Here is a 57,671-nt window from a genome sequence, read left to right on the forward strand (position 1 = left end):
AGCAAAATCGGAAGATGAGAAAGATCAAGAGAAATTCAAAACCTTCTATACCGAATTTGGTTCAGTGTTGAAAGAAGGTCTGGGCGAAGACACGGGCAATCGTGACCGTATCTTGAAGTTATTGCGCTATGCAACTTCTAACAATGATGAAATCAGTACGACATTTGCCGACTATAAGGCACGTATGAAAGAAGGGCAGAAAGCGATTTATTACGTGACTGCGGATAATTTAACGGCTGCGAAAAACTCGCCACAACTTGAAGTGTTCAAGAAAAAGGGCATTGAAGTGTTGCTCATGGCGGATCGTGTGGATGAATGGGCAATGAATTTTGTCTTTGAGTTCGATGGTACGCCATTACAAAACGTATCTAAAGGCGCAGTGGATCTAGGTGATCTACAGGATGCCGAAGAGAAAAAGGCTCTAGAGCAAGCTGCTGAGCAGTTTAAGCCTGTGGTGGATCGCTTAACGACATCGTTAAAAGACAAAACCAAAGAAGTGCGGGTAACGACACGTTTGGTGGATTCACCAGCATGTTTAGTGACCAGCGAAGGTGAGCTTTCTCCACAACTCATCCGTATGCTGAAACAAGCAGGGCAGGCTGTGCCAGAAATCAAGCCAACTTTAGAGATCAACCCAGAACATCCATTGGTGAAAAAATTAGAAAGCTCTGCACAGTTTGATGATTTGGCCAATGTGATCTTTGATCAGGCGGTGATTGCTGAAGGTGGCTTACCAGAAGATCCTGCAGCCTATGTAAAACGTATCAATAGCTTGTTATTGCAATAAGTGATTTGACCAAAAAACCTCTGCTTCGGTAGAGGTTTTTTTATGTGTATGGATAACTTTAAAGTTATCCACAGTTGTGTTGATCTTTTGCTCAGAAGTGGGCTTCAAAGCTCATCTGGTAACTAAAGTGATTGTCCTGCTTATCCGCAGGAACATTTAAATAATTCAGATCATTTTGCATATACAGCCAGTTACGCCAAATGGGGCGTTTCCATGAAAAATATGGACCCCATTGATTGACACGTAGCTCTTTATTTTCATATTCCCCCTCACTGACGATGCCATAACTGAGATTATCCTTAGATAACAAATGCAGTTTCTGAAAGGTGCGATTGCGCCATGTATAGTCTTCATCTTGGGCTTTGGACAGATTGAATTGTGTCGATAGCAAGCTTTGCTGTTGAAACTTTTGCGTGAAATTGAAATGGGTTTCGATGTAGTTCTTACTGCTTGAGCCATAACGAAAGATTTGTGCAGTGTCTAGATTTAGTCCAGAAGGTAGCAGCCATTGTTTCTTGGCAAGAAACTGCACATAAATATCCGTATTGGAATTTGAACCTAAGTCCAGATTATTGCTAAATGGCAACCAACTCGAAATGGTGCTCCAACTGGCCGTGAGTGGGTTGATCGTACTTATGTTTTTATGAGTGGTGTGTTTACTATTTTTCCCCAGCTTTTTAAGTGCTTGAGGTTGTTGCGCGCGTAACCATAATGAGTCATCACCAAAAACTGCCATCAATTCCTGACTTAATTGTGCATCACTCAGTTGATCGGAAAGAGTTTCATGGGTGAGCTCACAAGTGAGTGTATGCCTAGATCGGAGTCTATGAGCATCAGCATTTTTATAAAATGACGTACGCGTAAAATGCCTGCTTGCAGGCAATAGCATTGGAAAGAACGGTGTCAGTAGCTCACCGAGGCAAAAATTGCCTACAATCAAGAAATACACGGCTAAAGCGTATTGTTGATACATGTTAAAGTGAAGAAAAATAAAAGAAAATAATAATAACAGTCGAAGCTTAAAAAATTATTGATAGTGCAAGGAATTTTAGCAATGAAAATGCCCAATCGAAATTGGGCACGATGACTTGGGATGTAAGTATTAGAATAAGGTCTCGAGTCGGACGAAAGTACTGACAAAATGATTACGGTCTTCGCGATGGTCATTAAAATAATTAAGATCGCCTTGTACATAGAACCATTCACGCCAAAGCGGTTGTCGCCATGATACAAAAGGCCCCCAGCTATTTAAGCGAAGTTGATCATTGTTGTAGTAGCCGCCCGTATAGATACCATAATTGAAGTTATTATGGGCAAAGAACTGATGCTGGCGGAAAGTACGGTTGTCCCAGAGTAAATCATCATCCTGTTTATCTGCATAGGTCAGGCTAAACTGATTAGAGATAAAGGGTTGATTTGGACGTGCATGGATTAACTCTAAATTGGTGCGTAGATAGTTTTCACTTTTACTGCCATAGCGATAGATTTGTTCTGCATTAAAGCGGAAATCATTGCGTAGGTCCCAGTGCTTCTCAGCTCTTAAACGGGCGTAAATATCACTGCCTGAACGAATACCAATATCCGCATCGGTTTCAAAAGGAAGTTTTTTGGAGAAATTTGACCAACGTAAGGCGAGGGAACCGTTACTGTCACGGGTTTGTCTGGAGTCGAATTTTTTATTTGGGTCTTGATTGGGTTGGTTATTGGTATTGGCGACATTATTTTTAAACTCATCATCGAGCGAGTCATCACCAAATACCACACTGACCTTTTTCTCTAAGGTCGGTAATTTAATTTTACCCCGAATACGAGGTTTAACTTCATAACCATCATATTCATTCCAATAGTTATCTAGCATTACCCGAATGGTTGCTGAGGCTGGGTTTTCAGGATCGACATCACCAAACCAATCATCAATCTTGACTGAGGTATTGTCAGCCCATTCTCGAATGCGACGCTGCTTTTTGTCAAACCAAGTTTTATCTTCTGTTTCCGCCGTTGGAGGAACTTTAGATTGATCCGATTGTTCAGGAAAAATAGTCGGTGTCGCATCGACCCAACGTGGAATATAGTCCAGTGCGTTTTCCGAAGTATTTGGTACCGTTGAATTTGCAGCATTGTTCTGCTGTTGATCCAGTGTTTGAGTATTAGTAGTTTCTGCCTTGGTCACACTGATCGTACCCATCGAAAGTGTTAACAAAGCAAAAAAGATACGTGTTGGTACCATATGCTGTAAATTGTTCATAATGAAGACTTATATATTGTTCTTATGTTAAATTTTGATGATTGAGGCCATAAAAGCAAGCACTAGACACAAAAAGCAGCAATTTAACCAAGTAAAAATGCTAGAAATCATAATGGTTTAGTGCGATACAGCTTCATTAACTGCTCCAAATCCTTTTGGAAAAATACAGCTAATCATTGAATTCCAGCATGAGACGGAGTGTTTGAAGAGTGTTCAGTTTAAGATGATTCTGGCAAGGCACTATTTTCTAAGGCCTGATAGAGATCATGGACAGAGATCGGTTGTGGTAAGCGGCTAATCACTTGACGAATCAATTGCCATGTATAGCCATCCGCTCGGTCTAATAACAGATAAGGATAAGCTTGGTCTTCATTGGATAATTTGACACGTTCTAATCCATGAATGACACGAATCTTTTGACGCTCTCTGAGTAAAATCACAGGCGTTAAAAAAGTTGCAGCAGTTTCATCAAAGGGGATGAATTTCTGAGTGTTGATAAATGATGCAGGAATATAAGGGTAAACACGTTGATCGCGTTGCCAAACGAGAGTGCCATTCATAATACATTCATTAAACAAGGTTTCATGCTGATGATAATGTTGTTTAAAATTATTCCAGCTGGTTTGATGAATGGAACTGGTTCGAGTATGCCGTTGATCGGTATAGGCTTGTAAAATAGTGGTTGCGTATTCAACGCTATGGGTTCCGACCAAGACCACATAATGTGAAAATTGGCCTTGTGCATACAACTGCTCAGCAATGAAAATCTGTGCTGATCCCCAAAGTGGCTGCGCTTCATTTTCGGCCTTGAGATACAGCCAGTCAATTTTGATATTTTGGTCAATTTCGTTATGTAGATCGACTCGATATAGTGATGGAAAGGTGCGTGGATCCAATCGCTCCAATTTGCAGAGTAAACCATCCAAATTAAAATCATTCAGGGTCAGCGGTTTTGCCTTATTGAGGTTTGCTGACGGACGTGTACCTGATCTAAAACTCGGTTTGACCCGTGTTGCTGCTGGAATAGTGGGAGTCACTTGTGCGGGTTGAATTTTTTCTTGAATAATCGCATTGAGTTGTGACTGAAATTTGGCAGTTTCTTCTTTAAGAATAGATAGGCTGTCTTTACTTGTTGTTTGTTGTACGTTCGCAGCTTGGATAGGTTCTAAGACAGGGATCAGGTTTTGTAATTGATGATCTGTTTTAACATATTCGCTAGCGTGCTCTTGTAGCCATAACAAGGCATCTTGCGCGGAGTTCAACCAAGGGCTTTTCAGGAAGGATAGCGCAGGACGGATGACCCAAACTTGCCAATGCTGTGCTTGACGTAATGCAGCCCAGCCCATATCAGCCGAAGCAAATAATGCATTTTCCACACGGCCCATAAAGTTATAAGTTCCACGATAGGTCATCGCATAGCCATAATGGGCCAAATCATCGCTAGAAAACTCTTCATTGAGAATAAATTCTTTAAAGGGTGTCAGTTGATCCTGAAAATTAGGATCATCACAAGATGCACAGATGTCTTTGATACGTTGTTTTGATTTAGCAATTTCAAAAAGTGATGTTTTATCATCATTAAGCCCGTTGACGAGAGTTTTAAGCTCATCAACCAAGAGTGCTTTCTCTAATACGTCCATCTATTGTTTCCTTAGAGATAGGCTTGAGCCTGTTTTAAATTATGAATAAGGACAAAGTGACAGCAGCTTCTAACAGTTTTTAATCGGTTATAGTTGATAAAGTATGCTGTTTTACGCTTGTGACAAACGATTTGCGATATTGAGGTATGTTTACATTCTAGTCACAAAAGATTGTCACTTTATGACGATTATAGAAGAAAAAGAGGCAAAATCTATAGTGGAGCAGTTAGTAGAAAATCTCATTTGTATCGCTCAAATCGAGATATGGATCATGGTTTCTTATTGAAAATAAAAACATTTTAAAATATTGAATCGAGGAACTAGATCATAAGATAAAACTTTATCTATAAATTTATGCGTGAATTGTGATCACTTTCACATATGTCTTGATGAAAAGCTCAGCAAATGAAAATATGTCATGATTGAAATAATCATGACTGTCGATAAATGGTATTTATTCAAAGATAAAATACTGAAATAAAAGACAATTGATGATAAAAAAGACCGCCTCAATATGTATTGAAGCGGTCTTTCTGATCAATCTAAATTAAGGTTTAATTTCACACTGATCATCATTACATTGAGCTGCATCGGTTTGCTCAATTTCTTCAGTTGATTCTGACTGCGCTTGTTGCATCGCCTGTAAGAAGATCTCACGCGGTTGAGCACCTGAAAGTGCAAGTTTTTGATCAAAGACAAAGAAAGGAACGCCAGTCACTTTCAATTGTTCGTGAGCAATTTGTTCATCGTGATGAACAAAATCAGCGAGTTCATTGGTATCTAGCACATACTCAACTTCAGCATTATCTAGACCAATCCGTGAGGCAATTTCTTCCACTACTTCACGTTCGCCAATTGCCAAACCTTCTGTCATATAAGCATGGAAAAAAGCTTCTTTCGCTTCATTGCCCAAGCCTTTGCTTTGTGCAAGGTGAATAATACGATGTGCATTGAAGCTATTACCTGAATTGGCTTTTTGCCATTGGAAGTCGATGCCTTCTGCTGCAGCCATGGCAGCAACATTACGCTCCATCTCTTCCATTTCCGCATAACTACGGCCGTATTTTTGCGCTAAACGTTCAGTATTTGAGGTCTCATGTTTAGCAGGAGCATTTGGGTCTAGTTCAAAGCTATGCCAGTGAATGTCTAGTTCAATACCAGCTTCTTCAGCCACATGTTCAAGACGTTTTTTACCAATATAACAAAACGGACAGACCACATCTGACCAAATATCTACACGCATGGTGGATCTCTTCAATTCTCGTTAAACAGATAATAGGGGCGAATGTATAGAATTTAAAGCGATGAAAATGTAATGCTCCGTTACGATAAGTGAAATAAAAAGGTATATAACCGCATGTGTTTTATCGATTAAACTCAGATTAACAACATAAAAAATATAATTATATTTGGAGGCACTATGCGCCGTTTTTTATTATTTATTACAGTTATCATGCTTTGTATCGGTTCTTTCTTCTTTTATCAACAGACTTTGAAACAACGTGCCATCAATAATCAGCAAATGTTTGAAGTGGTGATGGCTGAGAAAATGCGAACACTTTATGATCAGGCACAAGACTGGTCTACACCTGTGCAATTGGATATTCATGATGATCGTTTGGCGGGCGATTATAAGTTGATGTCCGAGTTTCTACTCAGTTATTGGATGCAGAATGTAGAAGCGCGTAATCGCTATTTACGTGAACTTAAAGCAGCCAATTGGGATACTTTCTTAGATGTTGAACGTTTAGACCAAGACCGCAAGCAAAATTATCAACAGACTGAGCAGATGTTTATAAATGTGCGTAAAGCATCAGCTGAGTATGAGCAAGCACGGCAACAGATTCAGACCAGTTCTATGCAGCAGGCAAAAAGTTTGGCAATTCATAATGAAATGAGAAACTCACTCCAAGCAAAATTAGAACATAATCTGAAAGTGGATAAAGCGCATGATATTTTCCCGATTGAGCAGCAGATTATCGAAAAGGCACAGGCGATGTTTGATATGCTGAAAAAATATTCGTGGCAAAGAAAGGATAAAACGATTCTGTTTGCTGAAACAACACAGGTGAAAAAGTTTAATGCGCTGTATCAAGATGTCTTAAAGCTAAATGCCAAGATGGAAAAAATTAAGAAAAATAATGCCGAAGTTTTAGAGGATGAGCTGTAACAGAGATTGATAACGCGCAGATATTGCATGGTTAGCACAGGTAGAAGTCGAACAAGATGAATCTATGGCAGTTATTTCATAAAGTTAAGCCGTTTGTACTTCCTTATAAGTGGTTGGTTGCGGTGACGCTAGTACTAACCTTAATTGGTGCCTTAACCGCTCAGGTGAATGCGCTAACCCTGCAATATGCTGTCGATCAGATCAATGCTGTGGTTGAATCAGGGCAGGGTCTAAATGCAGGCTTGCATATCCTGATCACCATCAGTGTGATTTTATTGAGCAAAGAAGTGCTCAATATTTTCATTCAGTTTGGGCAGAAGTTCTTCGGCGAAAAATTAAGGATTCTGATCTCACAGGATGTGGCTCAGTCGATCATCGTGAAATTTCTACAGTATCGGCTGGCGTTCTTTACACAGGATGATAATCAGGCAGGAAAGTTACAAACCCGTATTGATCGTGGTATTGGCTCGATTACCCGGCTGGTACAAATCTTCTTTATTGATATTTTTCCGTTATTTAGCAGTGCAATTATTGCTCTGTGTTTGATGTTTTATGCCAATTTCTGGATTGGTTTAGTGGCTTTAAGTATTGTGCCAATTTATTTTTGGATTACCTTCAAACAGGCACAGAAACTGAGTGGCACGCGACGTAATTTACGAGATGGGCGGGAACGTAAAAGTCAGGGCACCTTGAGTATTATTCAGTCGATTACCGTAATTAAATCATTTAACCGTGAACAGATTGAGGCCGAAAAACAGCTCAGCTTACAAAAACAATTGACCCAAGATCAGATGCATACTCGCCAACTCAGTTTTTTGTTCGATGGACTTAAAACCTTTATTGAACAGATTGGGGTGGTGTTTATCATTATTTTAACCGCCTATTTCGTTTTGGTGGGGGATATGAGTATTGGCATGATCATGTTTCATATCTTGTTGTTCAATAATGTCTCTGCACCGATTCGTTCCTTACATCGTATCTATGATGAAGTGAATGATGCCATGATTTATGCAGAAAGTTTTTTCAAAATTTTAGAAGCAGATGATGAAATTGAAACTTCTGGAGAACTAAAACCTCAGCCACTAACAGGTAGGTTTGAACTAAAGCAGGTGAATTTTTTCTATCCAAATGGCTATCATGCACTGAAAGATATTAATTTAACCATTCAGCCGAATAAGATTACCGCGCTGGTTGGCTTGTCGGGCGCAGGTAAATCAACCTTAATCAGCCTACTGGATAAATTTTATTTGCCTCAGTCGGGAGATATTCTACTCAATGGAACGTCATTGACCGAGATCGATACTCAATATCTACGCGATCATATTGGTTTAGTACTGCAAAAAAATCATATCTTTCAGGGGACGATTGAGGAAAATATCCGTTACGGCAAGATGGATGCGACACAGGATGAGATTATCCTTGCAGCAAAAAAAGCGTCTATCCATGATCAGATTCTCAAGTTACCTTTGGCCTATCAGTCTGATGCCTTGTTACTTTCGGGTGGACAACAACAACGGATTGCGATTGCACGCATGTTTCTGAAAAACCCACCGATTATCTTTCTGGATGAACCGACTGCCAGTTTGGATGCAATTGCAACCGAGCAAATCAAACATAGTCTGGATGAGATTAAGCAGGGACGCACCGTAATTATCATCTCACATAGTCTTTCGCAAATTATTGATGCGGATTACACCTATGTCATGGAAGACGGCATGATTGTGGAGCATGGTGAACATCATCAACTCTATCAGCAACAAGGGACGTATAAGAACATCTTTGATGCGATGGCCAAGAGCTTAAATATCGAAAAAATTTCCAAGACCTTTGAAGGCGATGATGAAGAGGAAACGCATAGTTAGTCACTTCATCATCTTGTTAGAAAAGTCTTTTTATAGATTAATCAAAAATCTTGTCCGCAGCTTGAAAAGGGAGGCTGACGACATCAATTGCGACTGCAAAAGGTAGCAAAACCAGTTTTTCTAAGGGATTCAAGCCCGATTTGGATGTATAACTTTCTTCTTTGTTGGTATAGATGGTGACTTGATAAGATTTGCTTAGCGCCTTTAATGAGCTGAGATTGTTGGCTGCTGGATAGACCACGCCTGCCAATTTAATGTCAAAACAGAAGCGTTGCGCTTGCATACGCTCATCACTTGAAGACGAACATTCTTTTGCGCCATTTTCAATAAAAAACTCAAGGTCTTTCTTGCTTAGATCTTCTTTCAATTTCACATAAGAAAGTGGCAAAGTACCCGAAAAATGACCATCATTTTTTTCTGAATAGAAATTGAGATCACGGGTGATTTGAATATTTTTAGGATCAAGTTTACTGATCAGGGTGACGAACTGAGTCCCGCCTTGGGTCAGGATATAGCTTTTCTGTTGGCCTGCAATCACGATGCTGTCTTTAGGCAAGTTTGTAGCATTTTGCGCAGGTCGGCCAAAAGCGACGACATTGTCTTCAACCAAAGTTACTTTTGTAGTTCGAGTATAACTTCGATTGTCTTTCTTGATCAGGGTTGAGGTGGCACAGCCTGTAATAACTATGCTCGACAACGTGATAGCGAACGTCGTTTTTATTATATCCTTCATCTTTATGATCCTAAGTGTTTGATTCAACTGTACCATGATCTAAAAAAGATTTTAACAAGTCATGCGATTGTTGTAGTTTGCTTAATTGTCCATCCACTTGTCTAAGTTCATTTTCTAGTTTCGACAGTACAACTGAACATAGACTAAAGCGGCGATCTGCTAAATCAAAACATGGTAATAGCACTTGGATGTCTTTTAGGTTCATGCCTGCATCATTAAGTATTTTAATTTTATGAATATCTTCAATATTTTTTTGACTGTAATCTCGGTAGTTATTTGCACTCCGTTTGGGTTGTACCAGTCCTAGATTCTCATAATAACGCAACATACGAGGGCTGACTTGAGTCAATTCGGCAACTTTTGCAAGATTCATAAATACGACTTGACTCTGACATTAGTGTCATAGTTTAGCATAGCTTTTAAGCAATATAACTGCGGTCGATTTGAATGAAAAAATTGGTTGATTTGATTGGATTATGCTGTATTTCAATGTTGGGATATACGGCTCAGCAAGAAGTTCCACAACGACATATTTATATTGTGCCTGGCTATGGTGCTACAGTAAATGACCATTGGTTTGAGTCCGTTCAAAGGCAGATACAGGATACCCATACGCAGGTAACGATTTTATCTTTACCAAATCCGATGCAGCCAGATGTAGAGAAGTGGCAACAAATTTTGGGACAGAATATTAATGTGATAGATAAAAATACTTACTTTGTCGCCCATAGTTTAGGGGGGATCACGTTATTAAATTTTCTATCTAAGTGGAACCCCTCACAGGTTGGAGGTATTGTGCTGGTATCGGGTTTTATTGAAACTTTACCGGCTTTGCCACAACTCAATTCTTATATTCTAAACAGTCAAAATCTTAAATTTAATTTTCAGAATGTTGTACATAAACACCTGTTTATTTCTGACAATGATGCTTATGTTCCACCCGAACTGAGTCTGAAATTAGCAAAAAAATTTAAGATACCTTGTACCGTTGTTGCTAAAGCAGGTCATTTCTTAGCAGAGGATGGTTATAGTGAGTTTCCACAATTAGTTCTGTATTTAAAGGAAATATTGGCACATTAGAAATTTATATAATGGTTTGTGTTTTGTTTTCCGATTATGGAATGGAGCTAATGGCTCAAATTTAATTGATCTTAGCTTTAAACTTTGAGTGATATTTACCGTTTATCTGACCCATACTGAATCAAACATCACTTTGTTGTAGCCTATTAAATAGACACTTTTATTTAACTCAATCTTCTTATGGATGAGGGATGTTTGGAGCAAGAGATGAATTTTCTAAAACGATCCGTCCTGATCACTGCATTGGCTTTTACAGGTGTGCCGGTAGCCTATGCAGATGAAGCAGCAGTTACTTCATTACCGACCATTCGCGTCATGGCTGAATCTGAATTGCGTGAAGAAGTGGGATTTGTACCTTATCAGGAAGATAAGCAAGTGCGCCAAGCACTGCAGCATCGTGTCTATAAAATTCACAATGACATGCAGAATGCAGGCGTAAGTGAAAGTCCACTGGTCGTGAATTACCAACCTACAGCAGCACAGCCGGATTTGTCTCAATTTTCACCAGTGTTACAGCAATATATTTTAGCGGTTGCTTCTGGTTTACAGTCTTCTGACCCAACCAATGGCCTATTTAAAATCCTAGAGCCACTTAATATTAATCGTAATAGTGTTGATGGGATTCGGGATGGAACAATTAAAGTTAATGTTGATGATATTTTGAGATTACAACAACAGTATAGAGATGCACTCAATGGTTCTCAAAATAATTTGATTCCACGTTAGTCTTTCTATCTTCTTACTTAAACTAAAAATCCCCGCATTTAGCGGGGATTTTTTTATCTCAGTGTCGATTAAACACGTTCGATAATGGTCGCGATACCTTGACCAAGACCGATACACATGGTCGCAAGACCGATTTGTGTATCTTGTTGTTCCATCACGTTCAACAATGTTGTTGTGATACGCGCACCAGAACAGCCCAATGGGTGACCCAATGCAATCGCACCACCATTCAAGTTGATGATGTCTTGCTTGTCATAAACGCCCAAACCTTTCATCACTGATAAGCCTTGAGCCGCAAATGCTTCGTTCAATTCGATAGTCTGGATATCCGCCATCGTTAAACCAGCACGTTTAAGCGCTTTTTGAGTTGCAGGTACTGGACCATAACCCATGATTGCAGCATCACAACCTGCAATTGCCATTGAACGAATCACGGCACGTGGTTTTAAACCCAATGCTTGAGCACGTTCAGCAGACATAAGCAACATTGCAGATGCGCCGTCAGAAAGAGCAGAAGAAGTTGCTGCTGTTACTGAACCACCTTTAGGATCAAAAACTGGTTTCAATGCTTTGAACGCTTCAAGGTTGGCATCAGCACGAATCACTTCGTCGATGTCGCAAAGGATTTTGAAGCCGTTTGCATCATGACCTTCAACACCCACGATTTCGTTTTTGAAACGACCTTCTTGAGTTGCAGCCCACGCACGACGGTGAGATTCAACACCGAATGCATCCTGCTCTTCACGAGAGATACCATTCATGCGACCTAACATTTCAGCGGTTAAGCCCATCATGTTAGATGCTTTCGCATAGTGTTTAGATGCTTCTGGGTTAAGGTCGATGCCGTGCATCATACCAACGTGGCCCATATGCTCTACACCACCGATGATGAATACATCACCTTGGTTGGTTGCAATCTGTGCAGCAGCCGTGTGGATTGCTTGCATAGAAGAACCACAAAGACGGTTTACTGTTTGGCCGCCAGCAGTTTTTGGAATGTCAGCCAATAAACCAATGTTACGAGCAATGTTCATACCTTGCTCTAAAGTTTGGTTGACACAGCCCCAGATTACATCTTCAACTTCGTTAGTATCAAACTGGTTACGAGCAACAAGTGCACGTACTAATTCAGCAGATAAACTGTCGGCACGTACATTGCGGAACATACCGTTACGTGATTTGCCCATGGCAGAACGAACGCCATCAACAATCACAACGTCACGTGGATTTAAAGTAGCCATTCACGTCGCTCCTTAACCGTAGAATTTTGTGTTGTTAGCAGCCATGTCACGCAACATTTGTGGCGCTTCATAAGCCTTACCTAAGTGTGCATATTTGTCGCAAAGCGCAACGTATTCAGCAACACCTGTTTGGTCGATGTAACGGCATGGACCACCACGGAATGGAGGGAAACCTACACCCATGATCATCGCCATATCTGCTTCAGAAGCAGTTGCAACGATGTTGTCTTCTAAGCAACGAACTGTTTCGTTACAGAAAGCAAGCATCATACGGTCAATAATTTCTTGGCTATCAAACTCGCGTTTTTCGCCAGTAACGAACGGTGCAATGATGTCGTATGCTGTTGGATCAACAGTTTTCGCTTTCTTACCTTTCTTGTCTAACACGTATTTGTAGAAACCAACGTCATTCTTTTGACCAAGACGTTTTGCTTCATACATCGCTTCGATCGAACCTTTGTAGTCTGGCTTCATACGGTCAGGGAAACCTTCTGCCATCACTTCTGCGCCATGAACACCTGTATCGATACCAACAACATCGATCAAGTATGCAGGACCCATAGGCCAGCCAAATTTCGCCATTACGTTGTCCACTTGTTGGAAATCCGCACCATCTTTCACAAGAAGGTCGAATGCACCAAAGTAAGGGAACAATACGCGGTTAACCAAGAAACCTGGGCAGTCGTTGACAACGATTGGTGTTTTACCCATTTTTTGAGCAAGTACCACAGTTGTTGCGATTGCTTCTTCAGAAGTCTTTTCACCACGGATGACTTCAACCAGCGGCATCATGTGTACTGGGTTGAAGAAGTGCATACCAACGAAGTTTTCAGGACGTTGTAATGCTTTCGCCAAACGAGTAATTGAAATCGTAGAGGTGTTAGATGCAATGATCGTGTTTTCACGAACATGTTTTTCAGTATCAGCAAGAACGATTTCTTTTACTTTTGGATTTTCAGTCACGGCTTCGATCACGATATCCACTTCTTTAAACTCGTCATAGCTTAAAGTTGGACGGATGCGAGCAAGTGTTTCACCCATTTGTGCAGGTTTCATTTTCTTACGTTCAACTTGCTTGGTCAGTAAGCCATTTGCTTCTGTCATACCCAATGCAAGTTGTGGGTTACCAATGTCTTTCATGATGATTGGTGTGCCTTTGCTTGCCGCTTGGTAAGCAATACCACCACCCATGATACCAGCACCTAATACAGCTGCTTGGTTAACAGGATGAGCACCTTTCTCATATTTTTTGGCAGTTTTCTTCACCACTTGGTCATTGATGAATAAACCAATCAATGCACCCGCTTGTGGTGTAATTGCCGCTTTAGCAAAACCTTGTGCTTCAGCTTTTAATGCGTCATCACGGGTTAAGCTTGCACCTGCTTGTAAAGAATCAAGCAATAGCTTTGGAGCAGGGTATTGTGCAGGATTTGCTTTCGCAAGGACCGCACCTTTCGCTGTATTGAACGCCATCATTTGTTCAAGCGGGTTCAATTTAATCGCATCTAATTTTTCTTGACGCTTTGCTTTCCAGTTCAAACGACCAGCAAGTGCCTGTTTAACTAAATCAACAGCAGCTTCTTGAAGTTTGTCCGCAGCAACAACCGCATCTACCGCGCCATCTTTTAATGCAGCAGCTGGTTTTTTAGGGTTCGCCATTGCCATCCATTCAACGGCATTGTCGATACCAATTACACGGCTTAAACGTACGCTACCACCAAAACCAGGATAGATACCGAGTTTAATTTCTGGTAAGCCAACTTGCGCTTGTTCTGACATTACACGATAGTCACACACCAAGCACATTTCAAAACCACCACCAAGCGCTGTACCATTGATGGCAGCAACTTTAGGTAGATCTAAATCTTCAAAGCTGTTGAAGACATCATGTACAGGCATAAGCCAATCAACAATCGCTTGCTCACCCGCAGCGAAATTATCGCCAAACTCAGTGATATCAGCACCAACGATGAAAGTTGATTTGCCAGAGGTAACTACTAAGCCTTTAATATCGTTATTGGCTTTCACTGCAGCAATCGCTGCTTGGAAGTCTTCGATGGTTGCACGGTTAAATTTATTAACCGACTCACCTTGTAAGTCAAAGCGGAATTCTGCAATTCCGTCCGCAAGCATTTGGACGGTAATGGCATTGCCAGCGTGGATCATGCCTGATCTCCCTTGTTGTGGAGGATTCTGAGTGGATGTCATAAAGCGTGTGTGCGCTTAAGCACACAAAAAAGCTTCGCTAATCTTACGATAACTATATCCAAAAAGGACATAACAAGTTGTATCAAGCCGTGACGCTAGGGTCATCAATTTATTGTAATCATGGACTTGAACTGCTAAAACATAAATAAAAATAAATTTTTCGATGGAAATGGAGTGGTTACTCATTGATTGTGATCGAGAATTCAAAATCTGCTGTTGCTCAGGTTAAATAAAGCAAATTGGTATTTACATCAATAAATTTGTTAGAATAATAGGCTTATTTTTGAGTGCGATTTTGAAATTTGGTTATCAAACTGGCATTTGGTTTTCAGCTAAGAAGATAGAGTAATCTATGATTAAGTGGATCATATTAGCAATTTTTATTATTTCCGCGTTGTATATTCAGCGCCGTGGGAAAGTAAAACATTCGTTTTACCGTCAATTTTTTGACCATTCTACGATTCTCGCACCCATTAACTTTTTAATGTACATGTTTTCCAAAGTGCCGAATCAACCGTATATCGACACCCAGCATTTTCAGGACTTAAAAGTTCTGGATGAAAATTGGGAAATGATTCGTGATGAAGCAAAAGCCTTGTATGACAAAGGTGGGATTAAAGCATCGAGTAGTTATGATGACTTAGGCTTTAACTCATTCTTTAAAACAGGCTGGAAACGTTTCTATCTGAAATGGTACGACTCTGCACATCCATCAGCTGCGGAGCTTTGTCCAAAAACAACAGCATTGCTCAAGACTTTGCCAACGATTAAAGCTGCAATGTTTACTGAGCTGGCACCAGATAGCCGTTTGGTTCGTCACCGTGACCCATATGCAGGTTCATTACGCTACCATTTAGGTTTAATCACACCGAATGATGATCGTTGTTTTATCGATGTCGATGGCGAGCGTTATTCTTGGCGTGATGGTGAAAGTGTCGTGTTTGATGAAACTTATATCCATTATGCGGAAAACACGACAGACCAAAACCGTATTATTTTCTTCGCAGATGTAGAGCGCCCATTAAAGACTCGCTTTATGGAGAAGTTTAATCACTGGTTTGGTAAAAGTGTGATGACGGCTGCGAGTTCACCTAATGAAGCGGGTGACCAAACAGGCGGGTTAAATAAAGCCTTTGGTTATATTTACCAAATCCGTATTAAGGCCAAAGCACTCAAAGCGTCGAATCGCTCACTATATTACTTCTTGAAGTGGTTCATCATGCTTGGTTTGTTTTTCCTTATTTTTATTCGCCCTTATGTGTTTTAAGTTCGAATAATGTGGACGCCCGAAAGGGCGTTTTTTTATGGGATTTGGCTTAGAATGTTTTTTAGTTCACAACAATTCACTTTGAAAATCCATGCAAACTTTTCGTTCTAAAATTGATTGGTGGTTCTGGGGTGTAGTGATTGCAACGACAGGTTTGTTAATGCAATTTTTATGGACGATGTATGTTAAAGGCACCATGCAGGAGTATCCTGAACATGCTGCCCTATATTTTCTGACGATCGCTATATTATAGTGGCCAATTCTAAATACGCGCTATATCGTTACAGAACAGCGCTTAGTGATTCGTTCGATGTTATTTAAGTGGCAGATCAATAAGTCAGACATTATCAAAATATCGGAAAGTTATAACCTGATTTCATCTCCTGCCTTATCTTTGGATCGGTTGCGAATTGATTATCAAAAAGAAGGGATAGCAAGTCATATTTTGATTTCACCTAAAGATAAAGAAACGTTTTGCAAGGCCTTAAATCAGACCCTTTCGAAGCATTAAGTCATTTATAAGCTTAGCTCTTACACGATATCCACATTTAAAACTTGAAAAAAATTAAGCAAGCATCACATCATGTGGTGTCAATAGAGAGAATAGGCACATCGTGAACCCAAACGCTCGAGAACATATTGAAAAAATACTTGCTCACATGACTCAGTTACCTGGCGTTTATAAAATGCTCGGTAAGGATGGAGAGTTGCTGTATGTGGGCAAAGCTAAAAATTTAAAAAATCGTGTATCGAGCTATTTTGTTAAAACCATTGAGCATCCTAAAACACAGGCCTTAGTTTCACGTATTTATGATATTGAAAGCTTGGTGGTGCGTTCCGAAACTGAAGCCTTATTACTCGAACAGAATCTGATTAAGCTGCATCGTCCCACGTATAACATCATGTTGCGCGACGATAAATCTTATGTCTATATTTTTGTCTCATCAGATAAGCCTTATCCGCGTATTGCCAGTGGACGAGGGAAAGGCAAGCATCAAATTGGTAAGTTTTTTGGGCCCTATCCAAGTGCCTACAGTGCACGTGATACGCTCTTAGTCTTACAAAAATTGTTTAATGTCCGCCAATGTGAAAATAGCTATTTTTCACAAAGAAAACGTCCGTGTCTGCAATATCAGATCAAACGTTGTACCGCACCGTGCGTGGGCTTGATCAGTCCAGAAGAGTATAAAGAGGATGTTGATAACTCTATTCGTTTCCTGCAGGGCGATACCAAAGAGCTGAATCAAGAGCTGATTGGAAAAATGGAGCAGGCGGCTGAAGCACTGGAATTTGAAAAAGCTGTTTTCTATCGCGATCGCTTGGGCTTGCTGCGTGAAGTTCAGGCACAACAAGCTGTTTTTAAAATCAAAGGTGAAGCCGATATTCTGGCAATTGCCTACCAAGCAGGGGTGACGTGCGTCCAAATTATGTATGTACGTAATGGGCGAATGTTAGGTGGAAAAAGCTATTTCCCAGATATGTTGAGCGATGATTTGGGGCAGATGCTCAGTGATTTTATCGCAAACTTTTATTTCCAAGTGGCGGATGAGATTCCGACAGAGTTGATTGTCAATGTGGATGTGCCTGACAAGTTGCAACTGGAAGAGGCATTACAGCAAACCTTTAATAAAAAAGTCCAGATCAAGCATAAAGTGCGTGAGACTCGTGCGGAGTGGTTAGAGTTGGCACAAATGAATGTGCAACATGCCATTAAAGGCAAACTCAGTAACCATCTGGAACTCAATGAGCGTTTTCATCAGCTTGAACAGATAGTAGGGCGTCCAATTGATCGGATCGAATGTTTTGATATTAGTCATACCATGGGCGAAGCGCCGATTGCATCCTGTGTGGTCTTTGATCAAGGCGGGGCAAGAAAGCGCGATTATCGTCAATTTGCCATTCAGGATATTACTGGCGGCGATGATTATGCTGCAATGCGACAAGCCCTGACTCGTCGTTATAAAAAGAATATGTTGCCTGACCTGCTATTGATTGATGGTGGTAAAGGACAATTGCATATGGCGATGGAGGTGATGCAGGAACTGGAGCTGGATGCATTTATGATCGGGGTTTCCAAAGGTGAAGGGCGTAAGCCTGGTTTGGAAACGCTACATTTTACCGATGGCACCAAGATTCAACTTCCGGAAGATCATAAAGCGTTACACCTCATTCAACAGGTACGGGATGAAGCGCATCGTTTTGCAATTACCAAGCACCGAGCCAAGCGGGATAAACGTCGGAGCAGCTCCGTATTAGAAGCCATTCCTGGCTTAGGACCGAAACGTAGACGAGATCTTTTGACACATTTTGGTGGGATACAAGGCGTGCTCAGAGCATCGGAAAAAGAGTTAATGCTTGTTCCTGGTTTAGGAGAGGTGATGGCGAGAACGATTTATAAAATCTTGCATGAGTAATTTGACCGATTGACCAAAACTTTCCAATACTGTTGTATCAAAGATCATTCACAAATGACTAAAAACATTCAAAGATAGGGATGTTTTGAGGATCAAGGAAAAACAATGTCATTGCTTCCGTTATATCAGCAAGTTGAACAACAGGAATGGATTGATATTCCAGCGGGTTGGCTACAAGGTCGTACGGTGTTTGGTGGTTTGGTTGCAGGATTATTGATCCAGAAAGCCCTTCATGCTGTTGATGATGCAGCAAAACAATTACTCAGCTGTAATATCACTTTTGTCGGACCAGTACAGGAAGGGAGAGCAAGACTCAGTGCTGAAATATTACGTGAAGGGAAATCTGTTACCACACTGGAAGTCAGACTATGGCAGGATGATGCTGTTCAAAGTACTTTAATTGCCAGTTTTGGTACACAACGTGATTCTCGTATTCATGTACAGAATTTGCCGCAAGTCCCAGATTATCCAACACCTGAGCAACTTGATAAGACCTTCTATCTTGAAGGTTTAATGCCTGAGTGTTTACAGCAATTTGAACTTTGCTGGGCAGAGGGCAGTTATCCGATGGCAGGCAGTAAAGTGCCAGACTTTGGTGGATGGAGTCGCTTTGCACCCAATTTCCATCCGAATCGTGATATGCAACTAGCAGATTTATTTGTGTTGATGGATGTGTGGCCGCCGGGTGTTTTGCCAATGTTTAAGACTCCAGCTCCTGCAAGTTCACTCACGTGGCAGATTACCTATCTAAATCCGATTTCGGATCAGGTTCAGGATTGGTTTAAATATAAAGTTGTGACCGAATATGCAGAACATGGTTATTCAACTGAATATGCGTATGTTTGGGATCGTAAAAACCAGTTAATTGCGGTGCTTAGACAGACAGTTGTGGTTTTTGCCTAGTCGACACTACGGTGCATTTCGTATAAAGTTGCTGACACATGAATACAATCTCAGCACATCCTTTGTGCAGTATGCATATTTGATGCGAACAACATGGCGGTGTTTATGAGCACAGGGCAGATCCTGAACATTCCTAATATTCTAACTTTGGCACGTATTGCCTTTATCCCTGTATTTTTGGTGATCGCTTATTGGCCACCAGCAATTGGGATTGCTGAGCATCATGGGGGAATGATGCGCCATATGGTACTGACTGCAATATTTATTATTGCCGCAGTAACCGATTGGTTTGATGGCTATTTGGCGAGAACTTTAAACCAGACGTCTGCTTTTGGTCGCTTTCTTGACCCCGTTGCGGACAAGTTAATGGTGGCCGCAGCATTGATTGTATTGGTGCAATGGCAGCCGACCATTTCAATGGCTTTCGCTGCGATTGTGATTATTTCTCGTGAAATTACCGTTTCTGCATTGCGTGAGTGGATGGCTGAATTGGGTGCTCGTACAAATGTGGCAGTCTCGACCGTTGGGAAATATAAAACAGCTTTTCAAATGATTGCCATTAGTGTGTTCTTGTTAAACTGGAAGCCTTTGGAAATTTGGGCTTATGCATTGCTTTACGCTGCGGTAATACTCACGCTCTGGTCGATGTTTATTTATCTTAAAGCCGCTTGGCCGTACTTAAAACAACCCTGATAGCTCCATATATTTGACGGAAAAGGCCTTCTATTGAGAGGGCTTTTTTATTGTGCTATAAAAAATAAGACAAGAAAAAAGCCCATCACAACGATGAGCTTAGTTCTCTGAGGAAAGTCATGCTCTTTTGGGAGAGTATGCTGAAGAACATAATCATCATATGAGAATTTGGTGTGATTTACAATAATGAAAAATGTAAATGTTTTTTAATATTCTCAATTCTGATTGTTTTGAATTTCTGAAAGTGTTGCAAATTTATGCTCGATTTGAGTTGCATTATTTTGCAAAATTTCAATTAACTTTTGAATGTTGATGAAATCAAAACGATTCTTCGATGCGACTAAAGTGAGTGCAATTGGGGCTTCTTTACTTGAAAATCGGATAGGAACTGACAGGCTGCAAAGTTGAGGGTCAATCTCTCCTTGTGACAAGTAGAAACCTTGCTTTTTAATTTTACGCATGTGTTGAATGAACTCATCTTGAGTCTGCGCAAATCCAACTTGAGCCAATTCTTTCGAAAACTGCTGATAATAGCCCTGAATGCGTTGCTTGGTTAAATGTGCAATGACGATTTTAGGGGAGGCACCGACATAGACGGGTCGTGGACAACCCCGTCCAAAAGAAAGGAGTTCTGCATCTTTAAAGGTTTCATGATGCAGGTCGATACAATAATCATGATTTAAATAGGTAAGCAAACAGCACAGTTCGGTACGATCTACGATATCTCGCATAAAGGGAATACTGATCTGAACCAGAGGGTCGGTACTATGCGAAATATAGTCTAAAACCGCAATTTTAGAGCCAAGTGTATAATCGCCAGAAGTGCCACTGATTCGTTTGAGAATATCGGCAGAAACGAGTTCTTTCAGATAACGGTAGGCTGTTGGCTTGGAGAGGCTCAGCTCATCACAAATGATATCGACATTGATAATCGGACGTGAAACTGAAAATAAATCCAGCACGGTGAGAATTTTACCAAAACTCGAAATTGCCATGATGAGTTGTCTACTCCTTAAGAAATAACGTGAAAACCGAACTTTTATTGCTTTATAGCAGAAAAGCGTAAGGTCGTGAATGGACTTTTAGATTTGATCATCCGAGATCAATAAATTAACCACTATCCTGAGAAAATGAATTACTTTTATTGGGATTATTCTAAATTAAAATTAAAAATTATCAAATAGTGATAATTTATGTTGACTATTTCACTCTGTTTTGAAAAAATTAGCAACACAATGTCTTATTGGGATAATTATTTTTAGGATTTTGATCTAAAAATACCCAACATTGTGTATCACGCCCAATCCTCAGCTTTATTGATATCGGTTGCCCTGATTCGAGTTTTTCAAATCAGTCAGGACAAGTCGTCACTTTTTTAGTGATGCAATGAATGGTGAAGCTGAATCTGAATTGAGACACGTTCATGCTATTTAAACAGTTGTTGGCTTTTAGACCGAGTCGACTCGACCTCATTTTTGCGTGCAAAACATTTGTGGCAGGTATGCTGGCACTGTTTATCTCGTTTGAATTAGATTTAATTAATCCGATGTGGTCGATTGGTACAGTCTTGATTATCGCCAGTCCGTACTCGGGTATGGTGTCTTCAAAGTGTGTGTATCGTTTGGTCGGTACCATTGCAGGGGCGATTATTGCTTTATTACTCACACCGCACTTCATCAATACGCCGTGGCTGTTCACCATTATTTTGTCATTATGGGTGGGCTTTGCTTTATACGTATCATTGCTCGATCGTACTGCTCGTAGTTATGTCTTTATGCTGGCGGGCTATTCGACGGCCATGATTGCCTATAATGCCATTACCTATATCGACACCTACAACATCTTTGATATTGCCTTGGCACGAGTTTTGGAAATCTCAATTGGTGTGATAGCAACGGCAGTGGTATCGGCAACTTTCTTTCCAGTTCATGTTGGTGCAATGATCAAGCAACGTGTCAACAAGACTTTAAGTGATCTGGAAAGCACCTTTGAAAGATTAATTAAAGTTCAGGATGAACCTGAGAATTACACTCAGGTTTTGTCGGTGATCACCCGTGATGCTTCAGATATTCACGCCCTGGCAGTACATCTGGCGTATGAAAAAGGTGAGCTCAATGGTATGACCAAACCTTTGCAGGAAATGCTGCATCAGGTTTCATTGGTAGTCGCCAATCTGGTTGCATTGTCACAGCGGGTCAAGCAGTTACAGCAAATGCAGTTGGTTGACCTTGCACCGCATTTAAATCGTATTCATCAACTTACACTGGCATTTTTAAAGCAGGAAAGAGAGCTGGTCCCAAGTGATTTGCAGCAGCTTCCTGTGGGTTTTGAAGAAGATTTTGCTGAACTGATTGCGATGGCATCATCTGAACAACAAATCGTGCTGGCTGCATTGAAAATGGATGTTCGGCATTTTATTGCCAATATTTTGGCGGTGAAGTTGATTTGGCAGCAGATCCAACAAGGTCAAAAAGATATTCCCGCTGAGATTACCGCAATCACAACCAAATATCCGAGTTTGCATCGCGATCATGGCATTGCGATTCGGGGGGGGATTAGCGCGGTATTGATTACCTTTATTGTGACAGGGGCATGGATATTATCGGGTTGGAAAACAGGTTTTATGATGGCACAAATGGGTGCGATTACCGCCTGTATTCTTACGGCTTTGGATAACCCTGTACCTGTGCTCAGAATCTTTATTTGGGGCAGTGTTGTCTCGGCAGGTCTGGTGTTTTTATATGCTTTTGGCATTTTTCCCCATGTGACTCATTTCTGGCAGTTGGCTTTGGTACTCTTTCCAGTATTTCTTGTAGCGGTCACGATGATGGCAAATCAGATGTTGATGCCGATCGGGATGGTGCTTGGGATTAATACCATGATGGGTTTGAACTTGCATAACCAATATACGATGGATGCGGTTTCTTATCTGGATGGCTCTTTTGGGATGATATTAGGGGTTTTGGTGTCACTGATTGTCATTAATTTGGTCCGTGCAATTTCACCAGACACCAGTGCGACGCGGATTTTGGCTTTACATTATCAAGCGATGCGGCAAGCTCTGTATTTGTCTTATGGCAGTGATTTTAAAATCCATTTACGCAGTATGTTAGATCGTGTCGGGGTATTGAATACCAAGATGGTACAAAATCCTGAGATTAAAACTGCGATTCAACATGCGTTGGTTGAAAGCAGTTCGACGGTTGATTTGGTACGGTTACAAGAAATTAGCCAGAAGTTACCGCAACAGACAGCGCTGCAAAGTGAACTCAATGTATTGCAGCAGCAACTTGCTGACTATTTCCAGGCGCAAGAAAAGCAGCTTTCAATCAATCATTTCCCAATACAAATTGTGCAGCAAATAGAAGGTTTGCAGCGTATGGCACAACAGATTGAAGATGTTCAATTGCACCAGCGACTGTTGATTTCTCTCAACAATATTTGTGAAAGCATTGGTCATGTCTCAACAGAACAGATGTATTCGGATATATACGGCTTAGGTGTATCTCATGGGTGAAATTAATGTTTATGGGATTTATATCCCAATCCTTTTGGTGCAAGCCATTATTGCCTATGTGCTGTTCAAGTTGGTGAGTCCTTTTATTGATCGTGCGGCAATCAAGGGCTGGATCGCCTTACCGAGTATTTTCAATCTATGTTTCTACTTTGGTTTGTTGCTTGTGGTGCATTGGTTGTTTGTTTGGCTGTGGGCTTAAGGTCTTTGAATAAATGCTTATTCTGAAATTTAATGATTTAAAAGAAAGTGGTAGAGGTGATAAACATGAATGCATTTGATGTGCGAAAAATCATACGTCCGATTGTATTGATACTGGCAGTTCTGATTGCTGTATATACGGTGGTGCATTTATGGAATTACTACAATGCTGCTCCGTGGACGCGTGATGGTCGTATCCGTGGTGATGTGATTCAGGTTGCATCTGACGTCAATGGCTTAGTCACCGAAGTCTTGGTTCAAGATAACCAGACGGTGAAAAAAGGGCAGGTACTTTTTAAAATTGATGTGGCACGTCAAGCACTGGACGTTGAGCAAGCTAAATCAGATTTAGCCAAAGCCAAAGCGGGTTTGGCGCAAGCACATGCCAATCTAGCCGGTGCCAAAGCCAGTTTGGTCAAGACTGAAGCGAATAAAAAGCTGGCAGAAAGAAACGCAGCTCGATATGCAAGCTTGATGGATGGCGCGATTTCAAAGCAGGAACAGGATCAAGTGTTTGCTGTGCGTGATCAAGCTGTAGCTGAAAAAGAGCAACTGACGGCCAATATTGAACAAGCCAATGCTGCCATTCAACAACAACAAGCTTTAATTGAGGTTGCGAATAGTAACCTGCATTTGGCGCAATTGAATTTGCATCGTTCAGAGGTGGTTGCTCCAGCGGACGGAACCTTATCAAACTTTGATTTGCGCGTGGGTAATTACGTCAAAGTTGGGCAAGCGGTTGCAGCACTTTTAGATCGCCAACAGCTTTATGTGGTGGGTTATTTTGAAGAAACCAAACTTAATCGTATTCATGTCGGTGATTCGGCAACTGTCCAACTGATGGGAGATCGTCAGCAGATTCGTGGTCATGTGCAGGGGATTGCATCAGGGATTGAAGACCGTGAGCGTTCAGGCAGTTCTAATTTGCTGGCGAATGTGAACCCAACCTTTAGTTGGGTGCGTTTGGCGCAACGTGTGCCAGTGAAAATTGTTTTGGATGAGCAACCGCATAATCCATTGGCCTTTGTTTCTGGACGTACCGCGACAGTGAGAATTATTGAAAAATAATCAATGCTGTTTCCATATAGTCTAATTCATTTAAGAAAGAGACATCAAAAAGCGGCATGGAACGCCGCTAAAATGATAAATATATTATAGATTTCTTTAAGGTGTAATCCCGGCCGGATCGCGATACCAGCTTTGAATTAATAATGCAGCCGCAAAACTATCCGCAGATAAACGTTTGGCCTGACCTTTATTCTGATAAAACTCAAGTTCTTCTCTTGCTTCGCGTGTGGTCAGACGTTCATCCACCATCCACGTTTCAATATTAGTCTGATGACGTAAACGACGGGCAAATTTTCGTGCACGAGCTGACAATTCAGATTCACTATCATCCATATTCAGCGGTAAGCCCACTAAAAATAAGGTCGGTTTCCATTCTTTGACGATCTTTAATAATTTATCCCAGTCTGGAATACCGTCTTTCATTGCAAATAATGGCAGGGGATTGCTACTTTCAATGCTGGATTGACCGATTGCCATCCCCATTTTCTGGGTGCCGAAATCAAAAGCCATAATCGATTGAGCATTTTGCATATCAGGCATGACCAATCTCAGACGCAAGCCAAGTGCGGTCTACCCCGATTTTTCTGTAAGCAGCATCCCAACGGTCGTCATATGGCAGATTAAAAATCAGATCCATGTCCGAATCACAAATGAGCCAGTCGCCACGCGCAATTTCTTCTTCAAGCTGATTTTTGCTCCAACTCGCATAACCCAATGCAATTTGATAACGTCCGACCCCTTCATTATGGGCAATCGCATCCAAGATATCTTTGCTAGTAGTGATACAGACGTTCTCTCCCACTGCAATTGATGAATGCCATGTCGGTTGCCCTGTGTGTAGAACAAATCCTGCTTCTGGGCGTAATGGACCACCTTGCAAAACAGCATGTGGCTGTACATTGTCGGCATCAATCTCTAAATCATTGAGTAGTTCTTTGATTTGTAGGTCAGACGGGCGGTTGATAATAATGCCTTGAGCACCGTCTTCGTCATGGCGAGCAAGATAAATGACGGTGTTTGCAAAGCTGTCATCTGCCATGTCTGGTGGAGCGATGAGACAACGGTGAGTTAAGTATTGTTTCGTCACCTAGGCGATTCTCCATCAAAAATTATGCTGATCTATCTATATAGGTTCTTTTTATCAACATACAAGAGTTAATCGGATTTCGCCAATTATTTTCTAATATTTTGTAACAGGGTCAGGCTGATTGAAATTTGAGTTGACGTAATTGTTTTGCGTGTTGCAAGGTGGTTTCGCTGATTTCAACACCACCTGACATACGTGCCAGCTCTAAAATACGTTGATCTTCGTCAAGCTCAATAATGGTACTGCTTGCAGGATCAGTCTGTTGTTTCTTCACCAATAAATGCTGGTCAGACTGCGCAGCCACCTGTGCTTGATGAGTAATACACAGCAATTGTACGTGTTGGGCTAAATCAGCCAAGAGGCGACCGACAACCTCAGCAGTGCCACCACTAATTCCCACATCAATTTCGTCAAAGACCAGCACTTCAGCATCCGTTTTTTCGGCATTCATGACCTGCATCACCAACGCAATACGTGAGAGTTCGCCGCCTGATGCAACGCGTGCGAGGGGCTGCGGTGGAATCCCTTTATTCGCGGTAAATAACAGTTGAATGAAGCTTAATCCTTCTGCATTGGCAGTTTCTTGTGGTTCAAACTTAAATTCGAAATGTGCTTCAGGCAGTGCTAGCGGTTTAACTTGCTCAGTCAGTTGTTTGGCCAATGGAATTGCAGCTGCACGACGAATATCATCTAAATGTTGTGCTTTCTGCATAAATGCTTGATAAGAAATTTCAACTTGTTCGGCCAAGGTTTCTGGATCTTCAAGTTGATGTAATTGCTGTAATTCTTGCTGCCAAGTTTCGTATTCTTGTTTTAGCAATTCAGGTTGAGTGCGGTGCTTGCGTGCTAGGCGATGGAATACTTCTAAAGTCGCATTCAATTGTTCCATGCGCTCAGGATCAAAGCTTTGGCGATCAATAAATTGACGTAAGCTCGCCGTGGCATCATCGATTTCGCTTTGAGCATTTAATAAAGCATTGTAAATATTGGAAAGTTGTTCACTGCGACCTGCGTGAGATTCTAAACGACGAATGATCGAAGCGACTTCTTGAGTAATATTTTGCTCCGCTTCATCCAATACATTTAGGCTATAGCTACAGTCCTGCATGATATGTTCGTGATGGCTGAGACGATCAAACTCTTGTTCAGTTTCGCGATAATCTGTTTGAATCACATCCTCAAGTTCTTCGATTTGAGACTCTAGGTTTTGTATTTTTTGAATACGCGTTGCTTGTGCATCTAAAGCTGCTTGATGCTGGCGAATATTCTTTTGCCATGTACTATATGCTTCGCGTACCGCATTTGAGGGCTCAGCAAAATTATGATAACGATCTAACCAGCGTCTCGGATAAGGCGGTTCTAGTAACTGTTGTTGACTGTGTTGACTGTAGAGCTGTACCAGCAAACGTCCAATTTCTTTGAGTTCAGCTAAACTACTCGGGCGCCCATTAATCCAGGCCTTGCTGCGACCTGTCGCAAAAACCACGCGTCTTAAATGAATTTCACCTGAGTCATCATCCAGTTCGTGTTCCGTCAGCCAATGTGCTTCGGCACTGTCAGGCTGATAGCTAAATATTGCAGTGATGTCTGCTTTATCTGCACCGTAGCGTACATAATTGGTATCAGTACGTTCACCTAAGCAGGCAGAGAGGGCATCTAACAATAATGATTTGCCCGCGCCAGTTTCACCAGTCAGCACATTGAAGCCTTGTTCAATATCTAAAGCCAAATGGTCAGCGAGTGCAAAATTAATTAAAGTTAAATGGGTGAGCATAAACGCATCCAATGCACAGAATCTTTTGCTTAAAGATAGAGAAGTTTTAAAGTTGCCACAAGAGTTGAATGTAGGATTTTCCTGATTTACTTGGTAGATAGAAGGTTATTTTGTTATGTGTTTGACCTCTTGGCTTTTTCTTCAACATTTATATGGGTGAGTTAAGGTTTTGTGCTCGGGCATTTTGTTTGGTTTCTTCTGTGCTATTTGCAGCATATGGCTCATATCGGCTGCAAGGTCTTATGCTTGGGCAAAGTTCCACTTTGCTTGTCCTCTTCACTCACAGCATAGCTGTTCGTCTTGCGCCCAGACCTTGCGAAGCGATGCTTCTCATGCTTTATTAATCTGGGCTCAGGTATGAAAATTGCTATGTTTAGCCTAGAAAATGGATTGATTAGTTGTCACGGCGCAATTAAACTACGTCCAGCATAATTTAATATAGATGCGGCATTATTTGGAGAGTACGCATGAGTTCAGTGCAATTTGATCATGTAACGGTCATTAAGAAATCGAATGTGTATTTTGGTGGGGCATGTATTAGCCATACAGTACAATTTGAAGATGGTACAAAAAAGACTTTGGGTGTAATTCTACCTACTGAACAGGCTTTAACTTTCGAAACACATGTTCCAGAACGTATGGAAATTATTTCTGGTGAATGCCGTGTCAAAATAGCAGATAGCACTGAAAGTGAATTATTCCGTGCAGGTCAGTCTTTCTATGTACCTGGTAATAGCATGTTCCACATTGAAGCGGATGAAGTACTCGATTACGTCTGTCATTTGGAAGGCTAACGTATTCCTTTCTAAATCGAGTACACTATGCTCAGAGAAAATCCTGTAAAGTCACTTTGCAGGATTTTTATTTTTCGTTGATATGAAATTGTTAGAGGTCGTTCATGGCAAAACCTGAATATTATTATGGCGTTCATTCGGTGGAGTCATTGTTGGAGTTAGAGCCTGAACGCGTTTTGACTTTATTTACCTTGAAAGGTCGTGATGATCAGCGTTTGCAAAAGATTTTGCAGCTGGCAGAACCTTTTGGGATCAGTGTTCAGAAAGCCAGTCGTGATAGTCTGGAAAAGTTGGCAGGTTTGCCATTCCATCAAGGAGTGGTTGCTGCTGTTCGTCCACATCCAACCTTAAATGAAAAAGATCTGGATGAATTGATGCAGCAGTCACCAGATGCTTTGTTATTAGCGCTTGATCAGGTGACTGATCCGCATAATCTCGGTGCATGTATTCGTACCGCAGCTGCGATGGGCGTTCAAGCGGTGATTGTGCCACGTGATCGTTCAGCAAGCTTAACACCAACAGCACGTAAGGTTGCGGCAGGTGGTGCTGAGAAAGTTAAGTTTATTCAAGTGACCAATTTAGCGCGAACCTTAGCACATTTAAAAGACAGCACACATACCCGTGTGATTGGCACCATGTTGGATGAAAAAGCATTGCCTATTCATCAATGCGACTTCAAAGGTCCTGTAGTAATCGTCATGGGTGCGGAAGATACAGGTTTAAGGCCGATTACACAGTCACAGTGTGACCATACTGTTTATATTCCAATGTCGGGTGACCTACAAAGTTTAAACGTAAGCGTGGCTACAGGTATGGCACTTTATGAGGCGTGTCGTCAGCGTAGTGCTGTATAATTTAGCCAAATGTTGGCAATGTAAATTTAGATGACCGTCCGTACGCAAGGCTATTTCTTTGTCTTTATTACCATGTGTATTTGGGGAGGATTCACCATCTTCTCCCGTTTAAATGCACATTGGCATGTGAGTGTCTGGGATCTGGTGGCAATGCGCTTTGCAATTGCCTCCCTGATTTTAATACCAGTTTTGATCTATAAAAAAGATTTTGCATTTCTATGGAATACTCGGCCCGTCATCTTGGCCCTCATTGGTGGTTTGGCTTATTGTTTTACGGTCTATACTGCTTTTTTACATGCACCTGCTGCACACGCTGCTATTTTTTTAAATGGCTGTATCCCACTCTGCACAGCCGTTGCAGCCTATCTGCTATTTAGACAACCCTTTGATAAACACACCTGGTTGAGCCTGATCATCATGATGGCTGCTTTAATTCTCATGAGTTACTTGATGTTGCATGATCAAGCTTCGGCATTGGGGTGGGGCGATTTGTTGCTTTTCATCAGCGCAGTATGGTGGGGGATATTTACGATATTGCTGAAACAATGGAAATTATCTGCTTGGCATGCAACTGCAGGTGTGGTGATTTGGTCAGCGGTGATCTATTTGCCAGTTTATCTTTTCTTCATTCCCAAGCATTTTCATGATGCAGCACCTCTACATTTGCTGATCCAAGGGCTATTTCATGGCATTTTGGTGGTTATCGTTGCTACATTGACTTATGTTGCTGCAATTGAGCGTTTAGGTGCGTTTAAAACAGGCAGTATTGTGACTTTAGCACCCTTCATCGCTGCTGTTGTGGCTGTACCGTTACTGAATGAACCATTGAATGCAGCTATTATTTGTGGCTTGATCGGGATGGGTGTTGGTGCATTACAGCCATGGCGTTGGTTTAGGAAAGACACGTTAGCTATTCAACTTGCGAAACAGAAACAAGGCTAGAAAGCGTGTTCTGCTCGTTGTAAATAGCTGAAGTGCAAAGGTTTGAGTTGTTGATGCAGATGCTCTAATAAACCATCATTCAGTACAATATCATTGGCTAACTGTTGTTTTTGAGCACGTGGCATTTGTGCTGCAATAATTTTTCGAATCTGTTCTTCAGTTTGTCCATCCCTTTGGCCTGCGCGTTGCAGTTGAGTTTGTTCATCAGCATCGATCAGTAATGTATGTTGAACCAACTCATGTTGATTGGTCTCAAATAAAAGTGGCGAGACTAAAATTACATAAGGACTTTCAGCATGTTGTAGTTGCTGAATAATTGATTGACGAATGGCAGGGTGGGTGATTTTTTCTAAGTTCTGACGCGCTTCTGGAAACTGAAAAATATGCTCACGCAGTGCACGTCGATCCAGTTGACCATCTTGCAATAACACCCAGTCACCAAAGGTTTGTTGAATCGCTTGCAAAGCGGGTTGACCCGGTTCCACCACTTCTCTTGCGACAATGTCAGCGTCAACGACGGTAATGCCTTGAGATTCAAACCATTGAGTGGCCGCAGATTTTCCACTACCAATACCACCCGTAATGCCCAAGATAAAACTCATATTAACCGCCCAGATAGACCTTCATAATTTGATCACCCCATAAAAATGCAATCCAACCTGCAATTGCAATATAGGGGCCAAATGCGAATGGCTGATTTTCACCACGCATTTTCATCAAAATAATACCAATAATTGCACCGACCATAGAAGAGAGTAGCACAATTAAAGGCAGCAGCATCGGCCCCATCCATGCCCCGAGTGCAGCTAAGAGCTTGAAATCACCATAGCCCATGCCTTCTTTGCCTGTCACGAGTTTAAAAATGTAGTACACAATCCAGAGGCAGAGGAAGCCGATGAGATATCCCCAGATTGCAGCACTTGCAGTGGTATAAATGGCATAGCTATTGATCCCGAGGCCCAAAGCCGCTAAGGGAAGAGTAAAGCGGTCAGGCAACAACTGTGTATCAAAATCGATAAAGGTTAATGCAATCAATACCCAAGTGAGGATCAATCCAAACAGCATCTGTACTGTTGCGCCAAATACGGCAACAACAATCAACGAACAGAGCATGGTCAGCAGTTCAATCAGCGGATAGCGAATACTAATCGGATTTTGGCAAGTTCCACATTTACCGCGCAGCACTAGCCAGCTAATCAAGGGAATATTTTGATACCAAAGGATAGGTGAGTTACATTTTGGACAGGTTGAGGCTGGTTGGCTTAAGGTCAGTTTGCTTTGATCAATGATGGGCTGTTCTGGATGTAATAGCATCTGACATTCTTGCTGCCACTCTCGTTCCATCATACGAGGGGTACGGAAAATAACAACGTTCAAAAAACTACCGATGCATAAACTAAAAAGCCCAACTGCAAGATAAAGTGCAGTTGGGTTCTCAATAAAATAGAAAAAGAATTGCTGCATAAAAATTAGACCACAGAACCCATTTGGAAGATTGGTAAGTACATGGCAATTACCAGACCACCGACTAAAACACCTAAAATTGCCATGATTAAAGGTTCCATCATCGAGGTTAAACCATCGACGGCATTATCGACTTCATTTTCATAATGCGTTGCGACTTTATCTAGCATACTATCCAAAGCACCAGACTCTTCGCCAATGGCAACCATTTGAATTGCCATGGAGGGGAACAGATTGGAAATACGCATCGCAAATTGTAGCTGTTGACCTGTAGCGACATCTTCACGAATTTTCATGACGGCTTCTTCATAAACGACGTTATTGGTTGCGCCAGCGGTAGATTCTAGTGCATCAATCAGAGGTACACCAGCTGCAAACGTTGTGGCTAAAGTACGGCTGTAACGTGCAATAATGGCCTTATAAACCAGATCTCCAAAAATAGGCGCTTTCAAAGCCATCTTATCCAATAGATCTCTGAATTTTTTACTTCGTTTTTTTGCTTCCAAGAAGGCAGCAATAATTGCACCAATCACAATGATCAAAATGAACCAGTATTCTTGCATCCACTGAGACATGCTAACAACCATTTTAGTGAAGGCTGGTAGATCAGCTCCAAATGATGAGAATACACTTTCAAATACTGGTACAACTTTGACCATCAAAATAATGGTAACAATGACAGCGACGCAAATGACCGTAATTGGATACTTCATCGCTTTTTTAATTTTCTGTTTCAGTAACTCACTTTTTTCTTTATAAATCGCCACGCGATCGAGCATGGTTTCAAGTGCGCCCGATTGTTCGCCGGATTCTACTAAAGAGCAAAATAAATTATCAAAATATTGTGGGTATTTTTTGAGCGCGCCAGCAAAGGTATTACCCCCTTCAACTTCGCCTTTGATGCCAAGCACCACCTCACGCATTGCCGGATTCTCTAAACCTTCAGCAACAATTTCAAAGCCTTGTACCAGTGGTACACCCGCTTTCATCATAGTAGCCAATTGGCGCGTAAATATGGTGATATCGAGTGTAGTGACTTTTTTCTTCATCAGACCTTCGAGAATATTTTTACGTTTTTCTCGAATGTTTTTGATGGTCACGCCTTGTTTACGCAAGGTGACTTTTGCCAAAGCCATATTGCGTGCTGGTAATTCCCCTTTAATTTTTGCTCCTTTCCGGTCGACCCCTTCATAAGCAAAAGTTGGCATCATTTGCGCTTTTTTAGCTGCCATGATTATTAATCCTTTTTATTAATTTTATTCACTTGTTACTCGGTTGACTTCCTGCAAAGAGGTAATTCCTCGCATGACTTTTTTCAAACCTGAACGACGAAGATTATTAAAACCTGCTTGTTCTGATGCTGCTGCAATTTGTATCGCATTGCCATCTTCCATAATCAATCTGGAAATTTCAGGTGTAACTTTCATCACCTCATAAATACCAACACGGCCTTTATAACCTTCGCGACATTCAGCACAACCGACGGGCTGAAAAATTGTAAGCTCAGGATCAGCCAAGTCTTGCTCGGTAAACCCAAGCTCTAATAGGCTTTGCCTTGGTATTTCAATGGCTTCTTTACACTGATTACATAAACGACGCGCTAAGCGTTGTGCAATCACAAGGTTAACCGAGGTGGCAATATTAAATGATGGTACACCCATATTGCGTAAACGGGTCAGGGTTTCTGGTGCACTATTGGTATGCAGTGTCGACATCACCATATGACCTGTTTGCGCTGCTTTAATCGCAATTTCCGCTGTTTCTAGGTCTCGAATCTCACCGACCATGATCACGTCAGGATCTTGGCGTAAGAATGCTTTTAATGCAGCAGAGAATGTCAAACCTGTTTTAGGATTTACATTGACTTGATTGATGCCTTCTAAGTTAATTTCGACAGGGTCTTCAGCCGTGGAAATATTGGTATCTTCGGTATTTAAAATATTTAAACCTGTATACAGCGAGACCGTTTTACCAGAACCCGTTGGACCAGTAATCAGAAGCATGCCTTGAGGTTTATCTAGTGCGTCCATAAACAAGGCTTTTTGCTCATCTTCGTAGCCCAGTGCTTCAATACCCAGCATGGCACTGGATGGATCAAGAATACGGAGTACCAGTTTTTCACCAAATAGCGTCGGGAGTGAGTTGACACGGAAATCAATCGCCTTGGTTTTAGACAGTTTTAATTTAATACGGCCATCTTGCGGCATTCGTTTTTCTGAAATATCCATTTGCGACATCACTTTTAAACGAGAAGCGAGTCGGGTTGCCATTTGTAACGGTGGGTTGGCAATTTGGCGTAATACCCCATCAACACGATAGCGCACGCGATACATTTTTTCATACGGTTCGAAATGTAAATCGGATGCACCCATACGAATTGCATCAATCAATAGCTTGTTGATGTATTTCACAATAGGGGATTCATCCCCTTGAGGTGCCTCATCATCGTCTTTGGCAGTGTCTTGATTCACATCGATATCGAGATCAAAGTCTTCACTATCGCCAAAATCAAAACTGCCGGAATCACCGAACTGTTGTTCAATCAGTTTTTCGAGTTTGGTATGTTCAACAATAATGGGTTCAATATTGAGCTTGGTATTGAAGCGAATCGCATCCAGTGCTTCGATATTGGTGGGATTACTGGTTGCAACATAGAGGATTTGGCCACGTTGAATCAGTGGTACAACTCTATGTTTTTGGATTAATTTGTTGTCTGCCAGCTCACGAGGCAATAAGGCTGTATCATAAACAGCCAAATCGAAAAGTGGTTCACCAAACTCGGCTGCAATGGTTTCAGCAATGGTTAATGGAGGCACGCGATGCTGTTCAATCAGATGTGCAACGATATCTTGTTGTGCTTTTTTAGCAGCATCGATGGCTGTTTGCATTGTTGTTGTAGGCAGATGCCCATCTTCAACTAACCGTCGAATAAACCCCGAAAACTTTGGAGACGTATGTAATCCTGACATCTGTCCGCCTTTTGACAATAAATGTTTATAATATGTATTTTAAAAATTATACTTTTGTTATGCAAAAATACCACTACAGAAAGTGTTGTTTTCACCTTGATTCATAGCCAAAACTTTGAACTGATCGAGTGTTTTGCAAATTAATTTTCTTTTATTAAGCTAAATCTTATAAATAATCAAATTAATTGTACGTAAATCAGCTTCTTTTTAAAGCGCGATCGGAGTTTTCTATGAAGATAGAATGGGCAATTTTCTTGATCTTTATGATTTTGGAGTGATTTCTGTCCCATTAAAAGAAAAAACTGAATTTTATAAAAATCCGTGTAAAATATGCAGCATTTTTGAGAAATTAATTAACAGTGGGTGGGCGAAGTATGTCGAACTCGAGCATTACTCCTTGGGTTGTTGGCAATTGGAAAATGAATCCAATGCATGCGAATGCTTTCCAATTAGTAGAAGAATTTAAACAGTTATTACAACAGGAAAATATTGCACCTGAGCAATGTCATATTGGCGTCGCGCCAATTGCAATTGCTTTGGATCGTATTCAAACACAATTTAAAGATGCAGTGAGACCAATTTATACGGTGGCTCAAGATGTTTCTCGTGTTGCAGGTACAGGCGCCTATACAGGTGAAGTCAGCGCTGAGTTGTTGAAAGACAGTGGCATTGAATTTGTTTTAATTGGGCATTCAGAACGCCGTGAATTATTTGGCGACAATGTCGAAATTTTAAAAGTAAAACTGCATAATGCGTTGAGTGCAGGTTTGACTGTGATTTATTGCGTTGGTGAAAGCTTAGAACAACGAGAGCAGGGTGCTGCTGAACAAGTGGTATTGCAACAAATTTGTGATATTGCAGCGGTTGTTCAAGCGGATCAATGGCAAAAAATTGTATTCGCTTATGAACCAATTTGGGCAATTGGCACAGGTAAAACTGCATCGCCAGCTGATGCTCAAGCCATGCATGCAAAGATTCGTGAAGGTTTAAAACAAATTACCTCATATGGTGAACATGCTGCCATTTTATATGGTGGTAGTGTTAAGGCTGAAAATGCAGTTGAATTGGCTGCATGTCCAGATATTAATGGTGCTTTGGTGGGGGGTGCATCTTTAAATGCACAATCATTTTACCAAATCGCAAAAGCATTTGCTCAAAGCAAATAACGAGGAATCGAGATGTATAGTTTTATACTCGTTGTACATATTATTTTAGCAATTTTAATTATTGCGTTGGTTTTGGTACAACAAGGTAAAGGTGCGGAAGCAGGGGCATCATTTGGTGGCGGCGGCGCTGCGACTGTTTTTGGCGCTTCAGGTGCAGGTAACTTTTTAACTCGTTTAACCGCGATTTTTACAGCATTGTTTTTTGCAACCAGTTTGACTTTGGCTGTATTTGCTAAAAAACAGACGACAGATGCATATAGTTTAAAAACTGTTCAAACAACAACATCTGCACCAGCGACATCGCCTGAAACTTCACCAAATGCACCAAAAACAACTGAATAAGTTGAATTAGCACTTTCCTTTTTGCATTTAAGGGACTAGAATGCGTCCCACAATACTGCGGTGGTGGTGGAATTGGTAGACACGCTACCTTGAGGTGGTAGTGCTTTCGGGCGTGGGGGTTCAAGTCCCCCCTTCCGCACCAAGCTTAATAACCAGTAAGTTTGGTGTGTGCAGTGTTTGTATTGTTGCGGGATGGAGCAGTCTGGTAGCTCGTCGGGCTCATAACCCGAAGGTCGTTGGTTCAAATCCAGCTCCCGCTACCATTTGATTAAGGTGCAACTTAATCAGGCAGGTATGAAGAAAACTTAAATTGACTTTTTTTCATATTTGTATATAATTTTTGCACGTTGATGCGGGATGGAGCAGTCTGGTAGCTCGTCGGGCTCATAACCCGAAGGTCGTTGGTTCAAATCCAGCTCCCGCTACCAAGTTTCTAAAAAGAGGCTCACAATAAGGTGGGCCTTTTTGCACAGTGGGCTTTGCTTTTCTGTGTAACATAGGGGCGATTTACGCCCTTTTTTATTGGTTGTTTAGCTATATCGTGTAGTTGTTCGACATCAATTGGTCAAATAGTCGTGCTTCACTATACGGTTAAGATTGATTGGCTCGTATGAGAGCGACGAGAGTAAATGAAATTATCAAATAAATCTCAAGCATTGCATGATCTCATTGCACCAGCTGTGGCTGCGTGTGGTGTAGATTTGTGGGGAATTGAATTCCTCCCACAAGGGAAACGTTCTTTATTACGCATTTATATTGATAAAGCGGTCGATGAGAATGTTGAACCTGTCTTAACAGAAGATGGTGAAGTTGAACTCGGGCGTGGTATTGGCGTTCAAGATTGTGTTCTCGTAACGCAACAAGTGGGTGCAATGCTTGATGTTCATGATCCGATTTCAGGTGAATATGCTTTAGAAGTTTCTTCACCAGGTTGGGATCGTCCATTTTTCCAATTGAACCAACTGCCTGCATATATCGGGCAACAAGTGGCTTTACGATTAATTGCTGCTGTCGAGAACCGTCGCAAATTTCAGGCGAAATTACTTTCTGTAGACTTAGAAAATGAAATGATTCAAGTCGAAGTTGAAGGTAATCATGTGCTTGAAATTGATAGTCATAATATTGATAAAGCAAATTTAATCTATCAAGACTAATATTAACTTAATTTTATAAGAAATCGGTAGGTGACTTATGGGCCGCGAAATTCTTACCGTTGCAGAAACGGTTAGTAATGAAAAAGGTGTTAGTCGTGAAGCGATCTTCCAAGCGTTAGAGCAAGCACTTGTTGCGGCAACGAAGAAAAAGTTTTACGAAGGCACACGTTCTGAAGAAGCTCAACTTCGTGTTGAGATTGACCGTAAAACAGGTGATTACCGTACTTTCCGTCAATGGACTGTGGTTGCGGATGAAGATCATGAAATGCCAGCATGCCAAGACGCGATTTCTGATGTAGACCCTGCTCAGTGGTCAATTGGTGATGTACGTGAATTGGAAGTTGAATCGATTGAATTCGGTCGTATTGCGGCACAAATTGCAAAACAAGTCATTGTACAAAAGATTCGTGAAGCTGAACGCGCATTGGTTGCTGATGCATATGAATCTAAAGTCGGTGAGCTGATTTACGGTGAAGTGAAAAAGCAAACCAAAGATGGCTTTATCATTGATCTTGGCGATAATGCAGAAGCGTATTTAGCACGTGAAGAAACCATTCACAAAGAAATTTTGCGTCCTAAGCAACGTATCAATGCAATTTTGTTTAACGTGAACCGTGAAGGTCGCGGTGCACAATTGTTATTGTCGCGTGCTCGCCCTGAAATGCTGATTGCTTTGATGAAGAAAGAAATTCCAGAAATTTCTGAAGAAATCATCGAAATTAAAGCAGCAGCGCGTCAGCCAGGCGTTCGTGCTAAAATTGCAGTGAAAACCAATGACCATCGTATTGACCCTGTGGGTGCATGTATTGGTATGCGTGGTACACGTATTCAAGCAGTACAGCAGGAATTAAATGGTGAGCGTATTGATGTTGTGGTGTGGTCTGACGATCCAGCGCAATATATCGCAAGTGCATTAGAGCCTGCTGATGTATCGGGTATCGTACTTGATGAAGATACACGTAGTGCAGATATCATTTTTGCGACCAATGATCAGTTAGCGCGAGCAATTGGTTCACAAGGGCAAAATGTTCGTTTAGCATCAGAATTGACGGGTTATAAACTCGACATGATGTTGGAAGAAGAGTATCGTGCACGTCAGCAAAATGAAGCGCAACAATATTTAGACATGTTTGTTTCTCGTCTGGATATTGAAGAAGACTTAGCGATGGCATTGGTTGAAATGGGCTTCACTTCGTTAGAAGAGATTGCTTATGTACCCGCTGAAACATTTGATGAAATCGAGCTTGAAGCTGATTTAGTTGAATTGTTGCAAAGCCGTGCTAAAGAAGCCGCTTTAACGGATGCTTTAAAACAGCAAGAAAATATTCAAGAGCCAAGTGCAGAACTTCTCGGTATGGAAGGTATGACGACTGAGATTGCGTATGCATTGGCGGCGCGTGGTGTGGTTACTGTTGATGATTTGGCAGACCAAGCAACTGATGATATCTCGGATATCGAAGGTTTAGGTCATGACAAAGCAGGTCAGTTAATCATGAAAGCACGTGAATCATGGTTTAACTAGGAGATAATAGATGACGGACAAGTCGATTCAAGAGTTAGCGCTCAGCGTAGAACGTCCTGTAGAGAAACTCCTAGAGCAGGTTCGCGAAGCAGGTCTACCACAGCGTAAAGCAGATGACATTATTACCACTGAACAGCAAGATACTTTGGTCAATCACTTGAAAAAAGTACATGGTCAGGAAAGTGGTAACACAGGAAAGATTGCGTTGAAACGTAAAACAACGAGTACTGCTAAAGTTACAAGTACTTCAGGTAAAGCGAAAAGCATTAATGTTGAAGTTCGCAAAAAACAAGTTTTTGCTAAACCAAACCCTGAATTGCTTGCTGCTGAAGCAAAAGCGCGTGTAGAAGCAGATGCAAAAGTACGTAATGAACAAAAAGTACGTAATGAAGCTGAACAAACTGCACGTAATACCGCTGAACAAAAAGCCAATGCAACTTTAGAAGCAATGCGTGCAGCGCATACTTCTGACAGTGCAGGTCAAACACAAGCAAAAACTGCTGTTGTGGTGAAAAAGCGTAATAGCGATAAAGTGATTAAAGCACCAGTTATTCGTCCTACAGAAACACCAGAGCAAAAGAAAGCACGTGAAGAGCAAACAGCTCAGTTGAAAGCGACTGAAGAAGTCGTACGTCGTAAAGCAGCTGAAGAAGCGCAGCAACGTACACTTGAGCAAATGCGTCAGATGGCATCAAAATATTCAAATGATGATGCGACTGCAACAATCCGTGTGATTGATGATTCACCTTTAGCTGCTGGTCTTGTTGGTCAAGCATATGAAGATTCCTTCAATAAGGAAGACCGTGAAATCAAACGTGGCGGCGCAACTGCAAATCCACGTGCTGGTAAGAAAGGCGGTCGTGGTGGCGATGCTCAGTCTGAGCAAAGCTTCAGCAAAAGCCATCATAAGCGCGGCTTGAAAACCAGCCAGGCAAATAAACATGGTTTTGAAAAACCAGTTAAAAAGCAAATTTATGATGTTGAGATCGGTGAGAAAATCATTGTTGCTGATCTTGCACAAAAAATGGCAGTTAAAGTTCGTGAAGTGATCAAGACCCTCATGAAGATGGGCGAGCTTGTGACTCAGAACCAAGCGATTGATCAAGATACTGCTGTACTTGTAGTTGAAGAATTGGGCCACAATCCAGTTTTAGTTTCTGATACGCAAGCAGAAGATAATTTATTGGTTGCGGCTGAAGAAGCACGTGGTGAGCAAACAACTCGTCCGCCAGTTGTAACGATCATGGGTCACGTTGACCATGGTAAAACATCGTTACTGGATCGTATCCGTCGCTCTAAAGTGGCTGCGGGTGAAGCGGGTGGTATTACTCAGCATATCGGTGCTTATCACGTTGAAACTGAGAAAGGTATTATTACTTTCCTAGATACTCCGGGACATGCTGCGTTTACATCAATGCGTGCACGTGGTGCAAAAGCGACTGATATCGTGGTACTTGTTGTTGCTGCTGATGATGGTGTAATGCCACAAACAGCGGAAGCAATTGACCATGCGCGTGCTGCTGGTACACCGATTATTGTTGCCATCAACAAGATGGATAAAGAATCAGCTGATGTAGACCGCGTATTAAACGAATTGACCACCAAAGGTATCGTACCTGAAGAGTGGGGCGGTGATGTTCCAATTGCAAAAGTATCAGCACACTCTGGTGCAGGTATCGATGGCTTACTTGATTTAATCTTGATCCAAGCCGAATTGATGGAGCTTAAAGCTTCAGCTGAAGGTGCGGCACAAGGTGTTGTAATCGAAGCACGTGTAGACAAAGGTCGCGGTGCAGTAACGTCGATTCTGGTACAAAACGGTACATTGAACATTGGTGACTTGGTACTTGCAGGCTCATCTTATGGTCGTGTTCGTGCGATGGTTGATGAAAATGGTCAGCGTATTACTTCTGCAGGTCCTTCAATTCCAGTTGAGATTTTAGGTTTACCTGATGCGCCAATGGCGGGTGATGAAGTTCTTGTTGTCAATGATGAGAAGAAAGCACGTGAAGTTGCTGATGCTCGTTCTGACCGTGAGCGTCATAAGCGTTTAGAGCGTGCAAGTGCAATGCGTCTTGAAAACATCATGGCATCTATGGGTAAAAAAGATATTCCTTATGTGAATGTCGTACTTAAAACTGATGTTCGTGGTACCTTGGAAGCATTGCATGTTGCGCTTGATGAGCTTTCTACTGATGAAGTTAAAGTCCGTGTAATCGGTTCAGGTGTTGGTGCGATCACTGAGTCGGATGTTACTTTAGCTGAATCGTCAGAAGCGGTCTTGTTAGGTTTTAACGTACGTGCAGACAACACTGCTCGTCAAAAATCTGATCAAGACGGTATTGATATCCGTTACTACAGCGTCATTTATCATTTAATTGATGATGTTAAAGCTGCAATGAGCGGTAAGCTTGCACCAGAACATCGTGAAACGATTCTGGGTGTTGCTGAAGTTCGTGAAGTGTTCCATTCAAGTAAGTTTGGTGCAGCAGCAGGCTGTATGGTACTTGAAGGTGTATTACACCGTAACAAACCGATTCGCGTACTACGTGATGACGTGGTTGTGTTCCAAGGTGAACTTGAATCTCTTCGTCGTTATAAAGAAGTGGTTGAAGAAGTTCGTGCCGGTATGGAATGTGGTCTTGCGGTGAAAGGTTATAAAGACATCAAAGAGAAAGATAAGATCGAAGTCTATGATGTTCAATTGATTAAACGGAGTCTTTAATGGCGGGTAGCCAACGCTTAAAGCGCATGGCGGATTCAGTACAACGTGAGTTGTCTGAGCTCATCCGTCAGGAGCTTAAAGATCCACGTCTAGGTGGTCTCGTGACCATCTCAGCCGTGAAAGTCAGTGCAGATATGGGATATGCTGAAGTATATGTCACTGTAATGGGGCGTGCGCTTGGTGATGATCAAAGTGAAGCTGCAAATAAAGAAACTTTAGATGTATTGAATAAAGCTTCTGGTTTCTTGCGTCATGAATTGAGTCGTCGTATCAAGACACGTATTACGCCAAGATTGCGTTTCCATTACGATAAGACCAATGCCTATGGTAACTATATGTTTGGTCTGATTGCTGAAGCGGTTAAAGATCTGCCTGAACAAGAGCAAGATGAACAGAAATAAATAGATATAAAAAAGCCACCTTCGGGTGGCTTTTTTATGGCTTGATGAGATTAATCTTTCTTTAATGGATGACGACGATAACGTTGCCAAGGCAGTGGGCGATTTAGTGCTTCAGGTACATCACCACTGGTTGAACGTAAGCGTAGATGAATTGCAGCCTGTGCCATCAAATTGGCAGATACTGGCGCGGTAATAAACGCAAACAAAGTAATCAGCAATTCAGCAAAACCAAAGCGACCATGCATGGCAGCAAAGATCATGGCAGCGATCAGGAAGCTACCTAGACCCAAGGTACTTGATTTGGTTGGGGCGTGTAGACGCATAAACAGATCAGGTAGGCGAATCATACCGATTGAGCCGATCAGCATAAAGAAAGCACCAAAGACCACAAAGAATGAAACGATAATTTCAAGAATGAGTTGCATAATGTCGCTCCTTAATCAATCACATGACCCGTAGTGAAATAACGAGCAAGCGCGGCAGTCGAGACAAAACCAAGCATTGCAACCAAGAGCGCACCTTCGAATAGATTGGTGCTCACCCAGTAGATACTCAATACAACGATGAGACAGGTTGCATTCAAAAATAAGGTATCCAAGGCTAGCAAACGGTCAATCACAGAAGGGCCAACAATCAGACGAATCAAACACAAAAACATTGAAATCGTAATGGCAATTAAGCCAATCCCAAGTGCATAAGGTAAAATAGTCATTTAGTTGCTCCTTCAGCAATCTTTACATCAAAGATTTCGATTAAAGGCGTTTCATAGCGGGTTTTGATCTCTTGAATGTCGAGTTCGGTGTCATCTGAACTGAGCGCATGTACCAGAATATCACCACGCTCTTGATCGATACCGGCTGAAACGGTACCTGGTGTGGTGGTGATGATCATTGCCAGCAAGGTATTCACTTGCTCGTGCTCAGTTTCAAGTGGGACGCGATACCATTTGGGGTGGAGTTTATCCATTGGTCCAAGTACCATCTTGGCAACACGGAAATTAGAAACCACAATATCCCATAACACCACAAAAACTAATTTGATCGCCGGAATCCAATGGATATGAGGAGTTCTGGCAATAAAAGGGCTCACTAGACGGGAAATCCCGATAGCCAAAACCAGTGCGATTAAAATATCAGTAGCATCGAGGCTGTGTGCCAGCATCAACCAACTCAAAAAAATCAGAAAAGACACAAATGGATGCGGGAACCAACGCTCAAGCAAAGATTGTTTTTGCATTAGTGATCCTCCATTGGTTTTAACTGGGTTGCATTTGGAATGGTTGGTGCATCTAGGATTTGCTCAGCAATTTGACGCTGCTTATATTCAGAAATGTGCCCACCTTGAAGGGTTGGTTTTGAAATAATATCTGGGATCAGCAATGCGTTATGATCTTCAACTTCACCACCATATTTAGTTTCTGGTAGATAGCTTGGGTCATAAGGTTGTACGCTAATTGGGCGACCTTGAGCATCATTTTTTAAGATCGTCTGGTTGTAAAGCGCATGGTTCTGAATTTGCTGTGCTGTTGCAACCGTATAATTTTGAATTGGTGAAGCAAAGACAACATAGGTCATCAAAGCGCCAAGTAAGACGTAAATCGCCGTATCATTACGCTTTGGTGCAACTTCAGGCAAGGCCTGATATTCAGCATAAGCGGTTTCTTTCAAATCTTCTTCAGGTGGTGTTGCACGCCAGAACAGGATAAAACCAACGCGAGTCAATGCAATAATGCTCAGTAAGCTGACAATCAGAATAACTGCAATGATCCAACCCTGATACGGTGTTTCCGCAGTGGCTTGCAAAATAAAGACTTTACCCAAGAAACCACTAAATGGCGGTAAACCTGCCATCATCAGAGCAATGATAAAGTAGGTAAAAGCAGCCGCCTTTTCCTGTTTGATCTTTGGTGCGACTTTTAAATGATCTTTAAAAGCACCACGTTGTGAAGTCATCCAACCACAGAATAAATAGAACGACGCTGCGATTAAGGTACTATGAACCACATAATACAGTGCGGCGGCCCATGCTTGTGTATTGAACATTGCAAGCGCGATCAGTAACGTACCAATCGATGACAGCACCATAAAGCCCACAAAACGACGTAGACGTTCTGCGCCAATTGCCCCAATCACACCATAAAGAGAGGTCACAAGACCAATAACGAGCAGACAGTTTTTGAAAATGCTTTGTGCCATAGCGTCGTCAAAGACGGTACCATTAACACGTAAAATGGCATAAATCCCGACTTTAGTCATGATGGTAAAAATGGCTGCGACGGGTGTGCTGGCAACGGCATAGGTTTTCGGTAACCAGAAGCCAACAGGCAACATTGCCGCTTTAATGCCAAACACCACAAATAGTAGCATTCCACCTGCAATCGCAAGCTTGTGCTGGTCACCATCGAGCAGAGGAACCAGACGACCTACATCGGCCATGTTTAAGCTACCAACACTACCATAGATCATGCCTAGGCCAATCAGGAATAGGGCAGAGGCAAGCAGGTTAATGGTGACGTAATGAACCCCCAGTTGAAAACGTGGACGTCCTTGACCGTGTAATAACAGTACATAAGAAGCCAATAGCAGAATTTCAAAGAAGACAAATAAGTTAAACAAGTCACCCGTTAAGAACGCACCTGTGATTCCCATGAGCAGGAGATGCAGCATGGTGTGGAAATAACGACCACGCGTGTCCCAGTTATCGCTTGCATACCAAATCACAGGGACTGCAAGAATGTAGGTGAGTACCAGCATAAATGCAGATAAACGATCGAGGACTAAGACAATCCCGAATGGTGCAGACCATTCACTGAGTTGATACACCGTAATCTGCCCAGTATTGGCAATACTGAGATAACTGATTGCGGTGATTAAACCTAAAATAGCGGAAGCAAGGCTAATCCCGCGACGCCAAGGCTGACGCCAATCTTGTTTTAAAGAACCTGAACCAGGATTGCCCAATAGCACCAAGATGAAGCCTGTAAATGCAGGAATTAAAATACTAATAATTGGAGCGTGAGCGTGCCAGAAACTATAAAAATCAAACATTATGGCTCATCCTCACGTGGGTCATAAGTTACGGTTGGTTCTTCTTTCGAGTCGACATGATCTGTACCTGACTCATAACGGCTACGTAATGCAAGTTGTACGATAAAGGCTGTGGTTGCAAAGCCAATTACAATTGCAGTCAAGACCAGTGCCTGAGGTAAGGGATCAGTGACTTTGGTGGTTTCAGTCAGTACAGCAGGTGCATTGATCTGTAAACGTCCCATTGCAAACAGGAATAGGTTCACGGCATAACCAATCATGGCCAAGCCGAGTACCACAGGAAATGTTCTGGCACGCAGAATTAAATAAATACCTGTTGCTGTGAGTAAGCCAATCCCTGAAGCGAGTAAAAATTCAATACTAACCATTTTGTTTATCTCCACTTGGGATTGGACCAGCCATGCTGGAGTGACGTGAATCCCCTAGCACTGAGATCAGCAACATGGTGGCACCAACAACGGTAATGTAGACACCTAAATCAAATGACACTGCAGAGGCAATATGCATTTTTCCTAGCACAGGCAATTCAACATAAACATGTGCGCTGGTGAGGAATGGGCGTGCCCAGAACCATGCGGCAATACCCGTTAAACCTGCAATGATTAACCCTGAGCCAATCCATACTTCATACAGACGACCTGATTTTGCTTTGATCATCTGTTCTGTTTGGTCTTGACCTAAAACGATGTACTGAATAATTAATGCCAATGAGGTAATCAAACCTGCGATAAAACCACCACCAGGAAGATTATGACCGCGCATAAAGATATACACGCTGACGACTAGAGCAAGCGGTAAGATCCAAGATGCTGTGATACGGAACATCAAGGGTGAGGGGTTAAAACGATAAGAAAGGCCTTGCGTCATGGTGGTACCATGCGCGCGCATACCATCCATAAGGCAAAGTGCACCAATCGCAGCAATACCCAAGACAGTAATTTCACCAAAGGTATCGAATCCACGGAAGTCCACAAGAATAACGTTCACTACATTTGAACCACCACCAAGTGGAATCGCTTGTTGCATGAAGAACCATGAAATGGAATTATGATCACGAGTCAACAGTAACCATGCAATCCAACCGATGCCTAAGCCGCCTGCAATGGCAAGGCTAGCATCTCTCCAACGACGCGAACGACTTGATTCATATGGGGTGAGTTGAGGTAATAACGACAGGCTCATTAATAATAGAACCGTAGTCACAACATCGACGGTAATCTGGGTTAATGCCAAGTCTGGTGCAGATAAGGTAACGAACACCATGGTCACCACCAAACCGACTGCACCACTGATCAAGACTGCTTTGATGCGTTCATGGTGGAACCACAGCATCATCCAGCAGCCAGAGAACAGCGTGAGCCATAACACAATTGCCACCCATGGCGCGTGTGTCAATTCACGTGTACCCGTCGTTAAACCTTGGTTGAATAACGGTAGACCAACCATGACAATGCTGAACAATACGATCAAGAGGAGGTAGCTCTGTAATGAACCATTCTCAGTCTTTTGTTTGATCTTGCGGCTGATGAGCAATAAATTCTTAAGGAACAGGTCGAATAGGATTTTACCTTGGAACTTTCCGAGATAAGGATCCAGATCGATTTTGCGGATGCGACCCTCTTTTGCCAATGTAAAATACAGAATCGATCCACCGATTAATGCAATCAGACTCATCATTAGTGGTGCATTAACACCATGCCAGATTGCGAGATGAACGCCTTCGAATTCAGGCTGTGCCAAACTGGCACGAGTCACACTGTTGACCATGGTCCCAGCCAGTAGGGCAGGGAGGATGCCAACTAAAATACATAAAGTTGCCAAGATGATGGCAGGTAAGCGCATACCTAAATGTGGTTCGTGTGCATCCTTATTAGGCACATGTTTGCCAATCGGGCCATCAAAAAACACACCATGTACCAGACGAATCGAATAGCTGACTGCAAAAATACCTGCTAGCGTTGCAACGATGGCTGAAATCACCATCACTGGACCTGATAGGTTGGCCAATAACTCAGTAAAGAACATTTCTTTGGAGATAAAGCCATTGGTCAGTGGCACACCCGCCATTGAGGCAGCGGTGATCATGGTTAAGGTTCCAGTGAATGGAAGCAATTGCCAAATACCACTCAGCTTGCGTAAATCACGTGTTCCTGTTTCATGATCAATAATCCCGGCAATCATGAACAAGGCTGCTTTAAACGTTGCATGGTTAATGATGTGGAAAATTGCAGCAGCAACGGCCAGTGGCGAACCAATACCGAGTAGACAAACGATCAAGCCCAGATGACTGATGGTCGAATAAGCCAGCAGCCCTTTGAGATCTTCTTTAAAGATCGCAAAACCAGCTGCCATACATAAGGTGAATAAACCCACGAATGTAACGATGTTGTGATATAACGCGGCACCAATAAAGATAGGTGCTAAGCGGGCCAGCAGGAATATCCCTGCTTTCACCATCGTTGCTGAGTGCAGATAAGCCGAAACAGGCGTTGGTGCGGCCATTGCATTGGGTAACCAAAAATGAAACGGGAACTGCGCACTTTTGGTAAATGCACCTAATAAAATTAGAAGTAAGGCTGGAACGAAAAGCGCATGCTGTTGAATGGTATCTTTCATTAATACCAATTCATCGATTTGATAGGTTCCCGTGATTTGTCCAATCAGGACAAAACCACCCAGCATTGCCAAGCCGCCCATTCCCGTGATGGTCAGTGCCATGCGTGCGCCACGTTGAGCAGCTTCGTACTGGCTCCAGTAACCCACCAACAGGAACGATGAAATACTGGTGAGCTCCCAAAAGACCAATAAGATGATTAAGTTATTTGAGAGAGAAATCCCTAGCATGGCTGCCATAAACAGCATCAATAACTGGTAAAGCTTACTGAGAGAGTTTTTAGGGCTGAGATAGTAATAGGCATAAATATAAATCAGTGTGCCGATACCGCTAATCAGCAGACCAAACAATAAGCCTAATGCATCTAGGCGAAAACTCAGATTAACTCCGAGCTGTGGAAGCCAATCCCAGCTTTGTTGCAGGGTATTACCCTGAAGAACCGTGTCTGCCTGAGTTAAAAGTAAAATAAAACAACTAAGGCTGATGCCAATCGCCCCAAGTGCCGTCACGCCACGCGAAATACGCTGTAATTGTGAGACAAGGGTGGTGCCGAGTATGAGCGGTAATAAGATAATAATCGGTAGCACACTGGTATCCATGTCGATGATTTAGGTCGAAGACCTAAGGGTGAATTTTCTTTCAAGACTTACAGGCACTCAAAGAGAATACCAAAAACTTTAAATCTTGAAGCCCAATCAAGTTAACGGAGGCAGCAAGTTGTATTGCACAACTTGAAAATAAAAAATACGATTTATTTTACTATAAAATATCAGCAAAAATCTGATGATATTACATGAAACAAACAACATAATTTATTGAAAACATTTCAATATTCCCTCACTCTAATCTTTCATAAAGGGCTTTCTTGAGGTGTGTCATCAATCTTGAGTAAGTTGAGTAAGTCGCTCTTTTCTTGTTCGTTTAATTCCTGAATTTGCTGAAATAAATCATCCACTTTATGTGTTAAAAGTTCAGATTGCAGCAAAGTTTGGGCTTGAGCTGCATCACTGGCTTCAGTTTTTGTTAATTCATTATATAGATTTGAAAGCTGTTGTTGAGATGCTTCTAAATTGAGTTGGTAGGCACCTTTTTGATCAAGTTTTAGGCATTGGTAATTCACGGCATGTTCGAGCAGTGCGTCGCGATTACCCGTGGCAATGATTTGCAGGCGAGGAAATGCTTGATGTAAACGTTCGAGAATTTCAGCGCAGTTATTCTGATCGAGTTGATGATCAATTTGATCAATCATCAAAATACCTTCACCCTCTAAACAAGGATCAAAACAATGCTGATTCAATAAGCAGAGTCGACGACTAATGTCTCCAACCAGAGCAATCCATGCTTTGAGTGAGGCTGAGAGTTGTTGAAATGGAATCAACTGCTCTTGGTAGCGCACCATCAATTGCAGCTTTGGGACATACTGAATGTAAATATCGTTTAATTCGGGGAAAACCGTATGCAGACTATTTTTCAAGGCATAGAGATTGGGTGCAGACAACTGTTTGGGATGATTGATCAGTTCCTGTTGTAATTCTTGAAGTACTTCTGATTGATTTTGCTGATTAAAATCATTGCCCATCAAACGCCTAACAATATGAGCTGAATGTGCATTTTCGACATCACTGATTTCACGCAGCCACTCAAAAAAACGGGCAAACGTCGTATAGGGCACAGCGGTTAAATCGTAGGCCGAAATTTCCTGTAATGTCCCTGGGGTATTTTTGCTTTGCAAATTGATATCTTGGACAAATCGTTCGGCAGGATAGTACGCAATTAGTGGGAATCCGAATAAAGGATCTTGCAGCCCCGTTTTTTGATACAGCGTGACCATTTGATCAAGCTGTTGAGTCTCCACTTGGCTGATTCCAACGCCTTGACTATTAAATGTTTTATAGAGTTTCCATACACAGGCCTGAGTGTCGGTTTGTTGTGATGAACTACTTTCAGTCAAAGTGCCACTCAGTTCACTGCTCATACGAACCTGAATTTGAATTTTTGCCTGTAAGCGATTCAGCATAATATCTTGATCAGCAATCACTACACCTGCAGTACGAATATCCTTGTACCGTGCAGAAAACCAAGTCAGGCTTTGATAGATGTTTTTTAAAATGGTGCTTTTGCCTGTGGCTTGATCACCCAAAATCAGAGTAATAGGATATTGCTCAGGTTGAAATTCGAGATTTAAATCCCGAAACATCCCGATGTGTTTAAAGAGAACCGATTCAAGTTGCATAAGCTGACCTCAATCATAAGCGCTTTAACCTGCGGACTGACGAAGACTTGAAGGAGCGCACCGTTTTAATTGTTGTATTAAGTCGTATAAATGATGAATATTTAAACTTACTTTAGCACGCGTGCAGGCCACGTAAAGTAGTCTTAGCTCTTCATCTGTAATTTTATGTTCTAATCCATTTATCTTAAATTGGTAATCGTCTTCAATATGTACACGATTCCACTCCAATCCTTTGGCTTTATGTGCAGTTGAAATTACATAATCTGCCTGTTCAATCGGCGTGATTTTTGCCAGTGCCTTTTTCAGTGGATCAGTTCCATGATCATCAACTAGCTTAACTAAGGGCTTGATATCACTACCATCATTGGTTTCACAATATTCGTGTACATCATGCCAAGAGTTAAACCAAGCCAGCTCAGGAACATCGGTAATTCGTTTACCCTGTTTCAATAAACTTGCAGCATCGACAAAACGACTCAGCTTCTGCTGGTCAGCTTGTAAACCGACCTTATCGCCATTGACCAGACCTGAAAGTAATAATTCCATTGCGCGGGCATTAGTCCGACATAAAATCGCATCGCGCATCTTGGTATGGGGCTTATTCACCACACTTGATTTTTGGTTTGGATTACCAAGTAGGGGGACGGTTTCATTTAATGCGCCAAGCAGGCTGTTAGCGACATCTGCAATGGCATCGCCAAAACGGAAAGAGGTGGTTAAACGACTTTCAGGTAATGGCATTTGCTGCATGGCATTGATTGCTCCACGCCATGCATAAATTTGCTGGTGTGCATCACCGACATAAATGACCTGGGTACTTTTCTGACGCAGTAAAATACCAAGCATCAATGGATCGGCATCTTGTGCTTCATCAAATAACACATAATCCGCAGGAATATTCGGTTCTGATAAAGCCCAAAGTTTTAAGTAGATATCGTGTCCAATACCTGCTTGATGATTGGGATCAATTGATTCAAGCCAGCGACGTTCTACAGCAGGATAAAGGTGCTGTTGTAAGGCTTCAATATCATCCAGATGTAACCAACTCGGTGCCTGAATATGCCGAGGGGCTGGATATTGTGAACTGGTTGAACAGAAGTAGCTCACTGCATTGGCTACTAAGCTGGCCAAACGACTCGGCATCAACACGTATTTTTCGTAACGTCCACCCATGAGGCGACGTAGCGTAATCGGTTCGAGGCGATATTCTTTCGCGATAAAACTTGGGCTTAAGCGTGGTAAGCGTAATTTGTCGGTCACACCACGCGGTGCACTGCGGAATGCAAGTGAGTGGAAGGTTCGACAATTCACATTGCTGTGGAATTTATTTTGTGCTTCTGAAGCAATGGCTTTGTTAAAGGCCAAGTACATACCACGCCGTTCAGGCATGGCATCGCTGATCATTTGCAGTGTTGTGGTTTTACCTGTGCCAGCATATGCAATCACTTTAAAGGATTGACCTAAACGGGCATTGTCTATCGCAATGGCTTGCTCATAGGTGGCTTTGGGTTTTTCTATATTTGACACAGGCTCTGCTTACGCTTCTTTACTACGGTTAGCTTTTTCAACTAAACCTGATAAACCTTGACGGCGTGCGAGTTCGTCCAGTACTACTTGTGGGTCAAGATCGAAGTAACCCAACATGACAATACTGTGGAACCACAAGTCCGCGACTTCATAAATAAGATCGTGTTTATTTTCCAGTGAAGCAAGCACAGCATAATCTTTCGCTGCAATAATGCTTTCGACACTTTCTTCACCGACTTTTTCTAAAATTTTATTGATGCCTTTTTTATACAGGCTGGCGATGTAAGAGCTATCCGATTCAGCCGTTTTACGCTCTTGCATTAAGCGACCTAAATAGCTGAGTACATCCACTTGCTCATTTTGACCGTGATCGTGTGCTTCTGTCTTTGCCGATGCACCATAAATGGCCGTAGGATCTTTCAGTTGGGCATCAACAATTTCCCAGCCTTGAGGAGTGAGTTTGCGATAGAAGCAAGACTCGCGACCTGTATGGCAAGCGATACCACCATGTTGTTCAATTTGTAGAATGATGACATCGGCATCGCAATCTAGGCGAATTTCATGGACGGTCTGGAAATGTCCAGACTCTTCACCTTTATGCCAAAGCTTTTGGCGTGAGCGTGAGTAATACACCGCTTGATTTTTTTCAGCAGTCAGTTGTAATGCTTCACGATTCATCCATGCAACCATTAACACTCGGCCAGTTTGATGATGTTGCGCAATGGCAGGAACGAGACCATTGGAATCAAATTTAACTTCATCTAACCAGTTTGACATGAGTGAAAATCCATTGAGTGGAGAGCAGGTAGTTTAGCGGTTGTGGCAAGGGTTGGCTATGCTTGTTGGGTAAAAAATCAAGGAGAGGGTATTAAAGATAGTTCGAGATTTCAATCAGGTTTTGATCTGGATCACGTAAATAAATCGATAAAATTTTCCCCACGGCACCCGTTCTTTCAATAGGTCCTTCAATGATTTCAATCTGCTGGGCTTGAAGGTGTGCAATCACTTCATTGAGAGGTGTTTCTGCAATAAAACACAAATCCGCAGAACCCGCTGTTGGCTGTAGCGCTTTGGGTTCAAACTCTTTACCTACTTGATGCAGGTTAATTTTTTGAGTGCCAAATTGCAGTGCTTTACGACCTTCACCAAAGCGAACAACTTCAAAATTCAGCGCAGACTGATAAAACTGGCATGTTTTTTCAATATCGGCAACGGTCAAAACTAGGTGATCTAAGTGACTAATTTTCATAAATTACTGTCCTTATTTATATTCTGGTAGAGATTCAGTTTTGCTGCTGAATGTATTGCTGCTTTGATGATATTGTGCCACTTGCTGATAATCGAGTTGTTGAAATAGTCCTGTTTTTAAACCTGAAATGGTGATTGCCATTTCCTTACGAAAGTAGGGAATTTGATACATCCAGGGGAAGGTCAAGTCACGTAAGCCACCTGCCCACCAATGATCAGATTGATACAGAGGTGTGAGTAGACGACTTAAAAATTGATAAAACTGGGTCGACGAACGACGATGTTGATGGTAATGCTGCCACAGTGTCGACCAGTCAATTTGCTGATTTTGTTTGGCTGCTTGTAATGACTGTGAAAAAGCCCAAGCATCCAACAAGGCCATATTGGCGCCTTGTCCCAATTGTGGACTCATGGCATGGGCGGCATCACCGATGACACCGACTCTCCCTTGTCCAAATTGAGACATCACCACATCACGATATTGAGCGGATAGCCATTGTGGTTGATTCTGTTGATTCGATAATAGCTGTTTCAACCATTCTGCGACATCGGGCCAACGATTAGCCACTTGCGTTAACCATTGCTGTTTTGCAGATTCATCTTTTAAGAATGATTGTAGTTGTGTGGTCGGCAGGCTCCAGAACACGCTAGAAAGGCGTTGCTGAGGTGCGGTTGGTATCGCACCTGTAGGCAGCACACCCATCATGATTTTGGAACGATCATAAAATTGATGCAGAATTTCAGGATTTAAACTTAAACATTCAGGCACGATACTCCACGCTGCCCCCCAAGGATAAGCTTGGTCGACTTTCACCCATGATGGAGGGCGTAATTGGCTACGTGCACCATTGGCAATCAGTACGGCATCGAAGCTGGCATCAAAATTTTGTTGCTGGTGAGTGCCGAATAATCGCACTTCATGTGTATTTTCTTGAATACGATCAACCGTATGACTCATATGCCAAGTGAGATGACTGGAATATTCTTGAAGCTTTTGGGTCAACACATGGCATAAAGTGGCGCGGTGAATCCCGAGACCATAGAGCTTGCTGCCCGCTTGATGGTAATGACTATTTACCAACAGACGCTTGTCTGGCAATTGTCCTTCCAGTCCAGTGACTTTGGCACCCAGTTTTAAGGCTTGATCGAGTACCCCCAGATGTTCAAATACAGCTAAGCCCGCAGGTTGTAGCAATAAGCCTGCACCCACAGGGGAAAGCTCATCGACCTGTTCAAAAATCGTAACTTGGTGACCTGCTCGCGCAAGTAGAATTGCGGTTGCGAGTCCTGCTGTACCTGCACCAATGATGGCAAAATCTAGTGTTTTCATTGTTTATTCTTTTAAAGTCTTTATTGAATTTGCTCAAGCAGGATCTTAACGGATCTGATTTTGTTTGAAAAAAATTAAATCGTATTGATAAAAAAATCCCTTGTCTATGCAAGGGATTTTTTTATTATTTCACGATTCGCCAAAATGCTAACAGACTACTCAGCACAATCAACACAATAGAGATAAACCAAGGGGTGATAATGGCAATCGTGAGTAAAATCAGCATGGTACTGCCAAACATCCAGCTACGACGTTGCTGTTGCTGCATTTGCAAACGCATTTGCTGAATTTCACGCAATTGTTTGTCATGCCATGCAGACTGATTCTTTAAACCATTGAGGCTGTCGATCAGTAAACCTGGAATATCTTGTGCGCCAAGTAGCAAGTCTGGAATTTGTTGTCCAAGCTCTTTCACATTCTTGACAGGATTCATATTGGCTTTGACCCATTCGGTTAGAATCGGCTTTGCCAGTTTCCAGATGTCCAGTTGCGGATACAGATCTGTTCCTAAACCTTCAACATGTACCAGTGTTTTGAGTAACAACATCAATTGCGGTGGAATTTCTAAGTGGAAACGACGAGCAATATCCATAACTTGAATCAAGATACCTGCAAAATCCAGTTGATCCATCGGTTTTGAGACCATCGGGCCAACGGTACGGCGCATTTCGCGTGATAAGGCATCTTGATCTGTACCCGGTGGAATCCAGCCTGCCTGATGCACAATTTGAATCAGTTGCATGAAGTTACTGTTCATCACTGCCAGTAGCATCCGCGCAATCGTCATTTGATCATGCTTAGACAATTCACCCATGATGGCACAGTCCAAGGCAATAAAGCGTGGATTGCTTGGGTTAATGGTTTCAACAAAGACATTGCCGGGGTGCATATCTGCATGAAAGAAGTTATCGCGGAACACTTGGGTGAAGAAAATGGTCAAGCCTTTTTCTGCAAGATCGGCACGATCCATGCCTAAACGATCAAAGGTGGCGATATCCGAAATCGGTACACCTGTAATCCGTTCAGCGACCATCACGTCTTTACTGTCCATATAAACTTCAGGCACATACATCATGCTTGAGCCTGTAAAGTAGTGACGCATACGACGGGTGTTGTCTGCTTCCAGACTCAAATCAAGTTCATTTAAGATGATTTGACGATAGTCTTGAATAATCTCTGCTAAATGTAGGGCACGTGCTGCTTCTAAGCGATTTTCCAACCAATCACCAAGCCAAGCCAGAATCTCAAAGTCTTGTAAAATTTGACTGCGAATATCGGGGCGAGTGACTTTAACCACCACTTCACGGCCATCATGCAAAGCGGCTGTGTGGACTTGAGCAATCGAAGCAGCGGCAAGCGGTTGCTCATCAAAGCGTGAGAATAGGGTTGATACATCTGCCTTGAGTGATTCTTGAATGCGCTGTTTGGCTAACTGTGTGTCATACGGTTTGACGCGATCTTGCAATAACACCAGTTGTGTTAACACTTCGGGTGGAATCAAATCACGACGTGTAGACAACAATTGACCGAGCTTAATCGCCAACGGACCCATATCCTCTAAAGCTTCTTTTAGCTTAAGTGGATTCTTTTTCTCACGACTCGACCAAGCCGCAGGATGTATTTTAATCAGGTTTAATGCATGACGTGCTTTTACTGGTAATTCTTCCGCAGGGAACAAGGTGTCAAGGCGATAGTGTGCTGCAATACGCCAGAGTTCGAGTAACCGTGTAACATGCGGAATCATATAAAGTCTTACCTAGTCTTGAGTGGAGTGCTTTTGTGGGTTGAATTGAGTATTGAGCTGTTGAAGCTTGGCCTCTAGGCGATCAATTTCTTGATTGAGTTGACGCGTCTCTCGATTGAGATCATCCATCTGCCAACGTGGAGCAAATAAACCGCTATCTTCTTTTAAGGCATCTTCAACAAAAAATAAATGGCTTTGTAGTGAGCGTTTCAACTGCTTCGGTGCAAGTTGAATTTTACCCAACTCATGTGCCAGTTGTGGACCAATCCAAGGAGACAAATGTGCTGCAAGATCTGGCTCAGCTTGTTGCATAATTTTTTGAATATCCTGCAATAAGTGATAATCACCTTGCAATGGGATATTGCCAATTTGATCCATATCACTGAGCAGTAATTTAACCAGCTCAACGGTATTTTCAACATGTAAGGTTGCAGTGGCATCCGTGAGTTTATGCTGAGGATCAAAAGGACGCTGTTCAAAAATAGAAGGGGTTTGACTCTGTCCCGTCACGGTCGGTTCTAGACGAACTCTATTTTCATCAAAAAAAACATCAACTGAGAGTTGTGGACTATCGATCACAACACGTAATAATTGACCTTGTAACTGATTAAGTTGAATGCGAGTAATCGCATCCAAATCAATCACATGATGAATGATACGTTCGACTGCACCGAGTGCTAAAATCGACCACATATCTTAAACCTTAAAGTTTGAATCCACGGTGTACCGCAACAATACCACCCGTTAAGTTGTGGTAGTCACAGCTTTGGAAACCTGCATTTTCCATCATCCCTTTGAGGGTACGCTGGTCTGGGTGCATACGAATCGATTCAGCAAGGTATTTGTAGCTTTCAGCATCATTGGCAACCAGTTTGCCCATGATCGGCAATGCGGTGAACGAATAAAGGTCATACAATTTTGAGAATGGCTCGAACACTGGCTTAGAAAACTCAAGAATCAATAAGCGACCGCCTGGTTTAAGTACGCGGTACATGGCTTGTAACGCAGCATCTTTATCGGTCACATTACGTAAGCCAAAGCTGATGGTGACTAAATCAAAACTATTGTCTGCAAATGGCTCTAACGTTTCAGCATTGGCAAGGACAAAATCAACATTGGTGCAGCCTGCATCGATCAGACGATCACGGCCGACATTTAACATTGATTCGTTAATATCTGAAAGAACCACATGACCTTGAGGCCCAACTTCACGGCTAAATACTTTCGCCAAATCACCTGTACCGCCAGCGATATCAAGCACGTGTTGTCCACGACGAACACCTGACATATTAATGGCAAAACGTTTCCAGATACGATGGATACCAAATGACATCAGGTCATTCATGATGTCGTATTTGCTGGCAACCGAATGGAAAACTTCTGCAACTTTTTGTGCTTTGTCATCACTACTCACGGTTTGATAACCAAAGTGAGTGGTTGCACCGACATTGCCCGTATTAGCGCCGCGCGGTAAGTTATATTTTGGAATTGAAGCTGTTGAGGTCTGTGCTGCACCTTGTTGGATCGGCTGCTGCTGACCTTGTGGTGTGCCTTGCGGAAGGGGCGTGTTTAAGAAAGGGCTGACTTTGTCTGAACTTGGGTTTTGCTCAACTTCTGGGGTAGGCTGTTGGTTTTCGTTAGACATAGTTTTCTCCTAAACTTTCGCTCTAGCGGCACGAATCAGCAAGCATGATGACAGATTTTGTATTTTTTTACAGGCTTTCGCATGTAATTGATATGAATAATATACAGAAAGTCACTTTATCAAAAGTGTTTTAATTTTTCTTAAGATTTGAAAAGTCTCATTTTTCTCTGCAACCACAAGTGTTCAGGTTGCAGAGAAATCAGCTCAGCCTTAGTCACGGAATGGACTTGGGTGTCCAGCGTGTACTTTCTCAATAATTTCACGCTCTTTTTCGCTAAAGGTTTTGATAAAGGTTGCAGCAGATTTCATGGGTTTCATGGCTGCGAAACCTTCTTGG

52 protein-coding genes, 3 tRNA genes and 1 pseudogene (2 of these 56 running past the window's edge) are annotated in these 57,671 nt (G+C 42.0%); 25 read left to right on the forward strand and 31 right to left on the reverse strand.

The features are described 5' to 3' along the window. Window positions 1–787, forward strand: the 3' portion of a protein-coding gene (gene htpG, locus F909_RS00975; protein ID WP_005154837.1) for a molecular chaperone HtpG. It extends 1,133 nt beyond the left edge of the window; only the last 787 of its 1,920 coding nucleotides appear in the window; the start codon falls outside the window, past its left edge; it ends in the stop codon at window positions 785–787. A gap of 91 nt (window positions 788–878) precedes the next feature. Here the strand turns inward: htpG and F909_RS00970 are convergent, their stop codons facing one another. The 4 genes from F909_RS00970 to F909_RS00955 all read right to left on the reverse strand — a co-directional run bounded on the left by F909_RS00970 (window position 879) and on the right by F909_RS00955 (window position 5,915). Then, entirely contained in the window at window positions 879–1,760 is an 882-nt protein-coding gene (locus F909_RS00970; RefSeq protein ID WP_005154839.1) for a hypothetical protein, read from the reverse strand. A gap of 129 nt (window positions 1,761–1,889) precedes the next feature. Continuing rightward, a complete protein-coding gene (locus F909_RS00965) occupies window positions 1,890–3,032 on the reverse strand; it encodes a hypothetical protein (RefSeq protein ID WP_005154841.1) in 1,143 nt (380 codons plus the stop codon). Window positions 3,033–3,250: 218 nt separating this feature from the next. After that, window positions 3,251–4,672 carry a hypothetical protein gene (locus F909_RS00960; RefSeq protein ID WP_005154843.1) on the reverse strand — a complete coding sequence of 474 codons (1,422 nt, stop codon included), beginning with the start codon at window positions 4,670–4,672 and terminating at the stop codon, window positions 3,251–3,253. Window positions 4,673–5,219: 547 nt separating this feature from the next. Then, complete coding sequence (locus F909_RS00955; RefSeq protein WP_005154845.1) at window positions 5,220–5,915, reverse strand: DsbA family oxidoreductase; 696 nt, start codon at window positions 5,913–5,915, stop codon at window positions 5,220–5,222. Between the two features lie 177 nt (window positions 5,916–6,092). Between F909_RS00955 and F909_RS00950 the strand changes: the two genes are divergently transcribed. Both F909_RS00950 and F909_RS00945 read left to right on the forward strand, forming a co-directional pair. Then, entirely contained in the window at window positions 6,093–6,842 is a 750-nt protein-coding gene (locus F909_RS00950) for a hypothetical protein (RefSeq protein WP_005154846.1), read from the forward strand. A gap of 56 nt (window positions 6,843–6,898) precedes the next feature. Next, the gene (locus tag F909_RS00945; RefSeq protein ID WP_005154847.1) at window positions 6,899–8,704 is read left to right on the forward strand and encodes an ABC transporter ATP-binding protein; all 1,806 of its coding nucleotides are present in this window, start codon (window positions 6,899–6,901) and stop codon (window positions 8,702–8,704) included. A gap of 37 nt (window positions 8,705–8,741) precedes the next feature. Here F909_RS00945 and F909_RS00940 read toward each other — a convergent pair whose 3' ends face one another. Together F909_RS00940 and F909_RS00935 are read right to left on the reverse strand one after the other, a co-directional pair. Beyond that, window positions 8,742–9,437 carry a YidX family protein gene (locus tag F909_RS00940; protein WP_005154850.1) on the reverse strand — a complete coding sequence of 232 codons (696 nt, stop codon included), beginning with the start codon at window positions 9,435–9,437 and terminating at the stop codon, window positions 8,742–8,744. A 10-nt stretch (window positions 9,438–9,447) separates the two neighbouring features. Next, window positions 9,448–9,810 (reverse strand): MerR family transcriptional regulator, encoded by a 363-nt coding sequence (locus F909_RS00935; protein ID WP_005154851.1) that lies wholly within the window; start codon window positions 9,808–9,810, stop codon window positions 9,448–9,450. 74 nt (window positions 9,811–9,884) lie between these two features. Between F909_RS00935 and F909_RS00930 the strand changes: the two genes are divergently transcribed. Then, window positions 9,885–10,517 (forward strand): RBBP9/YdeN family alpha/beta hydrolase, encoded by a 633-nt coding sequence (locus tag F909_RS00930; protein WP_005154853.1) that lies wholly within the window; start codon window positions 9,885–9,887, stop codon window positions 10,515–10,517. 207 nt (window positions 10,518–10,724) lie between these two features. Continuing rightward, a complete protein-coding gene (locus tag F909_RS00925) occupies window positions 10,725–11,243 on the forward strand; it encodes a hypothetical protein (protein ID WP_005154854.1) in 519 nt (172 codons plus the stop codon). A gap of 68 nt (window positions 11,244–11,311) precedes the next feature. On the opposite strand, the gene fadA is transcribed toward F909_RS00925, so the two are convergent. After that, window positions 11,312–12,484, reverse strand: coding sequence for an acetyl-CoA C-acyltransferase FadA (gene fadA, locus F909_RS00920; protein ID WP_004802276.1), 1,173 nt, complete (start codon window positions 12,482–12,484; stop codon window positions 11,312–11,314). A 12-nt stretch (window positions 12,485–12,496) separates the two neighbouring features. Next, window positions 12,497–14,650, reverse strand: a complete 2,154-nt coding sequence (fadB, locus tag F909_RS00915) for a fatty acid oxidation complex subunit alpha FadB (RefSeq protein ID WP_005154855.1) — start codon at window positions 14,648–14,650, stop codon at window positions 12,497–12,499. 394 nt (window positions 14,651–15,044) lie between these two features. On the opposite strand from fadB, the gene lpxO reads away from it, so the two are divergent. From lpxO to pgsA, 5 genes and pseudogenes are all read left to right on the forward strand, one after another. Next, complete coding sequence (lpxO, locus tag F909_RS00910) at window positions 15,045–15,959, forward strand: lipid A hydroxylase LpxO (protein ID WP_005154856.1); 915 nt, start codon at window positions 15,045–15,047, stop codon at window positions 15,957–15,959. A gap of 91 nt (window positions 15,960–16,050) precedes the next feature. Then, window positions 16,051–16,470: pseudogene (locus F909_RS0120480) on the forward strand (PH domain-containing protein). 103 nt (window positions 16,471–16,573) lie between these two features. Beyond that, on the forward strand, window positions 16,574–18,373 hold the full coding sequence (gene uvrC, locus F909_RS00905; RefSeq protein WP_005154863.1) for an excinuclease ABC subunit UvrC: 1,800 nt from the start codon (window positions 16,574–16,576) through the stop codon (window positions 18,371–18,373). A gap of 105 nt (window positions 18,374–18,478) precedes the next feature. Beyond that, window positions 18,479–19,276 (forward strand): thioesterase family protein, encoded by a 798-nt coding sequence (locus F909_RS00900; protein WP_005154864.1) that lies wholly within the window; start codon window positions 18,479–18,481, stop codon window positions 19,274–19,276. 105 nt (window positions 19,277–19,381) lie between these two features. Beyond that, entirely contained in the window at window positions 19,382–19,969 is a 588-nt protein-coding gene (gene pgsA / locus F909_RS00895) for a CDP-diacylglycerol--glycerol-3-phosphate 3-phosphatidyltransferase (protein WP_005154866.1), read from the forward strand. Window positions 19,970–20,184: 215 nt separating this feature from the next. Here pgsA and F909_RS00890 read toward each other — a convergent pair whose 3' ends face one another. Beyond that, on the reverse strand, window positions 20,185–20,964 hold the full coding sequence (locus tag F909_RS00890) for an IclR family transcriptional regulator (protein ID WP_005154869.1): 780 nt from the start codon (window positions 20,962–20,964) through the stop codon (window positions 20,185–20,187). A 428-nt stretch (window positions 20,965–21,392) separates the two neighbouring features. On the opposite strand from F909_RS00890, the gene F909_RS00885 reads away from it, so the two are divergent. The 3 genes from F909_RS00885 to F909_RS00875 all read left to right on the forward strand — a co-directional run bounded on the left by F909_RS00885 (window position 21,393) and on the right by F909_RS00875 (window position 24,752). Further along, window positions 21,393–23,486 (forward strand): FUSC family protein, encoded by a 2,094-nt coding sequence (locus F909_RS00885; protein ID WP_005154871.1) that lies wholly within the window; start codon window positions 21,393–21,395, stop codon window positions 23,484–23,486. Continuing rightward, window positions 23,479–23,685 carry a DUF1656 domain-containing protein gene (locus F909_RS00880; RefSeq protein WP_005154872.1) on the forward strand — a complete coding sequence of 69 codons (207 nt, stop codon included), beginning with the start codon at window positions 23,479–23,481 and terminating at the stop codon, window positions 23,683–23,685. Before F909_RS00885 ends, F909_RS00880 begins: the two co-directional genes overlap by 8 nt. A gap of 65 nt (window positions 23,686–23,750) precedes the next feature. Next, entirely contained in the window at window positions 23,751–24,752 is a 1,002-nt protein-coding gene (locus tag F909_RS00875) for an HlyD family secretion protein (RefSeq protein WP_005154873.1), read from the forward strand. Window positions 24,753–24,848: 96 nt separating this feature from the next. Here the strand turns inward: F909_RS00875 and ruvX are convergent, their stop codons facing one another. From ruvX to recN, 3 genes are all read right to left on the reverse strand, one after another. Then, window positions 24,849–25,292: a Holliday junction resolvase RuvX gene (gene ruvX, locus F909_RS00870; protein WP_005154875.1), complete on the reverse strand. Its 444-nt coding sequence runs from the start codon at window positions 25,290–25,292 to the stop codon at window positions 24,849–24,851. Further along, window positions 25,285–25,839, reverse strand: a complete 555-nt coding sequence (locus F909_RS00865; protein WP_005154877.1) for a YqgE/AlgH family protein — start codon at window positions 25,837–25,839, stop codon at window positions 25,285–25,287. Before F909_RS00865 ends, ruvX begins: the two co-directional genes overlap by 8 nt. 112 nt (window positions 25,840–25,951) lie before the next feature. Further along, complete coding sequence (gene recN, locus F909_RS00860; RefSeq protein ID WP_005154881.1) at window positions 25,952–27,613, reverse strand: DNA repair protein RecN; 1,662 nt, start codon at window positions 27,611–27,613, stop codon at window positions 25,952–25,954. 467 nt (window positions 27,614–28,080) lie between these two features. On the opposite strand from recN, the gene F909_RS00855 reads away from it, so the two are divergent. The 3 genes from F909_RS00855 (at window position 28,081) to F909_RS00845 (ending at window position 30,203) form a co-directional block, all read left to right on the forward strand. Then, window positions 28,081–28,407, forward strand: coding sequence for a pyrimidine/purine nucleoside phosphorylase (locus F909_RS00855; RefSeq protein ID WP_004802302.1), 327 nt, complete (start codon window positions 28,081–28,083; stop codon window positions 28,405–28,407). Window positions 28,408–28,511: 104 nt separating this feature from the next. After that, complete coding sequence (gene rlmB, locus F909_RS00850) at window positions 28,512–29,261, forward strand: 23S rRNA (guanosine(2251)-2'-O)-methyltransferase RlmB (protein ID WP_005154883.1); 750 nt, start codon at window positions 28,512–28,514, stop codon at window positions 29,259–29,261. A gap of 30 nt (window positions 29,262–29,291) precedes the next feature. Continuing rightward, the gene (locus tag F909_RS00845; RefSeq protein WP_005154888.1) at window positions 29,292–30,203 is read left to right on the forward strand and encodes a DMT family transporter; all 912 of its coding nucleotides are present in this window, start codon (window positions 29,292–29,294) and stop codon (window positions 30,201–30,203) included. Here the strand turns inward: F909_RS00845 and coaE are convergent. The 4 genes from coaE to pilB are packed head-to-tail and all read right to left on the reverse strand — an operon-like array spanning window position 30,200 to window position 34,636. Further along, complete coding sequence (coaE, locus tag F909_RS00840; protein WP_005154893.1) at window positions 30,200–30,805, reverse strand: dephospho-CoA kinase; 606 nt, start codon at window positions 30,803–30,805, stop codon at window positions 30,200–30,202. The two genes, F909_RS00845 and coaE, sit on opposite strands and share 4 nt — an antisense overlap. A 1-nt stretch (window position 30,806) precedes the next feature. Continuing rightward, window positions 30,807–31,667 carry a prepilin peptidase gene (locus F909_RS00835; RefSeq protein ID WP_005154895.1) on the reverse strand — a complete coding sequence of 287 codons (861 nt, stop codon included), beginning with the start codon at window positions 31,665–31,667 and terminating at the stop codon, window positions 30,807–30,809. Between the two features lie 5 nt (window positions 31,668–31,672). Continuing rightward, entirely contained in the window at window positions 31,673–32,899 is a 1,227-nt protein-coding gene (locus F909_RS00830; protein ID WP_005154896.1) for a type II secretion system F family protein, read from the reverse strand. A 24-nt stretch (window positions 32,900–32,923) separates the two neighbouring features. Next, entirely contained in the window at window positions 32,924–34,636 is a 1,713-nt protein-coding gene (gene pilB, locus F909_RS00825; RefSeq protein WP_005154897.1) for a type IV-A pilus assembly ATPase PilB, read from the reverse strand. Window positions 34,637–35,010: 374 nt separating this feature from the next. On the opposite strand from pilB, the gene tpiA reads away from it, so the two are divergent. The 9 genes from tpiA to F909_RS00780 all read left to right on the forward strand — a co-directional run bounded on the left by tpiA (window position 35,011) and on the right by F909_RS00780 (window position 41,946). Further along, a complete protein-coding gene (tpiA, locus tag F909_RS00820) occupies window positions 35,011–35,802 on the forward strand; it encodes a triose-phosphate isomerase (RefSeq protein WP_005154898.1) in 792 nt (263 codons plus the stop codon). A 12-nt stretch (window positions 35,803–35,814) separates the two neighbouring features. Next, the gene (secG, locus tag F909_RS00815) at window positions 35,815–36,144 is read left to right on the forward strand and encodes a preprotein translocase subunit SecG (RefSeq protein WP_005154899.1); all 330 of its coding nucleotides are present in this window, start codon (window positions 35,815–35,817) and stop codon (window positions 36,142–36,144) included. A gap of 57 nt (window positions 36,145–36,201) precedes the next feature. Beyond that, window positions 36,202–36,286, forward strand: a tRNA-Leu gene (locus tag F909_RS00810). A gap of 44 nt (window positions 36,287–36,330) precedes the next feature. After that, a tRNA-Met gene (locus F909_RS00805) sits at window positions 36,331–36,407 on the forward strand. A gap of 88 nt (window positions 36,408–36,495) precedes the next feature. Next, a tRNA-Met gene (locus F909_RS00800) sits at window positions 36,496–36,572 on the forward strand. Window positions 36,573–36,773: 201 nt separating this feature from the next. Continuing rightward, complete coding sequence (gene rimP / locus F909_RS00795; protein ID WP_005154900.1) at window positions 36,774–37,298, forward strand: ribosome maturation factor RimP; 525 nt, start codon at window positions 36,774–36,776, stop codon at window positions 37,296–37,298. Between the two features lie 37 nt (window positions 37,299–37,335). Continuing rightward, window positions 37,336–38,820, forward strand: coding sequence for a transcription termination factor NusA (nusA, locus tag F909_RS00790; RefSeq protein WP_005154902.1), 1,485 nt, complete (start codon window positions 37,336–37,338; stop codon window positions 38,818–38,820). Between the two features lie 10 nt (window positions 38,821–38,830). Then, complete coding sequence (gene infB / locus F909_RS00785; RefSeq protein WP_005154903.1) at window positions 38,831–41,545, forward strand: translation initiation factor IF-2; 2,715 nt, start codon at window positions 38,831–38,833, stop codon at window positions 41,543–41,545. Next, window positions 41,545–41,946: a ribosome-binding factor A gene (locus F909_RS00780; protein ID WP_005154904.1), complete on the forward strand. Its 402-nt coding sequence runs from the start codon at window positions 41,545–41,547 to the stop codon at window positions 41,944–41,946. Before infB ends, F909_RS00780 begins: the two co-directional genes overlap by 1 nt. A 50-nt stretch (window positions 41,947–41,996) precedes the next feature. On the opposite strand, the gene F909_RS00775 is transcribed toward F909_RS00780, so the two are convergent. From F909_RS00775 to F909_RS00705, 15 genes are all read right to left on the reverse strand, one after another. Then, window positions 41,997–42,371, reverse strand: coding sequence for a Na+/H+ antiporter subunit G (locus F909_RS00775; protein ID WP_005154905.1), 375 nt, complete (start codon window positions 42,369–42,371; stop codon window positions 41,997–41,999). A gap of 11 nt (window positions 42,372–42,382) precedes the next feature. Continuing rightward, window positions 42,383–42,658: a monovalent cation/H+ antiporter subunit F gene (locus F909_RS00770; protein WP_005154906.1), complete on the reverse strand. Its 276-nt coding sequence runs from the start codon at window positions 42,656–42,658 to the stop codon at window positions 42,383–42,385. After that, complete coding sequence (locus F909_RS00765; protein WP_005154907.1) at window positions 42,655–43,182, reverse strand: Na+/H+ antiporter subunit E; 528 nt, start codon at window positions 43,180–43,182, stop codon at window positions 42,655–42,657. The genes F909_RS00770 and F909_RS00765 overlap by 4 nt, the downstream gene beginning before the upstream one ends. Then, window positions 43,182–44,993 carry a monovalent cation/H+ antiporter subunit D gene (locus tag F909_RS00760; RefSeq protein ID WP_005154908.1) on the reverse strand — a complete coding sequence of 604 codons (1,812 nt, stop codon included), beginning with the start codon at window positions 44,991–44,993 and terminating at the stop codon, window positions 43,182–43,184. The genes F909_RS00765 and F909_RS00760 overlap by 1 nt, the downstream gene beginning before the upstream one ends. Then, entirely contained in the window at window positions 44,993–45,361 is a 369-nt protein-coding gene (locus tag F909_RS00755; protein WP_005154911.1) for a Na+/H+ antiporter subunit C, read from the reverse strand. Before F909_RS00755 ends, F909_RS00760 begins: the two co-directional genes overlap by 1 nt. After that, window positions 45,354–48,206, reverse strand: coding sequence for a monovalent cation/H+ antiporter subunit A (locus tag F909_RS00750; protein WP_005154912.1), 2,853 nt, complete (start codon window positions 48,204–48,206; stop codon window positions 45,354–45,356). Before F909_RS00750 ends, F909_RS00755 begins: the two co-directional genes overlap by 8 nt. Window positions 48,207–48,457: 251 nt before the next feature. After that, window positions 48,458–49,840 carry an ATP-binding protein gene (locus F909_RS00745; RefSeq protein WP_005154914.1) on the reverse strand — a complete coding sequence of 461 codons (1,383 nt, stop codon included), beginning with the start codon at window positions 49,838–49,840 and terminating at the stop codon, window positions 48,458–48,460. 24 nt (window positions 49,841–49,864) lie between these two features. After that, window positions 49,865–51,367, reverse strand: a complete 1,503-nt coding sequence (locus F909_RS00740; protein ID WP_005154916.1) for a UvrD-helicase domain-containing protein — start codon at window positions 51,365–51,367, stop codon at window positions 49,865–49,867. A 9-nt stretch (window positions 51,368–51,376) separates the two neighbouring features. Further along, on the reverse strand, window positions 51,377–52,144 hold the full coding sequence (gene hisIE, locus F909_RS00735; RefSeq protein WP_005154918.1) for a bifunctional phosphoribosyl-AMP cyclohydrolase/phosphoribosyl-ATP diphosphatase HisIE: 768 nt from the start codon (window positions 52,142–52,144) through the stop codon (window positions 51,377–51,379). Between the two features lie 91 nt (window positions 52,145–52,235). Further along, complete coding sequence (locus F909_RS00730; RefSeq protein WP_005154919.1) at window positions 52,236–52,616, reverse strand: VOC family protein; 381 nt, start codon at window positions 52,614–52,616, stop codon at window positions 52,236–52,238. 12 nt (window positions 52,617–52,628) lie between these two features. Continuing rightward, the gene (locus F909_RS00725; protein WP_005154920.1) at window positions 52,629–53,945 is read right to left on the reverse strand and encodes an FAD-dependent oxidoreductase; all 1,317 of its coding nucleotides are present in this window, start codon (window positions 53,943–53,945) and stop codon (window positions 52,629–52,631) included. A 124-nt stretch (window positions 53,946–54,069) separates the two neighbouring features. Continuing rightward, window positions 54,070–55,689, reverse strand: a complete 1,620-nt coding sequence (locus F909_RS00720) for an ABC1 kinase family protein (protein WP_005154921.1) — start codon at window positions 55,687–55,689, stop codon at window positions 54,070–54,072. Between the two features lie 12 nt (window positions 55,690–55,701). Beyond that, window positions 55,702–56,382 carry a ubiquinone biosynthesis accessory factor UbiJ gene (locus tag F909_RS00715; RefSeq protein ID WP_005154923.1) on the reverse strand — a complete coding sequence of 227 codons (681 nt, stop codon included), beginning with the start codon at window positions 56,380–56,382 and terminating at the stop codon, window positions 55,702–55,704. Between the two features lie 10 nt (window positions 56,383–56,392). Continuing rightward, window positions 56,393–57,334 (reverse strand): bifunctional demethylmenaquinone methyltransferase/2-methoxy-6-polyprenyl-1,4-benzoquinol methylase UbiE, encoded by a 942-nt coding sequence (gene ubiE, locus F909_RS00710; RefSeq protein ID WP_005154924.1) that lies wholly within the window; start codon window positions 57,332–57,334, stop codon window positions 56,393–56,395. A gap of 210 nt (window positions 57,335–57,544) precedes the next feature. Continuing rightward, window positions 57,545–57,671, reverse strand: the final stretch of a protein-coding gene (locus F909_RS00705) for a DUF8198 family protein (protein WP_005154925.1). 581 nt of this gene lie beyond the right edge of the window; 127 of the gene's 708 nt are visible here — the last part of the coding sequence; the start codon falls outside the window, past its right edge; the stop codon is at window positions 57,545–57,547.

The organism is Acinetobacter sp. ANC 3929, assembly GCF_000369405.1.
In the GTDB taxonomy this organism is placed as follows: domain Bacteria; phylum Pseudomonadota; class Gammaproteobacteria; order Pseudomonadales; family Moraxellaceae; genus Acinetobacter.

Bases quoted from the DNA above. Each gene is read 5' to 3' on its own strand.
- F909_RS00970 (WP_005154839.1), bottom strand. From the start codon at position 1,760: ATGTATCAACAATACGCTTTAGCCGTGTATTTCTTGATTGTAGGCAAT.
- F909_RS00965 (WP_005154841.1), bottom strand. From the start codon at position 3,032: ATGAACAATTTACAGCATATGGTACCAACACGTATCTTTTTTGCTTTG.
- F909_RS00960 (WP_005154843.1), bottom strand. From the start codon at position 4,672: ATGGACGTATTAGAGAAAGCACTCTTGGTTGATGAGCTTAAAACTCTC.
- F909_RS00955 (WP_005154845.1), bottom strand. From the start codon at position 5,915: ATGCGTGTAGATATTTGGTCAGATGTGGTCTGTCCGTTTTGTTATATT.
- F909_RS00950 (WP_005154846.1), top strand. From the start codon at position 6,093: ATGCGCCGTTTTTTATTATTTATTACAGTTATCATGCTTTGTATCGGT.
- F909_RS00945 (WP_005154847.1), top strand. From the start codon at position 6,899: ATGAATCTATGGCAGTTATTTCATAAAGTTAAGCCGTTTGTACTTCCT.
- F909_RS00940 (WP_005154850.1), bottom strand. From the start codon at position 9,437: ATGAAGGATATAATAAAAACGACGTTCGCTATCACGTTGTCGAGCATA.
- F909_RS00935 (WP_005154851.1), bottom strand. From the start codon at position 9,810: ATGAATCTTGCAAAAGTTGCCGAATTGACTCAAGTCAGCCCTCGTATG.
- F909_RS00930 (WP_005154853.1), top strand. From the start codon at position 9,885: ATGAAAAAATTGGTTGATTTGATTGGATTATGCTGTATTTCAATGTTG.
- F909_RS00925 (WP_005154854.1), top strand. From the start codon at position 10,725: ATGAATTTTCTAAAACGATCCGTCCTGATCACTGCATTGGCTTTTACA.
- fadA (WP_004802276.1), bottom strand. From the start codon at position 12,484: ATGGCTACTTTAAATCCACGTGACGTTGTGATTGTTGATGGCGTTCGT.
- fadB (WP_005154855.1), bottom strand. From the start codon at position 14,650: ATGATCCACGCTGGCAATGCCATTACCGTCCAAATGCTTGCGGACGGA.
- lpxO (WP_005154856.1), top strand. From the start codon at position 15,045: ATGATTAAGTGGATCATATTAGCAATTTTTATTATTTCCGCGTTGTAT.
- F909_RS00900 (WP_005154864.1), top strand. From the start codon at position 18,479: ATGTCATTGCTTCCGTTATATCAGCAAGTTGAACAACAGGAATGGATT.
- pgsA (WP_005154866.1), top strand. From the start codon at position 19,382: ATGAGCACAGGGCAGATCCTGAACATTCCTAATATTCTAACTTTGGCA.
- F909_RS00890 (WP_005154869.1), bottom strand. From the start codon at position 20,964: ATGGCAATTTCGAGTTTTGGTAAAATTCTCACCGTGCTGGATTTATTT.
- F909_RS00885 (WP_005154871.1), top strand. From the start codon at position 21,393: ATGCTATTTAAACAGTTGTTGGCTTTTAGACCGAGTCGACTCGACCTC.
- F909_RS00880 (WP_005154872.1), top strand. From the start codon at position 23,479: ATGGGTGAAATTAATGTTTATGGGATTTATATCCCAATCCTTTTGGTG.
- F909_RS00875 (WP_005154873.1), top strand. From the start codon at position 23,751: ATGAATGCATTTGATGTGCGAAAAATCATACGTCCGATTGTATTGATA.
- ruvX (WP_005154875.1), bottom strand. From the start codon at position 25,292: ATGCCTGATATGCAAAATGCTCAATCGATTATGGCTTTTGATTTCGGC.
- recN (WP_005154881.1), bottom strand. From the start codon at position 27,613: ATGCTCACCCATTTAACTTTAATTAATTTTGCACTCGCTGACCATTTG.
- F909_RS00855 (WP_004802302.1), top strand. From the start codon at position 28,081: ATGAGTTCAGTGCAATTTGATCATGTAACGGTCATTAAGAAATCGAAT.
- rlmB (WP_005154883.1), top strand. From the start codon at position 28,512: ATGGCAAAACCTGAATATTATTATGGCGTTCATTCGGTGGAGTCATTG.
- F909_RS00845 (WP_005154888.1), top strand. From the start codon at position 29,292: ATGACCGTCCGTACGCAAGGCTATTTCTTTGTCTTTATTACCATGTGT.
- coaE (WP_005154893.1), bottom strand. From the start codon at position 30,805: ATGAGTTTTATCTTGGGCATTACGGGTGGTATTGGTAGTGGAAAATCT.
- F909_RS00835 (WP_005154895.1), bottom strand. From the start codon at position 31,667: ATGCAGCAATTCTTTTTCTATTTTATTGAGAACCCAACTGCACTTTAT.
- F909_RS00830 (WP_005154896.1), bottom strand. From the start codon at position 32,899: ATGGCAGCTAAAAAAGCGCAAATGATGCCAACTTTTGCTTATGAAGGG.
- pilB (WP_005154897.1), bottom strand. From the start codon at position 34,636: ATGTCAGGATTACATACGTCTCCAAAGTTTTCGGGGTTTATTCGACGG.
- tpiA (WP_005154898.1), top strand. From the start codon at position 35,011: ATGTCGAACTCGAGCATTACTCCTTGGGTTGTTGGCAATTGGAAAATG.
- secG (WP_005154899.1), top strand. From the start codon at position 35,815: ATGTATAGTTTTATACTCGTTGTACATATTATTTTAGCAATTTTAATT.
- rimP (WP_005154900.1), top strand. From the start codon at position 36,774: ATGAAATTATCAAATAAATCTCAAGCATTGCATGATCTCATTGCACCA.
- nusA (WP_005154902.1), top strand. From the start codon at position 37,336: ATGGGCCGCGAAATTCTTACCGTTGCAGAAACGGTTAGTAATGAAAAA.
- infB (WP_005154903.1), top strand. From the start codon at position 38,831: ATGACGGACAAGTCGATTCAAGAGTTAGCGCTCAGCGTAGAACGTCCT.
- F909_RS00780 (WP_005154904.1), top strand. From the start codon at position 41,545: ATGGCGGGTAGCCAACGCTTAAAGCGCATGGCGGATTCAGTACAACGT.
- F909_RS00775 (WP_005154905.1), bottom strand. From the start codon at position 42,371: ATGCAACTCATTCTTGAAATTATCGTTTCATTCTTTGTGGTCTTTGGT.
- F909_RS00770 (WP_005154906.1), bottom strand. From the start codon at position 42,658: ATGACTATTTTACCTTATGCACTTGGGATTGGCTTAATTGCCATTACG.
- F909_RS00765 (WP_005154907.1), bottom strand. From the start codon at position 43,182: ATGCAAAAACAATCTTTGCTTGAGCGTTGGTTCCCGCATCCATTTGTG.
- F909_RS00760 (WP_005154908.1), bottom strand. From the start codon at position 44,993: ATGTTTGATTTTTATAGTTTCTGGCACGCTCACGCTCCAATTATTAGT.
- F909_RS00755 (WP_005154911.1), bottom strand. From the start codon at position 45,361: ATGGTTAGTATTGAATTTTTACTCGCTTCAGGGATTGGCTTACTCACA.
- F909_RS00750 (WP_005154912.1), bottom strand. From the start codon at position 48,206: ATGGATACCAGTGTGCTACCGATTATTATCTTATTACCGCTCATACTC.
- F909_RS00745 (WP_005154914.1), bottom strand. From the start codon at position 49,840: ATGCAACTTGAATCGGTTCTCTTTAAACACATCGGGATGTTTCGGGAT.
- hisIE (WP_005154918.1), bottom strand. From the start codon at position 52,144: ATGTCAAACTGGTTAGATGAAGTTAAATTTGATTCCAATGGTCTCGTT.
- F909_RS00730 (WP_005154919.1), bottom strand. From the start codon at position 52,616: ATGAAAATTAGTCACTTAGATCACCTAGTTTTGACCGTTGCCGATATT.
- F909_RS00725 (WP_005154920.1), bottom strand. From the start codon at position 53,945: ATGAAAACACTAGATTTTGCCATCATTGGTGCAGGTACAGCAGGACTC.
- F909_RS00720 (WP_005154921.1), bottom strand. From the start codon at position 55,689: ATGATTCCGCATGTTACACGGTTACTCGAACTCTGGCGTATTGCAGCA.
- F909_RS00715 (WP_005154923.1), bottom strand. From the start codon at position 56,382: ATGTGGTCGATTTTAGCACTCGGTGCAGTCGAACGTATCATTCATCAT.
- ubiE (WP_005154924.1), bottom strand. From the start codon at position 57,334: ATGTCTAACGAAAACCAACAGCCTACCCCAGAAGTTGAGCAAAACCCA.